66 protein-coding genes (2 of these 66 running past the window's edge) are annotated in these 52,547 nt (G+C 73.3%); 40 read left to right on the forward strand and 26 right to left on the reverse strand.

The features are described 5' to 3' along the window. Both ACWD4U_RS03210 and ACWD4U_RS03215 read left to right on the forward strand, forming a co-directional pair. A protein-coding gene (locus ACWD4U_RS03210) for a bifunctional DNA primase/polymerase (protein WP_363453496.1) crosses the window boundary here: on the forward strand, positions 1-281 show its 3' portion. 655 nt of this gene lie to the left of the window's left edge; 281 of the gene's 936 nt are visible here — the last part of the coding sequence; its start codon lies beyond the left edge, outside the window; the stop codon is at positions 279-281. Then, on the forward strand, positions 278-1,840 hold the full coding sequence (locus ACWD4U_RS03215; RefSeq protein WP_363453495.1) for a DNA primase family protein: 1,563 nt from the start codon (positions 278-280) through the stop codon (positions 1,838-1,840). The genes ACWD4U_RS03210 and ACWD4U_RS03215 overlap by 4 nt, the downstream gene beginning before the upstream one ends. Positions 1,841-2,500: 660 nt before the next feature. Here ACWD4U_RS03215 and ACWD4U_RS03220 read toward each other — a convergent pair. Next, positions 2,501-2,734, reverse strand: coding sequence for a hypothetical protein (locus tag ACWD4U_RS03220; protein WP_363453494.1), 234 nt, complete (start codon positions 2,732-2,734; stop codon positions 2,501-2,503). 305 nt (positions 2,735-3,039) lie between these two features. Between ACWD4U_RS03220 and ACWD4U_RS03225 the strand changes: the two genes are divergently transcribed. The 20 genes from ACWD4U_RS03225 to ACWD4U_RS03320 all read left to right on the forward strand — a co-directional run bounded on the left by ACWD4U_RS03225 (position 3,040) and on the right by ACWD4U_RS03320 (position 13,129). Beyond that, entirely contained in the window at positions 3,040-3,636 is a 597-nt protein-coding gene (locus ACWD4U_RS03225) for a hypothetical protein (protein WP_363453492.1), read from the forward strand. Beyond that, the gene (locus ACWD4U_RS03230) at positions 3,633-4,319 is read left to right on the forward strand and encodes a hypothetical protein (RefSeq protein WP_363453490.1); all 687 of its coding nucleotides are present in this window, start codon (positions 3,633-3,635) and stop codon (positions 4,317-4,319) included. Before ACWD4U_RS03225 ends, ACWD4U_RS03230 begins: the two co-directional genes overlap by 4 nt. Positions 4,320-4,331: 12 nt before the next feature. Next, positions 4,332-4,592, forward strand: a complete 261-nt coding sequence (locus ACWD4U_RS03235) for an Acb2/Tad1 domain-containing protein (RefSeq protein WP_363453488.1) — start codon at positions 4,332-4,334, stop codon at positions 4,590-4,592. Positions 4,593-4,625: 33 nt separating this feature from the next. After that, a complete protein-coding gene (locus ACWD4U_RS03240) occupies positions 4,626-4,925 on the forward strand; it encodes a hypothetical protein (protein WP_363453486.1) in 300 nt (99 codons plus the stop codon). Next, positions 4,925-5,458: a hypothetical protein gene (locus ACWD4U_RS03245; RefSeq protein WP_363453484.1), complete on the forward strand. Its 534-nt coding sequence runs from the start codon at positions 4,925-4,927 to the stop codon at positions 5,456-5,458. The genes ACWD4U_RS03240 and ACWD4U_RS03245 overlap by 1 nt, the downstream gene beginning before the upstream one ends. 323 nt (positions 5,459-5,781) lie before the next feature. Continuing rightward, a complete protein-coding gene (locus tag ACWD4U_RS03250) occupies positions 5,782-6,969 on the forward strand; it encodes a hypothetical protein (RefSeq protein WP_363453482.1) in 1,188 nt (395 codons plus the stop codon). A gap of 1 nt (position 6,970) precedes the next feature. After that, positions 6,971-7,234, forward strand: coding sequence for a hypothetical protein (locus tag ACWD4U_RS03255; RefSeq protein ID WP_363453480.1), 264 nt, complete (start codon positions 6,971-6,973; stop codon positions 7,232-7,234). Continuing rightward, positions 7,227-7,727, forward strand: coding sequence for a hypothetical protein (locus ACWD4U_RS03260; RefSeq protein ID WP_363453478.1), 501 nt, complete (start codon positions 7,227-7,229; stop codon positions 7,725-7,727). Before ACWD4U_RS03255 ends, ACWD4U_RS03260 begins: the two co-directional genes overlap by 8 nt. An 88-nt stretch (positions 7,728-7,815) precedes the next feature. Then, entirely contained in the window at positions 7,816-8,085 is a 270-nt protein-coding gene (locus ACWD4U_RS03265; protein WP_363453476.1) for a hypothetical protein, read from the forward strand. Between the two features lie 9 nt (positions 8,086-8,094). Next, on the forward strand, positions 8,095-8,244 hold the full coding sequence (locus ACWD4U_RS03270) for a hypothetical protein (RefSeq protein WP_363453474.1): 150 nt from the start codon (positions 8,095-8,097) through the stop codon (positions 8,242-8,244). Next, positions 8,244-8,591: a hypothetical protein gene (locus tag ACWD4U_RS03275; protein ID WP_363453472.1), complete on the forward strand. Its 348-nt coding sequence runs from the start codon at positions 8,244-8,246 to the stop codon at positions 8,589-8,591. Before ACWD4U_RS03270 ends, ACWD4U_RS03275 begins: the two co-directional genes overlap by 1 nt. Further along, positions 8,591-9,226, forward strand: a complete 636-nt coding sequence (locus tag ACWD4U_RS03280; protein ID WP_363453470.1) for a LysM domain-containing protein — start codon at positions 8,591-8,593, stop codon at positions 9,224-9,226. Before ACWD4U_RS03275 ends, ACWD4U_RS03280 begins: the two co-directional genes overlap by 1 nt. Beyond that, the gene (locus tag ACWD4U_RS03285; RefSeq protein WP_363453468.1) at positions 9,223-9,942 is read left to right on the forward strand and encodes a C40 family peptidase; all 720 of its coding nucleotides are present in this window, start codon (positions 9,223-9,225) and stop codon (positions 9,940-9,942) included. The genes ACWD4U_RS03280 and ACWD4U_RS03285 overlap by 4 nt, the downstream gene beginning before the upstream one ends. Before the next feature lie 9 nt (positions 9,943-9,951). Next, positions 9,952-10,413, forward strand: a complete 462-nt coding sequence (locus tag ACWD4U_RS03290; RefSeq protein WP_363453466.1) for a hypothetical protein — start codon at positions 9,952-9,954, stop codon at positions 10,411-10,413. Further along, on the forward strand, positions 10,413-10,673 hold the full coding sequence (locus ACWD4U_RS03295) for a hypothetical protein (protein ID WP_363453464.1): 261 nt from the start codon (positions 10,413-10,415) through the stop codon (positions 10,671-10,673). Before ACWD4U_RS03290 ends, ACWD4U_RS03295 begins: the two co-directional genes overlap by 1 nt. Then, the gene (locus tag ACWD4U_RS03300; RefSeq protein WP_363453462.1) at positions 10,670-10,867 is read left to right on the forward strand and encodes a hypothetical protein; all 198 of its coding nucleotides are present in this window, start codon (positions 10,670-10,672) and stop codon (positions 10,865-10,867) included. The genes ACWD4U_RS03295 and ACWD4U_RS03300 overlap by 4 nt, the downstream gene beginning before the upstream one ends. Positions 10,868-10,881: 14 nt before the next feature. Beyond that, positions 10,882-11,016, forward strand: a complete 135-nt coding sequence (locus ACWD4U_RS03305) for a hypothetical protein (RefSeq protein ID WP_363453460.1) — start codon at positions 10,882-10,884, stop codon at positions 11,014-11,016. Between the two features lies 1 nt (position 11,017). After that, a complete protein-coding gene (locus tag ACWD4U_RS03310; RefSeq protein WP_363453459.1) occupies positions 11,018-11,437 on the forward strand; it encodes a hypothetical protein in 420 nt (139 codons plus the stop codon). Positions 11,438-11,439: 2 nt separating this feature from the next. After that, the gene (locus ACWD4U_RS03315) at positions 11,440-12,303 is read left to right on the forward strand and encodes a hypothetical protein (RefSeq protein ID WP_363453457.1); all 864 of its coding nucleotides are present in this window, start codon (positions 11,440-11,442) and stop codon (positions 12,301-12,303) included. A gap of 10 nt (positions 12,304-12,313) precedes the next feature. Next, on the forward strand, positions 12,314-13,129 hold the full coding sequence (locus tag ACWD4U_RS03320; RefSeq protein WP_363453455.1) for a peptidoglycan-binding domain-containing protein: 816 nt from the start codon (positions 12,314-12,316) through the stop codon (positions 13,127-13,129). Between the two features lie 277 nt (positions 13,130-13,406). Here the strand turns inward: ACWD4U_RS03320 and ACWD4U_RS03325 are convergent, their stop codons facing one another. The 4 genes from ACWD4U_RS03325 to ACWD4U_RS03340 form a co-directional block, all read right to left on the reverse strand. Next, positions 13,407-13,634, reverse strand: a complete 228-nt coding sequence (locus tag ACWD4U_RS03325) for a hypothetical protein (protein WP_363453453.1) — start codon at positions 13,632-13,634, stop codon at positions 13,407-13,409. After that, positions 13,634-13,933 carry a hypothetical protein gene (locus ACWD4U_RS03330; protein WP_363453451.1) on the reverse strand — a complete coding sequence of 100 codons (300 nt, stop codon included), beginning with the start codon at positions 13,931-13,933 and terminating at the stop codon, positions 13,634-13,636. Before ACWD4U_RS03330 ends, ACWD4U_RS03325 begins: the two co-directional genes overlap by 1 nt. Next, the gene (locus tag ACWD4U_RS03335) at positions 13,933-14,232 is read right to left on the reverse strand and encodes a DUF6303 family protein (RefSeq protein WP_363453449.1); all 300 of its coding nucleotides are present in this window, start codon (positions 14,230-14,232) and stop codon (positions 13,933-13,935) included. The genes ACWD4U_RS03330 and ACWD4U_RS03335 overlap by 1 nt, the downstream gene beginning before the upstream one ends. A 159-nt stretch (positions 14,233-14,391) precedes the next feature. Further along, complete coding sequence (locus ACWD4U_RS03340) at positions 14,392-15,324, reverse strand: tyrosine-type recombinase/integrase (RefSeq protein ID WP_363453447.1); 933 nt, start codon at positions 15,322-15,324, stop codon at positions 14,392-14,394. Between the two features lie 145 nt (positions 15,325-15,469). Between ACWD4U_RS03340 and ACWD4U_RS03345 the strand changes: the two genes are divergently transcribed. Next, positions 15,470-16,252 carry an SGNH/GDSL hydrolase family protein gene (locus ACWD4U_RS03345; RefSeq protein ID WP_363453445.1) on the forward strand — a complete coding sequence of 261 codons (783 nt, stop codon included), beginning with the start codon at positions 15,470-15,472 and terminating at the stop codon, positions 16,250-16,252. Positions 16,253-16,366: 114 nt separating this feature from the next. Here the strand turns inward: ACWD4U_RS03345 and ACWD4U_RS03350 are convergent, their stop codons facing one another. Next, the gene (locus tag ACWD4U_RS03350) at positions 16,367-16,777 is read right to left on the reverse strand and encodes an organic hydroperoxide resistance protein (RefSeq protein ID WP_363453443.1); all 411 of its coding nucleotides are present in this window, start codon (positions 16,775-16,777) and stop codon (positions 16,367-16,369) included. A gap of 133 nt (positions 16,778-16,910) precedes the next feature. Here ACWD4U_RS03350 and ACWD4U_RS03355 point away from each other — a divergent pair, with 133 nt between their 5' ends. Further along, on the forward strand, positions 16,911-17,390 hold the full coding sequence (locus ACWD4U_RS03355) for a MarR family winged helix-turn-helix transcriptional regulator (RefSeq protein ID WP_363453441.1): 480 nt from the start codon (positions 16,911-16,913) through the stop codon (positions 17,388-17,390). On the opposite strand, the gene ACWD4U_RS03360 is transcribed toward ACWD4U_RS03355, so the two are convergent. After that, positions 17,378-17,644 carry a DUF2630 family protein gene (locus ACWD4U_RS03360; protein WP_363453439.1) on the reverse strand — a complete coding sequence of 89 codons (267 nt, stop codon included), beginning with the start codon at positions 17,642-17,644 and terminating at the stop codon, positions 17,378-17,380. The genes ACWD4U_RS03355 and ACWD4U_RS03360 overlap by 13 nt on opposite strands. Before the next feature lie 207 nt (positions 17,645-17,851). On the opposite strand from ACWD4U_RS03360, the gene ACWD4U_RS03365 reads away from it, so the two are divergent. Further along, complete coding sequence (locus tag ACWD4U_RS03365) at positions 17,852-18,241, forward strand: SCO5389 family protein (protein WP_363453437.1); 390 nt, start codon at positions 17,852-17,854, stop codon at positions 18,239-18,241. A 7-nt stretch (positions 18,242-18,248) separates the two neighbouring features. Here the strand turns inward: ACWD4U_RS03365 and ACWD4U_RS03370 are convergent, their stop codons facing one another. Together ACWD4U_RS03370 and ACWD4U_RS03375 are read right to left on the reverse strand one after the other, a co-directional pair. Beyond that, entirely contained in the window at positions 18,249-18,854 is a 606-nt protein-coding gene (locus ACWD4U_RS03370) for a TIGR03086 family metal-binding protein (RefSeq protein ID WP_363453435.1), read from the reverse strand. Between the two features lie 65 nt (positions 18,855-18,919). Beyond that, positions 18,920-19,486, reverse strand: coding sequence for a DJ-1/PfpI family protein (locus ACWD4U_RS03375; RefSeq protein ID WP_363453433.1), 567 nt, complete (start codon positions 19,484-19,486; stop codon positions 18,920-18,922). A 240-nt stretch (positions 19,487-19,726) separates the two neighbouring features. Between ACWD4U_RS03375 and ACWD4U_RS03380 the strand changes: the two genes are divergently transcribed. Then, the gene (locus ACWD4U_RS03380) at positions 19,727-20,524 is read left to right on the forward strand and encodes a tyrosine-protein phosphatase (RefSeq protein WP_363453431.1); all 798 of its coding nucleotides are present in this window, start codon (positions 19,727-19,729) and stop codon (positions 20,522-20,524) included. Positions 20,525-20,546: 22 nt separating this feature from the next. On the opposite strand, the gene ACWD4U_RS03385 is transcribed toward ACWD4U_RS03380, so the two are convergent. Beyond that, positions 20,547-21,272 carry a VOC family protein gene (locus ACWD4U_RS03385; RefSeq protein ID WP_363453429.1) on the reverse strand — a complete coding sequence of 242 codons (726 nt, stop codon included), beginning with the start codon at positions 21,270-21,272 and terminating at the stop codon, positions 20,547-20,549. Between the two features lie 29 nt (positions 21,273-21,301). Continuing rightward, a complete protein-coding gene (locus tag ACWD4U_RS03390; RefSeq protein WP_363453603.1) occupies positions 21,302-22,306 on the reverse strand; it encodes a PHP domain-containing protein in 1,005 nt (334 codons plus the stop codon). Between the two features lie 154 nt (positions 22,307-22,460). Between ACWD4U_RS03390 and ACWD4U_RS03395 the strand changes: the two genes are divergently transcribed. Then, on the forward strand, positions 22,461-23,375 hold the full coding sequence (locus tag ACWD4U_RS03395; RefSeq protein WP_363453427.1) for an AurF N-oxygenase family protein: 915 nt from the start codon (positions 22,461-22,463) through the stop codon (positions 23,373-23,375). A gap of 101 nt (positions 23,376-23,476) precedes the next feature. Further along, complete coding sequence (locus tag ACWD4U_RS03400; RefSeq protein WP_363453425.1) at positions 23,477-24,988, forward strand: MFS transporter; 1,512 nt, start codon at positions 23,477-23,479, stop codon at positions 24,986-24,988. Positions 24,989-25,057: 69 nt separating this feature from the next. On the opposite strand, the gene purB is transcribed toward ACWD4U_RS03400, so the two are convergent. From purB to ACWD4U_RS03425, 5 genes are all read right to left on the reverse strand, one after another. Continuing rightward, positions 25,058-26,497, reverse strand: coding sequence for an adenylosuccinate lyase (purB, locus tag ACWD4U_RS03405; protein WP_363453423.1), 1,440 nt, complete (start codon positions 26,495-26,497; stop codon positions 25,058-25,060). Between the two features lie 152 nt (positions 26,498-26,649). Beyond that, entirely contained in the window at positions 26,650-27,555 is a 906-nt protein-coding gene (locus tag ACWD4U_RS03410; RefSeq protein WP_363453421.1) for a DUF2797 domain-containing protein, read from the reverse strand. 31 nt (positions 27,556-27,586) lie between these two features. Beyond that, the gene (locus tag ACWD4U_RS03415; RefSeq protein WP_363453419.1) at positions 27,587-28,024 is read right to left on the reverse strand and encodes a MarR family winged helix-turn-helix transcriptional regulator; all 438 of its coding nucleotides are present in this window, start codon (positions 28,022-28,024) and stop codon (positions 27,587-27,589) included. Between the two features lie 94 nt (positions 28,025-28,118). Further along, complete coding sequence (locus tag ACWD4U_RS03420) at positions 28,119-28,505, reverse strand: DUF3037 domain-containing protein (RefSeq protein WP_363453417.1); 387 nt, start codon at positions 28,503-28,505, stop codon at positions 28,119-28,121. Further along, entirely contained in the window at positions 28,505-29,260 is a 756-nt protein-coding gene (locus ACWD4U_RS03425; protein ID WP_363453415.1) for a HipA family kinase, read from the reverse strand. The genes ACWD4U_RS03420 and ACWD4U_RS03425 overlap by 1 nt, the downstream gene beginning before the upstream one ends. Before the next feature lie 107 nt (positions 29,261-29,367). On the opposite strand from ACWD4U_RS03425, the gene ACWD4U_RS03430 reads away from it, so the two are divergent. After that, entirely contained in the window at positions 29,368-30,726 is a 1,359-nt protein-coding gene (locus ACWD4U_RS03430; RefSeq protein WP_363453413.1) for an NAD(P)/FAD-dependent oxidoreductase, read from the forward strand. Between the two features lie 211 nt (positions 30,727-30,937). Here the strand turns inward: ACWD4U_RS03430 and ACWD4U_RS03435 are convergent, their stop codons facing one another. Continuing rightward, the gene (locus ACWD4U_RS03435; protein WP_363453411.1) at positions 30,938-32,281 is read right to left on the reverse strand and encodes an aminotransferase class I/II-fold pyridoxal phosphate-dependent enzyme; all 1,344 of its coding nucleotides are present in this window, start codon (positions 32,279-32,281) and stop codon (positions 30,938-30,940) included. Positions 32,282-32,315: 34 nt separating this feature from the next. Between ACWD4U_RS03435 and ACWD4U_RS03440 the strand changes: the two genes are divergently transcribed. The 6 genes from ACWD4U_RS03440 to ACWD4U_RS03465 all read left to right on the forward strand — a co-directional run bounded on the left by ACWD4U_RS03440 (position 32,316) and on the right by ACWD4U_RS03465 (position 37,958). After that, entirely contained in the window at positions 32,316-32,972 is a 657-nt protein-coding gene (locus ACWD4U_RS03440; RefSeq protein WP_363453409.1) for a pyridoxamine 5'-phosphate oxidase family protein, read from the forward strand. Between the two features lie 10 nt (positions 32,973-32,982). Further along, a complete protein-coding gene (locus ACWD4U_RS03445; RefSeq protein WP_363453407.1) occupies positions 32,983-33,642 on the forward strand; it encodes an FMN-binding negative transcriptional regulator in 660 nt (219 codons plus the stop codon). Positions 33,643-33,791: 149 nt separating this feature from the next. Further along, on the forward strand, positions 33,792-35,153 hold the full coding sequence (locus ACWD4U_RS03450) for a sugar porter family MFS transporter (protein WP_449787086.1): 1,362 nt from the start codon (positions 33,792-33,794) through the stop codon (positions 35,151-35,153). Positions 35,154-35,274: 121 nt separating this feature from the next. Continuing rightward, a complete protein-coding gene (locus ACWD4U_RS03455; RefSeq protein WP_363453405.1) occupies positions 35,275-35,967 on the forward strand; it encodes a dienelactone hydrolase family protein in 693 nt (230 codons plus the stop codon). Between the two features lie 127 nt (positions 35,968-36,094). Next, on the forward strand, positions 36,095-37,360 hold the full coding sequence (locus ACWD4U_RS03460) for an MFS transporter (protein WP_363453403.1): 1,266 nt from the start codon (positions 36,095-36,097) through the stop codon (positions 37,358-37,360). Positions 37,361-37,439: 79 nt separating this feature from the next. Next, positions 37,440-37,958 carry an HAD domain-containing protein gene (locus ACWD4U_RS03465; RefSeq protein ID WP_363453401.1) on the forward strand — a complete coding sequence of 173 codons (519 nt, stop codon included), beginning with the start codon at positions 37,440-37,442 and terminating at the stop codon, positions 37,956-37,958. A 7-nt stretch (positions 37,959-37,965) separates the two neighbouring features. Here ACWD4U_RS03465 and ACWD4U_RS03470 read toward each other — a convergent pair whose 3' ends face one another. The 3 genes from ACWD4U_RS03470 to ACWD4U_RS03480 form a co-directional block, all read right to left on the reverse strand. Further along, the gene (locus tag ACWD4U_RS03470) at positions 37,966-38,262 is read right to left on the reverse strand and encodes a hypothetical protein (protein ID WP_363453399.1); all 297 of its coding nucleotides are present in this window, start codon (positions 38,260-38,262) and stop codon (positions 37,966-37,968) included. A gap of 121 nt (positions 38,263-38,383) precedes the next feature. Continuing rightward, on the reverse strand, positions 38,384-39,169 hold the full coding sequence (locus tag ACWD4U_RS03475) for a CPBP family intramembrane glutamic endopeptidase (RefSeq protein WP_363453397.1): 786 nt from the start codon (positions 39,167-39,169) through the stop codon (positions 38,384-38,386). A 204-nt stretch (positions 39,170-39,373) separates the two neighbouring features. Next, positions 39,374-40,873 (reverse strand): glutamate-cysteine ligase family protein, encoded by a 1,500-nt coding sequence (locus tag ACWD4U_RS03480; RefSeq protein WP_363453395.1) that lies wholly within the window; start codon positions 40,871-40,873, stop codon positions 39,374-39,376. Between the two features lie 366 nt (positions 40,874-41,239). On the opposite strand from ACWD4U_RS03480, the gene ACWD4U_RS03485 reads away from it, so the two are divergent. Continuing rightward, on the forward strand, positions 41,240-41,920 hold the full coding sequence (locus ACWD4U_RS03485) for a hypothetical protein (RefSeq protein WP_363453393.1): 681 nt from the start codon (positions 41,240-41,242) through the stop codon (positions 41,918-41,920). 331 nt (positions 41,921-42,251) lie between these two features. Next, positions 42,252-42,443, forward strand: coding sequence for a DUF5999 family protein (locus ACWD4U_RS03490; protein WP_363453391.1), 192 nt, complete (start codon positions 42,252-42,254; stop codon positions 42,441-42,443). A gap of 109 nt (positions 42,444-42,552) precedes the next feature. On the opposite strand, the gene ACWD4U_RS03495 is transcribed toward ACWD4U_RS03490, so the two are convergent. The 4 genes from ACWD4U_RS03495 to ACWD4U_RS03510 all read right to left on the reverse strand — a co-directional run bounded on the left by ACWD4U_RS03495 (position 42,553) and on the right by ACWD4U_RS03510 (position 47,291). Next, positions 42,553-43,236: a GNAT family N-acetyltransferase gene (locus tag ACWD4U_RS03495; protein WP_363453389.1), complete on the reverse strand. Its 684-nt coding sequence runs from the start codon at positions 43,234-43,236 to the stop codon at positions 42,553-42,555. Between the two features lie 172 nt (positions 43,237-43,408). Beyond that, positions 43,409-44,143 carry an SseB family protein gene (locus tag ACWD4U_RS03500; RefSeq protein WP_363453387.1) on the reverse strand — a complete coding sequence of 245 codons (735 nt, stop codon included), beginning with the start codon at positions 44,141-44,143 and terminating at the stop codon, positions 43,409-43,411. 71 nt (positions 44,144-44,214) lie between these two features. Next, positions 44,215-46,581, reverse strand: coding sequence for an ABC transporter permease (locus tag ACWD4U_RS03505; RefSeq protein WP_363453385.1), 2,367 nt, complete (start codon positions 46,579-46,581; stop codon positions 44,215-44,217). Beyond that, a complete protein-coding gene (locus ACWD4U_RS03510) occupies positions 46,578-47,291 on the reverse strand; it encodes an ABC transporter ATP-binding protein (RefSeq protein WP_363453383.1) in 714 nt (237 codons plus the stop codon). The genes ACWD4U_RS03505 and ACWD4U_RS03510 overlap by 4 nt, the downstream gene beginning before the upstream one ends. A gap of 147 nt (positions 47,292-47,438) precedes the next feature. Here ACWD4U_RS03510 and ACWD4U_RS03515 point away from each other — a divergent pair, with 147 nt between their 5' ends. Together ACWD4U_RS03515 and ACWD4U_RS03520 are read left to right on the forward strand one after the other, a co-directional pair. Further along, positions 47,439-48,833, forward strand: a complete 1,395-nt coding sequence (locus tag ACWD4U_RS03515) for a sensor histidine kinase (RefSeq protein ID WP_363453381.1) — start codon at positions 47,439-47,441, stop codon at positions 48,831-48,833. Further along, entirely contained in the window at positions 48,830-49,537 is a 708-nt protein-coding gene (locus tag ACWD4U_RS03520; RefSeq protein WP_363453379.1) for a response regulator transcription factor, read from the forward strand. The genes ACWD4U_RS03515 and ACWD4U_RS03520 overlap by 4 nt, the downstream gene beginning before the upstream one ends. Positions 49,538-49,687: 150 nt before the next feature. Here the strand turns inward: ACWD4U_RS03520 and ACWD4U_RS03525 are convergent, their stop codons facing one another. Beyond that, complete coding sequence (locus ACWD4U_RS03525) at positions 49,688-50,794, reverse strand: DUF2510 domain-containing protein (protein WP_363453377.1); 1,107 nt, start codon at positions 50,792-50,794, stop codon at positions 49,688-49,690. Positions 50,795-51,023: 229 nt separating this feature from the next. Here ACWD4U_RS03525 and ACWD4U_RS03530 point away from each other — a divergent pair, with 229 nt between their 5' ends. After that, positions 51,024-51,767 (forward strand): gamma-glutamyl-gamma-aminobutyrate hydrolase family protein, encoded by a 744-nt coding sequence (locus ACWD4U_RS03530; protein ID WP_363453375.1) that lies wholly within the window; start codon positions 51,024-51,026, stop codon positions 51,765-51,767. A 59-nt stretch (positions 51,768-51,826) separates the two neighbouring features. Here the strand turns inward: ACWD4U_RS03530 and chrA are convergent, their stop codons facing one another. After that, positions 51,827-52,547, reverse strand: the 3' portion of a protein-coding gene (gene chrA, locus ACWD4U_RS03535; RefSeq protein ID WP_363453373.1) for a chromate efflux transporter. It continues 491 nt past the right edge of the window; the window shows 721 of its 1,212 coding nt (coding positions 492-1,212); its start codon lies beyond the right edge, outside the window; its stop codon occupies positions 51,827-51,829.

A 52,547-nucleotide genomic window follows, 5' to 3' on the forward strand; every position in this document is an offset into this window, starting at 1 on the left:
TGCAGTACGGACGGCGCGCCGACCGGTACGCGCAGTCCGCGCTCGCCGGCGCCGCCCAGGACGTCGCCGACGCCCCGGCCGGGGAGGGCAACCGGATGCTGTTCGCCCGCGCCCGGCACCTGGCCGAGCTCGCGCACACCGCACCGCGGGTGCTCACCCTGGAGGAGGTGCAGCGGCACCTGGTGCCGGCCTCCGTCGGTCGCGGCCGGACCGCCGAGGCCGAAGCGCGCCGCACGGTGGAATCCGGCTGGACCGCTGGCCAGCGGGGGGCTGCGGCGTGACGATCCCCCCGCAGCCGCCCAGCGACGACACCGTCGTCAACGCCCTGCCGTCGCCGAACCCGATCGACCTCGCCCGCGCGAGGGAGGCCCGTCGGGACGGCCAGTCGCCGGCGCGCCCGACCCCGGCACCGCGTCCGGTCGAGATGCACCGCGGTCAGCTCCGGTTCGCGGAGCGCTTCATCCACGAGCACGGCAGGGCGCTCCGGTACGTCCACGGCATCGGCTGGGACCTCTGGGACCAGCACCGGTGGAAGTCGGATGAGAAGCGAGTGGAAACCCGCGCCGTGCGGCAGACACTGAAGTCTGCACTGCGCGAACTCGATAGGTACGAGGGGAAAGAGCGGGACGAGCTGTACCAGGACATTCGCAGGTGCGAGTCGAAATCCGGAATGGCGGGAATCGCGGAAATCGCAGGCGCACTCTTTCCGGTCTCCACCGCCGCGAGCGAGATGGATTCCCACCCCCACCTGTTCAACACCCCAGGCGGAACGGTCGACCTTCAAGAGCGCAACATCCGGCCCGCTCGGCGCGAGGACCTGATCACCAAGCTGTCCCGCGGCAGCATCACTGGCGACATCAGCCAGGACTGGGAGAACTTCCTGGCCCGGGTCCTCCCTGATGAGGAGGTGCGCGCCTTCGTGCAGCGGCTGTTCGGCTACGCCATGCTCGGCCGAGTCACGGAACACGTGCTGCCGATCTTCACCGGCACCGGCGCGAACGGCAAGGGCACCCTGCGAGACGCCATCATGCACACCTTCGGCGACTACGCCGACGAGGCAGATCCGGCAATTCTGATGGAATCGAAGAATGAGCGGCACGGCGCTTTCAAGATGGCGCTCAAGGGTCAGCGCCTGGTGTTCTGCTCTGAGACGGACCGCGATAAGCGGTTCGCCGAGGCCACCATGAAGAGGCTCGTTGGTGGAGATCCGATCCAGGCGAACTGGATGCATTCCAACCCGATCACGTTCGACCCGAGCCACACGCTGGTGATGCTCACCAACTACCTGCCGAAGGTCTCCGCCGACGACCCGGCCGTGTGGCGCCGGCTCCTGGTGGTCCCGTTCGACGTCGTGATCCCGGAGGACGAGCGCGATCCGGAGCTGCCGGCCAAGCTCCGGGCAGCAGCGGACGCTGTCCTGTCCTGGGTGTATGAGGGGTGGCTGGCCTACCAGAAGCAGGGGCTCAACCCGCCCGATGCGGTGCGCGCCCGCACCCAGGCGTACCAGGAGGACAACAACGCTATCGGCCGGTTCCTGGAGGAGCGAACCATGGCGAACCCTCACAGCGCCGTCCGCGCCCGGGAGTTGTACACCGCCTGGTCCACGTGGTGCCGCTCAGTCGGCGAACAGGCCGGCTCGGAGAAGGCGTTCGCCAGCCTCATGGAGTCCGCCGGCTACTCGAAGAAGAGCACCAAGGTCGGCCGCCAGTACAGCGGCCTGATGCTGCTCGATGAGGAGGACCAGGAGGACGAGGAGAGCGGCTGGCCAACCGGTGCCCGCCGGTCCGCACCACAGCCGCCCGCCGAGCCCGTCCAAGGCGAAATTCCCGCCGCCCGATAACCGTGTGTAGTTACCTGCCCCCGAGCCTCCACCGTGAGGCCCGGGGGCATTTTCACGCCGCCGATTCCCCGGGTGAAGGGTTGGAAGTGCTCTGACCTGCGAAGGTGGAGGGATGAAGGAGTTATGGGCATTTCTCGCCACCCGGGCGCGCGCGGGGCATCTTTCACGAAACCATACGCAACCCTTCACCCTTCACCCTAGTTGCTGTTTACAACCTTTCGCAGCTACGCTGCGCTACCACCTCCGCCACGCGGGGGTGGGTGGCTTGGTGAGGTACGGCAGGGCAACCGCGGGCCGCGCCCGGCCCGGTCTGGGAGGCCGGCCGCGGCCGAGCAGGCCGGGGCGGTGAACGCGCGGGCCGCAGGGGCGGGTTGCCGGGGGTGTCGGTCGCGGACGCGACCGTCCGCTGCGTCCCGGTTCGGCAAAGGGCGCGCGATTTCCGGCCATTGGGGTGTGGGGTGCGTGATGGTGATCCGTGGAGGTATCGCCCGCTGGTACCCTCGCGTAGCAGTGCCCCGACCTGCGGTAGATGCGGCTTATGCCGTGTTCGCTGCGGGTGGCCTGGCCGTGAAGACGACCGGTCCGGAGGGGTCCGCGGGGCACAAGGCGGCCCCCAGCCACGGAACATGTGGCTGGGGGCCGCTGTGTGTCCTGCGGACGTTACCTCTGGTCGTGGGCGTCCGGCTGTGATTCGGAACAGATCCGGATGATCTGAGGCTGCCTCAGCCCGACCGCGCGGGCGACGGTGTAGCCGGAGAGCCCATCGTCCACGGCGTTGACGATCAGGTCGTTGCGGGCAGCGAGGGCGGCCTGGTAGCGCTCGCGGCAGTCGCGGACGTAGTCGGCGGAGGCGGCCAGTCGCTCGGGGTATCCGGTGGCGATAGCTGCGGGCATGGGTCCTCCCGAAATTGATACGTTCCGGTATCGGTGGACCCCACGTCAGAGTATCCCCATGCCACCGTCAGCCAGTCGTCGCCGAGGCGGATCAGTGCGCGTCCGCGGCACCTGCACGGCGGGCCACGTCACTGAGACCGTGTCAGCCCCGGGCAGAGTCACCTGGGACGGCCCCTGCGCGACCGAGGGCTGCTCGCTGCACGTGGTAGCGAAGCGGGTCCCGCGCGAGCAGCGCCCACCCACCGACGAGAAGGCCGTTGAGCCCGCGCCGGAGGCCGACGACGACGTACGAGAGGTGAGTTGGGATGTCCCCCAGCCCAAGCAGCGAGGTGCCGGCCGAGCAGGCCGAGCCGACGATCCCTCAGCAGCGCCCGAACAGCCCGCTGTTCCAGGAGCCGGCCACCCCGCCGAGCCCGGACCCGCTGTCGTCACCGTCCTCGAACCCGAACCCGAGCGACAGCCCGAGCAGCCCCAGCGGCGAGGACCCGACCTGGTCGACCCCCGCGCCGGACGACCTCCCCAGCGGACCCGGAGGGTCTGGCGGCACCCCCTCGGGTGGTGAACCGGTCCGGATCACCCGCGCCGCGATCCAGAAGGGCCTGTCTGGTGTCCTGGACACCGTGACCCGGCAGCTCGCCCGGATCGCGGCCGACCCGGTCGAGCAGCACTACGGCCTGTGGCGCCCGGAGGACGGCGAGATCGAGGCGATCGCCCGGCCCGCCGCCCGGATCGCGTTCCGCCGCCTCCCGGAGGGAGCGACCGGCAACAGCGACGCCCTGGACGTCGTGGACCTGGTCCTCGCCCTGGGCGGCTACGTCTGGCGGAACGTGTCGATGCGTCAGCAGCTCCGCGCCGCGCGGCAGCTCGGCGACGCGGGCGAGAGCGCCCCGGCGGCAGCGTGACCGCGGACTTCCCGTACCCGGTCATCGACCCGTCGGCGAACCAGATCATCGTCGCGGTCGGCCGGAAGGGCAGCGGCAAGAGCGCGGCGGCTCGGGAGCACTTCCGTGGCTGGCCGGCGACCGACCGGTACGTCATCGACATCAACGGGTCGGCCGACCCCGGCGACGACCAGGACGTCATCGTGCTCCGCGGGCAGCCGCCCCACGAACTCCCGCCCCGCCAGGACCCGGCCGTCCCCGTCACGGTCCGGTGGATCGCCGACCCGGCCGCCGACACCTTCGAGGACGACGTCGACCGCGCGCTCGCGGCGGCCTTGTACCCGAAGGACCGGCGGGTGCTGGTCTGGGTGGACGAGATGGGCGAGGTTTTCAAGGCCGGCCGGACCGGCCGCAACGGCAGGCTGCTGTTGCACCAGTCCCGCCACCACAAGACGAGCGCACTGCTCTGCGGCCCCCGGCCGAAGGGTGTTGACCCGCTCGTGATGGCGCAGGCCGACCGCGTCCTGATGTTCGACCTGCCCAACACCCTGGACGTCGCTCGCATCGCGGAGAACATCGGCATCGCACCGGGGAAGCTCGCCGCGGTGCTCAACGAGACCGCCCGCCGCGGCGCCCACTGGTCGACGCTGTACGTCGCCGAAGAGCACCGCCTGTACCGCGTCCCCCCGTTCCAACTCACCTGATCGGAGCACGACTTGAGCGGAGACGAGGGCCTCTACAGGGCCTTCCCCGAGATCGCCCGGCAGGAGCACGACGCCGAGCTGGTCGAGCGGTTCAGCTACCACCCGCCGCGGCCGGGTCAGCCTGAGCTCTACGAGCAGGTGCGCGCGGCCGGCCTCGACTTCGCGCGCCTGCTCAACTCCTACGTGCCCGGCTCCCCCGAGCTCACGCACGCCGTCGACAGCATCGACCAAGCGGTGATGTGGGCCAACGCCGGCATCGCGCGCCGATCCTGACCCACCCACCACCAGCACGGAACGGACCCCTCCATGCCCACCCTGTCCGAGATCCTCCACCGCCTGGCCGACGCCGTCCCGATGCCGTCCGGCACCGACCGCGAGCAGCTGCACGCCGACATCGACACCGCGGCCGGCACCCAGGCCCCGGCCGACCCGGCGCCGCTCGACATGCAGAAGACGCCCGAGCAGCCGCCGGCGACCACCGCATACGGCCCGGGCGCGCTGCCCGTGCAGAACATCGCGCCCGACCCGGCCACCGCCTACCAGCCGGCCATCGCGCTGACCCCGCCGCCGGCGCCCGTCCCGCCGTTCCCGGGCCAGGTCGGCTGATGGACACCTACGACAGGCAGCTGCTCGCGGCCTACCGCAAGCACCGCCTCGTGCCCGGCCCGCCGCCGGCCCGGGTGCGGTGCCCCTCGCGCTGCGCGTACGAGTTCGGCATCACCCCGGATGGATGGCAGGGGGTCTGGCGGCCAGACGGCAGCCAGGTCACCAACGCGTCGTTCACCGACGACGAGCTGGAGCAGGGCTGGGGGGACTGCTGGCGCGGCCTCACCCGGGTGATGGGGCTGTGGCTGGCCGAGCAGGGAGTGACGCTCCCGCACGCGGAGCAGGCGGACAGCCCGCTCCCCCAGGACATCGCGGACTACCTGGACCACACGCGCACGCACCGCGTGCACCTGCTCCAGCAGGCACTCGACCCGCACCGCATGGCGGACCCGGGTGCCGGCCCCCGCAGTCTCCACCAGCCCGAAGTCGACCGGATCGAGGAGCACTTCCCCCGCCTCTGGTCCGAGCACGGGCGGTACCGGATCAGGGTGCAGGTGCGGGTGGAGGTCACCGCCGAGCGCATCGAAAGTTAGCCCGGGAGATCATCTTCCGGCGTCCCGCAGGTATCCCCCAGCGTCGAGAGAACCACTCTCGACCTGGGGGTTTCCCATGCGCCTGAACGGCCTTCTCCTGACCGCCGTCGTCGCCCTGGCGGTCACGGTCGCCTACGACAAGTACGGCCGCGGCATGTCCTTCCGGCACGGCTCCTGATGGGGGCCGGCCGCGGGCTGGCGTTCTACGCCTCCGTCGCCCTGACCTCTGTCCTTTCGCTGGTCGCGCTCAACCTGGCCGCTGACCGGCTCCCCATCCCGGGTCTTCAGACCCTGCGCGACTACGCAGTGAGGCGGAACGGCTGATGACCGCAGCAGTCACCGGGACCACGGGTCCCGTCCGGTACATGCAGGGCATCGCCGTGCCGTCGGAGAGCGTCCGGCCGCCGGAGTTCTTCGCCCGCACCCGTCGCAAGACCTTCTCCGAGGGGTCGCAGGCGTGGGGAGGCTTCGGCACCCAGAACACGTGGGAGTTGAAGAAGTCCGACATCATCAGCTCGGCGATCATCCGGTTCACCGGCTCGCTGGTCGTCACCCCGGGCAGCGGCACCGTCGCGTCCACCAGCCGGTGGCCCTACGACATGCTCAAGGCGGTGCGCTTCACCGCGAACGGCGCGTCGAACGTCATCAACGCGTCGGGCCTGAAGCTCAAGGCCCGCGAGTTCATGAAGAAGTCCGACTTCACCGACCGCGGTGTCCCGCAGACCGTCACCGGCGCGTCGGTGCAGAACGGCACCTTCAGTTCGGCGTCCGAGTCGTGGGGTGTCGGCTCGAACACCTCCGCGCTGGCCAACGGCACCTACAACGTTGACCTGTACTGGATCGTCCCGATCGCCGAGGACGAGATCGACCTGGCCGGCGCCATCTTCGCCGCGACGTCGAGCACCGACCTGACCATCCAGGTCGACTCCGAGCTGGCGTCGAACCTGTTCACGCTGACCGGCAACGGCGCGGTCGCCCTCACCGGCACCATGCAGGTCACCACGGTCAAGTACTCGGTGCCGATCGGCTCGGACGGCCAGATCGTCGTCCCGGACCTGTCGCTCTTCCACTCGTTCATCCAGAGCCGGACCACCCAGCTCGGCAACGGCGAGATCGAGAGCCGGCTGATCGGCCAGGGTGCCGGCAAGACGATGCTCCGCACCCTGTTCCAGACCTGGAACGGTGCCGGTGTCGGCTCGCCGCTCCAGATGAACGCCACCAACTACGGCAAGATCGCGTGGCGGTACGGCTCGAACGAGACCCCGGACGAGTACCTGACCGGCTCGCACCTGCGGTTCGTCAACGAGCGCATGTACAACACCGACGTGGGCGGCGTCTGGGGCGTGGGCTGCATCGACTTCGCCAACGAGAACGCCTTCCGGGACGCCGTGGACATGGGCACCACGTCCGACCTGCGGCTGGTGACGACCTACCAGTCCGGTCTGACCCTGACCAACGCCGCGCTGGAGTACGTCCAGGAGACCATCTTCCAGGCCGGCGCGGGGAGCTGACATGGCGACCGCCTCCTGGATGAGCCCCAGCCCGACCGCCAAATACGGCATGGGCTTCGCCTCCCCGTCGGCGACACGCGACGACACCCCGCTGGCGCAGGTAGCCGGCCCGGCGCCGGCCGCGAAGGGCACCACGCAGCTGCTGCACCCCAACAACCCGATGTTCTGGGTGGGCGCGCTGCTGCTCGGCGCGTTCGGCCTGGCCGCGGTGTCCACCAGCGTGCGCGTCGGGCCGGTCAAGGTCTCCGGTTCCCTCGGTGGCTAAGCACCGCGGCCGACCTGCCGGCGAACTCCGGCTGGACCCGGGTGATCCGACCGACCGTCAGATCATCGGCCGGCAAGTCGCGGCGGCCCGGCAGTCCGGCCGGGAACGTCGGGACCGCGCCGGGTCGACGCGGGGCCGCGCCGACCTGGAGCAGGCCTACGACGAGGGTGCGGCCGAGCCGGACGAGGAGGAGCCGGCCGCGGCCGGACCCGGCCGGGCGGCGCGCGCCGGGGCCGCGGTCGGCAAGGGCGCCCAGGCGTCCGCCGACTACCTGTCCAAGGGCCGCTGGCGGCCCACCCTGACCCCGCCCACGCGGGCCCGGGACGCGGGGAGCCTTCTCACAGGCCTGCTGCTCTACACGGTGGCGATCACCTACATCCGGTACGGGGCAGCCGGGTGGCGGGGGTGGCTGTCCGCGAAGTTCCTCAACAAGCCCCTCCAGGGCCTCGCCCCGGAGGGGACCGGCGGACCGATCCAGCGGAGGACGGCATGAACAGCGGCGGAATCTTCCTGGTCGTGGCTGGGGTCTGGCTGATCACCCAGATCGTGGCGGGCGACATGCTCGGACGGCTCAACCTCCTATGAACTGGCGGGCCCTGTTCACCGGGATGCTCGGCCTCGCGCTGCTGGAGGCCGCGGTCAGCAGCAACGCCGCGGCCGAGCGCGCGGGAGGTCTGCTGACCAGCCTCGCCGCCGTCATCAACCACGTCCTGGACCCGACCGTCCCGGCCATCCCCGACCTGCGCAAGCACGGCGGGGCGGCGCCGCCGGCCTCCGCCCCTGCACCGTCCACCGGCGGCACCCTGCTGCCCGCCGAGTGGACCACGTCCGCTACCGCGCTCTACACGTGAGGTGACCCGATGAAGGGCTTCTTCAACCACTACCTGGCCGTGTCCGGCGGCCTGATCGCCCTCTACCTGGCGCTCAACTACGCGAGCGGCGGCGGCACACTGATCCGCGAGGGCGCGGCCGGCCTGAGCAGCGTCACCAAGACGTTCCAGGGCCGCTGATGTTCGCCAACCAGTACGTCGCGCCCGTCAGCGAGTTCGGGGAGGACCCGAACGGCCGGTCGACCGCGCGCGGGCTGCTGACGGAGATCTGGACCCGCGTGCAGGGCTTCCGCACGCACCCGTACGGGCCCGCGGACAAGGACCCGTCGATCACCTTCAACGGGTACGCCATCGCGCCGCAGGACTTTCGCGGGCTGGGCAACCAGCTCGGCCCCGGCACCGTGCCGTACCGCAACGGCGGCTACGCGACCATCGCGTCCGGTCTGGTCGAAGGGCCCCTCGGCGACCCGTCGCGCCGCATCTTCGCCCAGCGTCTGGCGCGCCGTCAGCCCTCCGGAGGTGCCTGATGCCCACCACCCCCGGGCCTGCGCCGGAGGCACCTGCCAGCGGCATGGGCGGCGGCCTGGCGGCGCGCGTGGGCGGCCAGCGCAACCTCGCGGTGCTCGCCGCCGGCGGCACCGTCGCCGTGGTCGCGCTGCTCGCTGGCCGCAAGCGCAAGGCCGCCGCCGGCGACGCCACCAACACCAGTGCGGTGCAGGCCGCCGGCAGCGGCTTCGACTCCGGGCCCTACGACATGTGGAACGCCTGGCAGCAGGAGTACGAGGGGCTCCAGAAGGAGATCTCCGACCTGCGGAACAAGCCGGGCACGACCGCCCCGCCCATCACGAGTGTCGTCACCAAGATCCCGACACCCGTGCCGGTGCCGATCCAGAGACCGCCCCGGCCGGCCCCGGCCCCCACCCCGGCACCGGTCCAGCAGCCGCCCCGGCCGCAGACGGTCTGGTACACCGCGCACTCGGGCGACACCTACTCCGGGCTCGCCGCGAAGTACGGCCACAACGCCAACGAGCTGTGGGACTACCAACTCCAGCCGGGCATCCGGCCTGCCGACACCCAGGCGACCCTCCGGACCCGCGGCATCGACCACGCGCTGTTCAACGGGTCGTCGGTGGCGATCCCCGGCGGCTGGAACCTCCAGTGACCGCGCTCACCGACCTGTTGGGCTGGGCCCGAGCCCAGCTCGGCAAGCCGTACGTGTGGGGCGGCACCGGCCCCGACGGCTACGACTGCTCCGGGTACACCCAGGGGGCGTTCCACTCGATCGGCGTCGACATCCCGCGCACCAGCCAGGAACAGCGCAACGCGGGTGTCGGCGTGAGCCTCGATCAGATTCAGCCCGGGGACCTGGTGACGTTCACCTACCCCGACAGCGGCGGCAACCCGGGCCCGGGCAACCACGTGGCGATCTACGCCGGTGGCGGCCAGGTACTGGAGGCCGCCCGCAGCGGCGTCCCGATCCGGATCGCCCCGCTCAATACTCGAGCTGTAGACCGGGTGCGCCGGGTGCTCGGCACCGCGGGCAGCGGCGGCGCTGACGCCCCGTCACCGGCCGCGGCGAACGTCGACGGCACCGTGTCGACGGCCGGCCTCCAGCAGGCCGGCTACGACGCCGCGCTGGACTTGACCCCTTGGGGCATCCCCCTGAACCCGTTCAAGCTCCCCGGGTGGCTGGCGGGGAAGCTCGGCGGGTCCGGCGGCCTGCTCGGCCACGGCATGACCGACGCGCTCGGCGCGGTCGCCCTGGCCGTGCTCGGCGTCGCCGTCGGCGGCGGCCTGGTCCTGCTCGGCGGCTACATCACCACCAAGCCCCTGAACGACGCTGCCAGCGAGAAGCTGGCCCAACTCCCCGTCCCGTAGGAGGACTCCATGGGCTCCCTGTCGCCGTGGCGTCAGCACGCCGGCCCCGCCGCCGCCCGACTCGACGTCACCGTGCCGGACCAGGACGACGACCAGGTCCCCGAGGTCGAGTACATCCGGTGGCTGTCCCAGCTCCAGGCCGACCTCGCGCAGTCCATCAACGGCGTCGCCCTGCGCGCCGCCCGGCCGGTGGCCATCGGTGTCGCACCGAACGGCTCCCAGCGCCCGCTGTCGAGCGCGGGACGGATCGTCGGCTGGTCGGTCCGGGAGACCACCGGCGCGGCCGCCGTGGTGCGGCTGTGGGACGGCCGGGAGGCCGGCGGCCAACTGCTCGGCGTCATCGCCTTCCCGGCCGGCGCCGCCGCGAACGTCATGCCCAGCGGCGGCGGCATCAACGTCTCCGACGCGCTGTTCGTGGAGGTCGTCACCGGCACCGTGGAGGGCGTGCTGTACCTGGGCGGGGTGGACTGATGCACCTCAACTTGACTCTGCTCGGCACAGCGGCCGGCACCGTCATCGCGGTCGGGACGATCGTCGGCTACGTCGCCCGCCGGATCGGCCGCACCGCCCTGTGGATCCTCGCCCTCTCCCAGCTCCCTGACGCCGTGTCCGGGCTCGCCGATCAGGTCGAGTCGCTGTCCGGCACCGTCGACGCTCTCGGCCGCACCGTGGCGAGCCTACAGAGCCCTCCACCCCCGGCCGCCGCCCAACTCACCCTGGAGACACCGTGAACGTCCGTGCCCTGATCCCTGCCGCCGGTCTGCTCGGCCTGGCCGCGCTCGCGCTCGTCGGCGACGTCGTCCTGGTCGCGCTCGGCCACCAGCCGTTGCCCGCCCTGGAGTCGGTGTTCCTGGCCGGCCTCACCGGCGGCGCCGCGCTCACCCCGCCCCCGCAGCGCACCGAGCCGCCGGCGGACCGGCAGTGAGCCGCCGCCGGCCAGTGATCCGCTCGCAGCGCGTCGCCCTGCTGCTCGGCTACAGCGGCATCCTGATCGGCGCCCTGGCGCTATGGGACGCGTACGAGGGCCGTGGCGCGCGCCGCCCGTTCATCGTCAAGCTCCTCCCCGGAGGCTGAGTTGTTCCTGCCTCAGCAGCAGTCGACGATCACCGGCGCGCGCGTGACCCTGGTCGACTACCCGCCCGCGCTGGAAAGCACCGCGACCGCCGACGCCTCCGGCACCGCGACGATCGTCTGGGACCCGCCCGACGTCGACTACTTCTACCGGATCGAGCGGGCCACGACTTTCGTCACCGGCAACAGCTCGACCAACGGCGCGGTGCTGCTCTACGAGGGGTACATCAACCCGATCCGGATCCGCGACGGCTCCAAGTCGCCGGCCTTCGACATCGCGGACGAGCGGAGCCCCATCACCATCCACCCCACCATGCCCGTGATCATGCAGTGGACCGGCCTCACCCCGGGCTCGAAGTGCAGCGCATCCCTCCAGTACACCCTCTGGCGGACCCTCACCACCTTGACCCCCGGGAGTGCCTGACCATGGCGTTCGACAACCCGATCACGACCCTGCCCGGCTCCGCCATCACCGGCCCCATCGACGGCGGACAGCTCATCGACGGCTCGGTCGTCGGCACCAAGTTGTCCGCGGACGCGATCGACGGCAAGGTCATCACCGGCGCGGTCATCCGCACCACCGCCGGCACCCCCCGCATCCAGCTCCAGTCCAGCGACAACACCTTGACCGCCGAGGACGGCACCACGTCCTTCGCCCAGCTCACCCCGGGCAAGTTGCTGTTCGGCGGGTACAACCCGAACACCGGGAACAAGTGGACCGGCGGCGCGGCCTACATCACCGCCGACCTGAACACCATGACGCTCGTCGGCGCCGGCGACACCACCTCCGGCAGCGCCGACTACGCGCCGCGGCTCATCTTCGACGCCGGCATCTTCGGCCTGCCGAAGAGCGAACTCCGGCTCGACAGCCTCCAAGCAGGCACCCCCGCCAACTTCAAGCTCACCGGGGCCGTCACCAAGACCGGCGCGACCTGGCAGACCCCCAGCTACGGCACCAACTGGGCCGCGGGCACGAGCTTCAACGGCAACGTCGGCTACCACTCGCTCCAGTACCGCCTGGACGCCGAGGACAACGTCCACATGGTCGGCGTGTTCGTCGCGGGGGCGACCGCACCGACCAACCCCGTGTTCACCCTGCCCGCCGGCTACCGCCCCGCCGGCTCACAACCGGTGTGGTGCCAGCGCAACAACGGCGGCGTCCTGACGTTCGGCCACCTGTACGTCGGCACGGGCGGCAACGTCAACGTGCCCACCGGCTCCGGACTCGGCATCGCCGCCGGCAACGAGTACATCGTCAGCGGCCACTTCCCGCTCAACACCATCCCGTAGGAGAACTCGCATGCGCGACGAGTACGTCAACCTGCTGCTGTCCCAGGACGGCGTCCACGAGGGCCAGAACGCGGACGGCACCTGGAACAACCACCAGCGCTACTCCGCCGAGACCCCCGGCCTGGAGTGGTCGCAGGACCAGCCCTGGTGCGCGACCTTCGAGGCGTGGGGCGCCCACCAGCTCGGCATGGACCAGCTCTGGCCCATGACCGCCTCGTGCCTCACCGCCGTCGACTGGTGGCAGCAGCACGGCCGCTGGACCCAGTACCCGGTCCTGGGCGGCCCGTTCTACCTCGGCGACGGGGGCGGCGCCCACACCGGCGTCGTGGTCGGCTACGACGCCGACAACATCTTCACCATCGAGGGCAACACCTCGGCGGACGGCCGCTCGGCGTGGGGCGACGGCGTGCACCAGCGCACCCGCCCCCGCCGCGGCCCCTCGGGCCCGTACGGCTACGGGGTGCCGGCCTACCCGGAGGGCATCATCTCGGCGGACCCCGCGCTCGGCGGCGTCCCGGCCGCGCACGTCAACACCGTGACGGGACAGCCCGCCCCCGCGCCGACCCCGGCGCCTCCGGCCGCGCCGGCCTACCCGCAGTGGCCCGGCCGGTACCTGCGCGTCCAGTCGCCGATGCTGCACGGCGACGACGTCCGCCAGTGGCAGCAGCAGATGGCCGCGCGCCGCTGGTCGATCGACATGGACGGCTGGTACGGGCCGCAGTCCGCCGGCGTTTGCCGGGCATTCCAGCAGGAGAAGGGGTTGGTGGTCGACGGCATCGTTGGGCCGGTCACCTGGGCCGCCGCGTGGACCGCCCCCCGTACCTGATCACTCGCCAGTTTGTCCAGCCTGTCATGACCAGGTGCGATGCTCGATTATAGTTCGACCAGCGGACCTATTTCGTAGCGTACGCACCGGTTTGACTGCTAGCGTGGCTGGCAGATCGACACGGGGGAGAGGACCGGACCCCCCTACTCCCCCGCCGCTCCGAGCACTCCCCCCGAGTGCTCAGGGCAAGAGCCCGCCACCCTCCCCAGGGTGACGGGCTCTCAGCGTTTTGTAGGATCAATCCAGGGACCTCCCGCATATGCCGCGGGAGGTCCCGCTACGCGACCAGGTAGGCCGTGGACGGCTCGTCCTGGTGGACCCGACCCAGGTGACCCATGGCGATCAGCAACTCGTCCTCCAAGAGGCCCTCCACCCCCTGGTCCCCGGTCAACTCCGCCAGCCGCACCTGCACCTGGCGGCAGTTCACGCAGCCCCACCGCCGCGCGTAGTGGTCCACCAGCCCCGTGATCTCCGACCGCACCACGAACGGCACCCGAGCAGCCATCAGCTCTCCTCCTTCGGTCTCGACCTCAGCCATGCCAGCGAGGCCGGCAACTCCTCGCGATCCACGCCCACGGCCCGCAGCAGGATGTCCAGCTCCCCCTCCAGGTGCATGATGCGGGCCTCCATCACGTCCTGGACCGAGCCCAGCGGGCCGATCCTCGTCTCGTACTGCTCCGCGACCCTGGCCCGGGTCGCATCGAAGCGCGCGACCGTGCCGCCCCAGTCTTCGCGCAGCGTGTCCAGCGCGGCGCGCACGTCGAACGAGCTCGGCGCGCGGAACCGCCCGGCCTGCTCGGCCATCAGGACCCGCCCCCCATGGCCGGCCGCACCCGCGCGGTGGCGGTCAGCTCCACCGGCGCGTCATCGCCCTGGTCGACCTGGATCTCCTCCCAGGACCAATCGCGGTGGTCGTCCGCGTAGGCGAAGTCCAGCTCGGCCAGCGCGGCGGTCCGCTCCGCGATGGTCGGCGCCGTGCCGTGGTAGTACCGCCAGGCGTGCTCGGGCCACGGGTTCATGCCGGGGGTCACGACGAACAGCACCCAGTGCGGGCGGTGCTTGCGGGGGCTGGACAGGATCGCCTGGGGGTAGGGCTCGCTCACTTCGCCTCCCCAACCCGTCGGGTCACCTTGATGACGAGAGGCGCATCGGTGTACTGCCCCTGGTACTGCTCGGTGGTGTACCCGAGGACCCGCAACTCGGCCTCATGCCGGTCGGTCTGCACCTGAAGGTCGGCTCGGCTCTGCGGACGAACGCAGACCTCAACGCTCCAGGGGGTCGTCCGCAGCGAGATGAATCCATGGGTGCAGGTGCCGGACCCGTCGCCGGTCGAGACCGACCGCACGAAGCCGGCCTTGGCGAGTTGGCGGCTGATTGCGGCGGCGGATACGGGCTGACAGCTGGCGTCGATCGTCGGTTTTGGTGCGCTCACACTCACTTCGCTTCGTCTCCTTCGTGAGGGGCTCCCCGGTCGCGCCGCGGAGCTGGTCGACCGCGGCGTCGGCGTCCTCGTCGTGGAGGGCCGCGTAGCCGGCGGTGGTGGCCGGGCTGCTGTGCCGCATCAGGCGCTGCGTCACCAGCAGGTCCCGGGTGGTGCGGTAGACCTCCGAGCCGTAGCGGTGCCGGAGGCGGTGGGTTCGGTAGCGGTGCACGCCGAGCCGCTGCGCGAGCGCGGTCAGCCGGCGGGCGAGGGAGCGGGCGGGGATGTGCCACAGACGCCCCGGGGTCCCCGCCCACGGGCGGAGGGCGTCCAACAGCACCGGCGGCAGCTTCAGGACGTCGACCCGCCCGCCCTTGCCGTTCAGCCGCAACTTCTCCCCCCGGATGGATGAGCCCTCCAGGGCTGCGATCTCACCGAGCCTCAGCCCGGCGAACGCCCCCAGGAGCAGCCAGACCTCCTCCACCGTGCCCCGTGCCGCGGCGAGCATCCGGTCCAGGTCCGCCTCCGGCAGGGGGTCCGGCAGCCGGCGGGGAGTCCTGGGACGGGGGATGCCGTCCAGCAGTTCGGGGCACCGCGCGAAGGTGGTCCACGCTTCGATGTGGCCGTAGTACGTGCACCGGGTCCATTGGGAGTGGCCCGGCCGGCCGAGGAACGAGAGCACGTGGTCCCGGGTGATCGCCGTGACGTTCCCGCCGGCGAGGCGGCTGAGCCGCTCAATCGCCGCGGTGCGGTCGCGGACCGTGCGGGGGGACATGCCCACCGCGGTCATGAGCAGGGACCACGATTCCAGCATTTCTGTCATATGCCAGAAATGCAGCAAACCCGACTATGCCGCCAACAGGGACATCTCGGGAACATACGGTGGCGTAAGTCACTTCACAAGGTGAACCATCTCCTGCATGGCCGACTACCAGGAGACCCTTGACCTCAGTTCGTACGCCGCCCTCGGTGACAGCTTCACCGAGGGACTCAACGACCCCGGCCCCGAAGGCCGGTTCGCCGGCTGGGCCGACCGGCTGGCCGGGATGCTGGCGGAAGGCCGCCCGGAGCACGCGTTCCGCTACGCCAACCTCGCCGTCCGCGGCCGCCTGCTGGACCAGATCGTCGCCGAGCAGGTCCCCCGGGTCCGCGAGCTCCAGCCCGACCTGGTCACCCTGTGCGCGGGCGGCAACGACATCCTGCGCCCGGGCAGCGACCCGGACCTGATCGCCGAGCACTTCGAGGCGGCGGTGCTGGAGCTGCGCGAGAACGCCGGGACGATCCTGATCTGCACCGGCTTCGACACCCGCGACGTCCCGATCCTGCGTCACCTGCGCGGGAAGATCGCCACCTACAACGTCCACCTGCGGGCGATCGCCGACCGCCACGGCCTCGCGGTGGCCGACCTGTGGTCGCTGCGCGCGGTGCACGACCGGCGGGCCTGGTCGGACGACCGGCTGCACCTCTCGCCCGAGGGCCACCAGCGGGTGGCGCTGCTGGCCGCCCGCTCGCTGGGCCTGGCCGTGGCCGGCGACCCGGAGGCCGCCTGGCCGCCCGCTCCGGTCACCTCGGCCGCCGAGCAGCGCCGGGAGAACCTGCAGTGGGCCCGCACCTTCCTGCTGCCGTGGGTGGGGCGCCGGCTGCGCGGCGAGTCCTCCGGCGACCACGTCGAGCCCAAGCGCCCCGAGCTGCTCCCGCTCTGAGCCGCCCCAGGGGCGCGCACCCACGAGACGCGCGCCCCTGGAGACACCACTGCGGGCCGCCCCGCCCCCACGCGGATGCGGCCCGCAGACCCCAGGTGAGACCCCTGCCTCGCCTTATTCGACGACCAGCTCCACCGGAATGTTCCCGGCCGTGGCCTTGGAGTACGGGCAGACCTGGTGGGCCTGCTTCACCAGCAGCTCACCGGTCTCACCGGCCAGCGCCTCGGGCAGCTCCACCCGCAGCACCACGGACAGGCCGAAGCTGGTCTCGTCCTTGCCGATGCTGACCTCGGCGGTCACCGACACCTCGGAGGTGTCGACCCGCGCCTGCCGGCCGACCAGGCCCAGCGCGCTGGAGAAACAGGCCGCGTAGCCGGCGGCGAAGAGCTGCTCGGGGTTGGTGCCCTGCCCGCTCCCGCCGAGCGCCGGCGGCATCGCGAGGGTGAGGTCCAGCTGGCCGTCCGAGCTGACGGCACGGCCCTCGCGGCCGTTCGCGGTGGCGACGGCGGTGTAGAGCGCGTCCATTCCAAGCCTCCTGTGCGTTCACGGGACCCCGTCGGCCGGTCCGGCCCCGGGGTCTCTGCCCTGTCCTGCCCCAGAACTATTGCACACAACTGAATTGCGCACAACTGAATGGCCCGCTTGCTACCCTGGAGCCATGACCACGCACGGCGAGAACCCCCGACCCGCGGACGAGGACCTGCTGCTCCTGGACCGCCAGATCTGTTTCTCGCTGAACGCCGCCGCCCGCGCCTTCGGCGGCGTCTACCGCACCGCGCTCAAGGACCTCGGCCTGACCTACCCGCAGTACCTGGTGATGCTGGTGCTCTGGGAGGACGGCTCACTGCCGGTCAAGCAGCTCGGCGAACGGCTGCGCCTGGACTCCGGCACCCTCTCCCCGCTGCTCAAGCGCCTGGAGGCGGCCGGCCTGGTCCGCCGCGACCGCTGCCCCGAGGACGAGCGGTCGGTGATCGTCTCGCCGACCCCGGCCGGCCGCGAGCTGCGCGAGCGCGCCCACCCCGTCCCGCGCCACATCCTGGCCGCCTCCGGCCTCCCCCTGGAGGACCTGCGCACCCTGCGCGACCTGCTCACCCGGGTCACCGCCAACATGGACGCCGCCGCGCACTACGACTCGTAGCGCTCCACTTCCTCGACACTGCGCACGCTGGCCTGGTCCGGGTCCTCGCCCGCGTCGACCCGGGCCCGGCGCTGCCGGAGCAGGTCCCAGCACTGGTCGAGCTGCTCCTCGATGTCCTTGAGCTCACGGTGCTCGGTGGACTGGTCGATCCGGCCGTCGGCGAGCGCGGCGCGCAGGGTCCGCTCGGCCTCGACCATCTCGTTGATCCGCTCCAGGATGCGGCGATCGGCGGCGCCGCTGCGCTGCTGGTCCATCGGGGGCCTCCTCGAAGGTCGTCTGCGCCCGCGGACCCGCACCGGCGGGTCCGCACACCCCACTCTAGGAACGCGCCCGACCCGCCGCTACCCAGGCGCCGCACGGTGTCGCCCCGAACGAGCGAGCCGAATTGACACTGCGTCAGGCCGGAGGCCAGGATCTCTTATTGAAAACGAATTCCACTACCAACCAGAGAGCAGGCTCCCGTGTCCCTGGACGTCTCCCCCGCCCTGCTGGCCCTGGCCGAGCGCGACGAGGTCTCCGACGCCGACTTCCTCGCCACCGTCCGCACCTCGCTCCCCTACGCCTACCGCCTGGTCAACGACCTGAGCGCCGAACTGGCCACCTCCAGCGCCGAGTTCGCCGACAACACGATCGCCCCGAGCGAGGCCGAGCGGGCCCAGCTGCTGCGTGCCCTGGCCAGTGACTCGATCCGCGGCGCGCTGGAGCGGCACTTCTCGGTGAAGCTCGCGTTCCAGAACTGCCACCGCCTGGCGGCCTTCCACCCGCACGCCGAACACGGCGACGCCTACCGCGAGTTCACCTCGCCGCGGGCCCAGCTGCTGAACCAGTCCCCGGAGCTGCGGGACTGCTGACCCGGCGTCAGGCGGCGCCCATCGGGTGCGCGGGGTCGCGGCCGACCAGGCCGAGCAGGCGGGTCTGGGCGTCCGCGTCCGCGGGCACCGGGACGGGGTCGGCGAACAGCCCGGAGGCCGCCAGCGCGCCGGCGTGCGGGGTGACCTCGGCGAGCGCGAAGTCGGCGGCCGCGGGGTCCATCCGGGCGTCGGCGCCGATGCCCTGCGCGAGGTCCCAGCCGTGCAGGACGGCGTCGACGACCATCTCACGGGCGTAGCCGGCGGCCCGGCGGTCGCCGTAGGAGAGGTGCACGGTGCGGGCGAGCGCGCCGGGCTCCTCGAAGGCGGTGCGGGCCGCGTCGGCGGCGGCGGTCCAGGCGGCCACCGGGTCGTCGCCCAGCACGTCGCCGTCGAACCGGTCGCCGAGTTCGGCGACCGTGGCGCCGGACAGCATGGGAGGCACCCACAGCTGTTCGGCGGTCAGGTGGTTGACCAGCTCGCGCACCGTCCAGTCGGTGCACGGGGTGGCCCCCTGCCAGCCGTCGGCCGGCACGGCGCGGACCAGTGCGCCGAAGCGGTCCAGCGCCTGGGCGTAGAGGGAGAGCAGGGCGTCGTCGTCGAGGTGAGCTGCCATGGGTCCCACGCTTGCCCGCCCGGAGCCGGACGGGCAAGCCGACACCCCGTACGGGGCGGCGGAAGTCAGTCGACGGGGGCCTTGTCGCGCAGCAGCTCGACGAAGGCGCGCATCCACGTCGGGTGGTCCGGCCAGGCCCGGGCGGAGACCACGGTGCCGTCGACCACGGCGTCGCCGTCGACGAAGTTGGCGCCGCCGGCCGCCACGTCCGGCTCCAGGGCCGGGTAGGCGGCGGTGCGGCGCCCGGCCAGCACGCCGGTGCGCAGCGGGATCAGCGGGCCGTGGCAGATCTGCGCGAGCGGCTTGTCCTCGGCGAAGAAGTGGGCGACGATCCGCTGCACCTCGGGGTCGTTGCGCAGGTACTCGGGGGCGCGGCCGCCGGGCAGCACCAGCGCGACGTAGTCGGCCGGGTCGACGTCGGCGAAGGCCAGGTCGGCGGGCCAGGTGTAGCCGGGCTTCTCGGTGTAGGTGTCGTAGCCGGGGACGAAGTCGTGGACCACGAACTGCAGCGTCTTTCGGGTCGGCGCGGCGATGTCGACCTGGTAGCCCTCCTCCAGCAGCCGCTGGTACGGGTAGAACACCTCCAGTGACTCGGCCGCGTCGCCGGTGATGATCAGGATCTTCGCTGCCATGCGGGGATTCCGTCCCTTCGTCGCGCGTCGCGGCCCCGGCCGGGCCGGACCCAAGCCACCCTGCCCGGTGACGGACCGTCAGGCAACGGGGCGCGCGCCGTGTCGCACCGGGCGCGCGGGGCGGCCGGGTGCGCGCTCCCCCGGTCGCCGCAGCGGCCCGCCCGGGCGGCGGTACTCCGGGGGCGACCCGCCCGGGCCACGCCTAGCGTGCTGGCAAGGTCCGCCAGCCGGGAGGTCGTCATGCAGCACTCGCACATCGTGGACTCCGCCACCGTCGCCAACCTCCGTGACCTCGGCGGGATCGGACTGCCCGGCGGCGCCCGGGTGCGGCCCGGACTGGCGCTGCGCTCGGGCCAGTTGGACCAGCTGGACCCGGTCGGCGATCCGATGTTCAGCGCGTTGGGGGTGCGCACCGTGATCGACCTGCGCACCGACGCGGAGCGCGCGGCCTTCCCCGACCGGGTGCCGGCCGGCGCGCACCTGCTGGTCGCGGACGTGCTGGCGGACCAGGCGGGCAGCGGCACCACCGCCGCGCTGGCGGCGGCGCTGGCCGACCCGGCGGCGGCCAACCGGGCGCTCGGCGGCGGGAAGGCGGCCCGGGCGCTGCGCGAGGACTACCGGGCGTTCGTGACCAGCGCCTCCGCCCGGCAGGCCTACAAGCAGCTGATCACCGCGCTCGCGCACCAGGGCGGCGGCCCGGTGCTGTTCCACTGCACCGCGGGCAAGGACCGCACCGGCTGGGGCGCCACCCTCGTCCTGCTGCTGCTCGGCGCGGACGAGGCGACGGTGCGCACCGAGTACCTGTCGGTGGACCCGGCGGTGCGCGCCCGTTTCGCGCCGCTGGTGGAACGTTTCACCGCGGCGGGCGGCGACCCGGAGATCGCGGACGCGGTCTTCTCGGTCCGCGCCGAGTACCTGGCCGCCGCCCTGGACACGCTGGCCGACCACTGGGGCGACCCGGAGAGCTACGCCCGCGCTGGCCTCGGCCTCAAGGACGAGACGCTGGACAGCCTGCGCGGGCGGCTGGTGGCGGCCTGACGGGCCGTCACCCGGCGCCTGCTCACCCCGCGGCGCCCGCCGCGCCGACGCAGGCCTCGTTGCCCTCGGGGTCGGCCAGCACCCAGTGGTTGGGCGCGTGCTCGTCGGTGACCAGGCGTCCGCCCGCGGCCACGGCGGCGGCGATCCGGGCCTCGGCCTGGTCGTGCGGCACCCACACGTCGACGTGCACCCGGTTGCGCTGCGGGCGCGGCTCGTCCATCTGCTGGAAGTAGAACGGGGCGCCGCGCCGCGCGGGGTCGAGCAGGTCCTCGTCGCTGCCGGCCCGGTCGCGGTAGCCGAGCAGGGCCCGCCAGAACGCCACCACCGCGGGCCGTTCCAGCGCGTCGACGGTCACCTGCACGGTCTGCACCGCCCAGGGTTCGGCGACCGCGCCGAGCGCCCGGGCGGCGGCGGAGATCCGCCGGGCGGTGTCGACGTGCTGCTCGGTGAGGCCGTAGAACCCGGCGGTCTCGATCAGCCGGACGGTGACGCCCTCGGGCCGCAGGTCCACGTCCGGCGCGCCTACTCCGGGCGTCGCCGTCTCGCCGACCGCGGCCACCGCCTCGCCGATCGCGGTGACCAGCCGGACGCCGTCCGCGAAGCTCGTGGTGCGGAAGTAGGCGCAGGCGCCCTCGCCGAGCACCCGCCAGTCCCCGGTGCCCTCGGCCGCGTGGAACGTCATGGGCCGGATCCGCTGCTGAGCGGTCGTCATCTCCGGCGTCTCTGTCTTCTCTGTCGTCTCCGTCATCCCGGCAGGGTAGCGGCCGGGGCCGACGGTCAGCGGGCGCCGGCCCAGGCCAGCAGGTGCTCGGCGGACCAGCAGGTGAGGATGCGTTCGGCGTCCAGGCCGAGGGCGGCGGCGCGTTCGCAGCCGGCGATCTGCCAGTCGAGCTGTCCGGGGGCGTGGGCGTCGGTGTCGATGGTGAACAGGCAGCCGAGGTCGACGGCCTGGGCGAGCAGGTCGTCCGGCGGGTCCTGCCGGTCGGGGCGGCAGTTGATCTCCACGGCGGTGTCGTGCTCCCGGCAGGCGGTGAACACCGCCTCGGCGTCGAACGCGGACTGCGGCCTGGGCTTGTCGCCGAGCCGTCGGCCGGTGCAGTGGCCCAGCACGTCGACCAGCGGGTTGCGGACGGCGGCGAGCATCCGGCGGGTCATCGCGGCGGCGTCCATCTTGAGCTTGGAGTGCACCGAGGCGACCACCACGTCGAGGCGGGCGAGCAGCTCGTCCTCCTGGTCGAGCGAACCGTCGTCGAGGATGTCGCACTCGATCCCGGTGAGCAGCCGGAACGGCGCGAGCTCCCGGTTGAGGTCCTCGATCAGGTCGAGCTGTTCGCGCAGCCGCTGCGGGCTGAGGCCGTTGGCGACGGTCAGCCGCGGCGAGTGGTCGGTGAGCACCGCCCAGTGGTGGCCGAGGTCGCGGGCGGTGCGGGCCATCTGCTCGATCGGGACGGTGCCGTCGGACCAGTCCGAGTGCAGGTGGCAGTCGCCCTGCACCTTCTCGCGCAGGCGCAGCGCGGCGGTGGACGGGGCGGGTCCCTGGGCGGCGCGGGCCTCGGCCTCCAGCAGGTACTCGGGGGTGCGACCGGCGGCCGCGTCGACGATCACCCGGGCGGTGACCGGCCCGACGCCGGGCAGGCGTTCGGCCTCGGCGAGTTCGACCGGCCCGGCCGGTAGCCGGGCGGCGGCGGTGGCAGCGGTGCGGAACGCCTTCACCCGGTACGGGGAGGCGAGTTCACGCTCCAGCAGGAAGGCGATCCGTTCCAGGGCGGTGACCGGGTCCATGCGGCCAGTCTGCGCGGGCCCGGGCTCGGTGCGCACGTAGGCGCGCAGATCCGGTGCGCGGGGGCGCAAGCCGCCGAACCCCTTGTTGACACTCTGTCTCATTGGTTTACTCCTCCTGGAGCCCCCGCCGCCCCCACCCTCCCGGAGCCCGCCGATGCCCGACGCCCCCACCCTCGCCCAGCAGCGCAACGCCGATCGCGAGCTCAACGCCGCCCGCCTGCTGCGGGCCTCCGCCAGGCACTCGTACGACCCGCTCACCGAGATCGACTGGGACGCCCCGCTCGACCCCGAGCACTTCGCCCTCCCCGAACACCGGGTCTCCCTCTACGGCACCCCCCTGTGGGAGCGCCTCGACACCCGGCAGCGGGCGCAGCTGAGCGTCCATCAGTTCGCCTCCACCACGGCGGCCGGCATCTGGTTCGAACTGCTCCTGATGCAGGGCCTGGTCCGGCACGTCTACGCCGGCGACCTCACCACCCGGCACGCCCAGTACGCGCTCACCGAGGTCGCCGACGAGTGCCGGCACTCCACGATGTTCGCCCGCTACATCACCGCCACCGGGTACCCGTCCGCCCGCCCCACCCGGCGCGCCGACCGGCTCGGCCGGCTGCACATGTTCCTCAACGACACCACCATGACCTTCGCCGGGGCGATCTTCGTCGAGGAGTTCACCGACGCGATGCAGCGGGAGATGATCCGCGACGAGAGCCTGCAGCCGCTGGCCCGCGCCGTCGCCCGCATCCACGTCGTCGAGGAGGCCCGCCACATCGGCTACGCCAAGCCCGAACTCGAACGCCGCTGGTCGCGGATGACCCCCGCCCGCCGCGCCCTCTTCCGCCGGGCCCTCGCCGACCTCGCCCGCCAGTCTGTCGCCGAACTCATCCACCCCCGCGTCTACGCCCTCGCCGGCCTCGACCCCACGGAGGCGCGCCGCGCCGCCGCGACCAACCCCCACTGGCAACAGGCCCGCATCGACTGGGCCCGCAAAGCCCTCGACTTCTTCACCGACCTCGGCATCCTCACCCCCACCACCACCCACCCCTGGCGCCGCGCCTCCCTCCTCCCCTGACACCCCCGCCCCCGCAGGGCATCCGCCCGTCTTCTGCCCGCCCGCAGGGCGTCCGCGTGCCGTTGGTGGCCCATCTCCTCGTGATGGCGGAGGATCAGGGTGTGAGCAACGCGGGTGAGGCCGGCGGGATCCGGTTGGGGACGGCGCGTGGGCGCTGGGTGGTGGCGGCGACGGCGCTGGGGTCCGGCATGGCGATGCTGGACGGGACGGTGGTGAACGTCGCGCTGCCGCGGATCGGCGAGGACCTTGGCGCCAGCCTCGCCGCGCTGCAGTGGACGGTGAACGCCTACATGCTGACGCTCGCCGCCCTGATCCTGCTCGGAGGATCTCTCGGCGACCGCTACGGCCGGCGCCGCGTCTTCCTGATCGGCGTGTGCTGGTTCGCCGTCGCGTCGGCGATCTGCGCGGCCGCGCCCACCGTGGGAGTGCTGATCCTCGCGCGGGCCCTGCAGGGCATCGGCGGGGCGCTGCTGACGCCGGGTTCGCTGGCGATGCTGCAGGCGGTGTTCCACGAGGACGACCGCGCGGGCGCGGTGGGCGCGTGGTCCGGCCTCGGCGGCGTCGCGGCGGCCATCGGCCCGTTCCTCGGCGGGTGGCTGGTGGACGGGCCGGGCTGGCGCTGGATCTTCCTGCTGAACCTGCCGGTCGCGGCCGCGGTGGTGGCGGTGACGACCCGTCACGTCCCGGAGAGCCGAGACCCGGTCGCGCACGGCCGCTTCGACGTCCTGGGCGCGGTGCTGGCGGCGCTCGCCCTGGCCGGGCTCACCTACGCGCTGACCGAGGCCGGCTCGGGCCTCACCCCGGGCGCGATCGTCGCCGGCGTCGCGGGCGTGGCCCTGTCCGTCGCCTTCGTGGTCGTCGAGCACCGCTCGCCCAACCCGATGCTGCCGCTGAGCCTGTTCCACTCGCGGCTGTTCACCTCCGTCAACCTGGTCACGCTCTGCGTGTACGGCGCGTTCAGCGGGGTCTTCCTGCTGCTCACGGTGCAGCTGCAGATCGTCTCGGGCTTCACCCCGCTGATCTCGGGTCTGGCGCTGGTGCCGATCACCGTGCTGATGCTGCTGTTCTCGGGGCGCGCGGGCCAGTTCGGCCGCGCGGTCGGGCCGCGGCTGCCGCTCACCGTGGGGCCCCTGCTGGTCGCGGCGGGCGTCCTGCTGATGCTCCGGATCGGCCCGGACGCCGACTACTGGACGGACGTGCTGCCCGCGGTGACCGTGCAGGGCGCCGGCATGACCCTGCTGGTCGCCCCGCTGACCGCGACCGTGCTGGCCGCGGTGGACGTCAGCCGGGCGGGCATCGCGTCCGGCGTCAACAACGCCGCCGCCCGCGCGGCCGGCCTGTTCGCGGTCGCCGCGATCCCCCCGCTGGCGGGCCTGAGCGGCGACGCCTACCGGATCCCGGCCGAGGTCAACACCGCCTTCCACACCGCCATGCTGATCTGCGCCGGCCTCCTGACCGCCGGCGCCCTCCTCGCGTTCACCCTCATCCGCTCCGACGCCCTCAAGCCCGCCCACCCCGTCGCCGAACCCGACTGCGACTGGTACTGCGCCCCCACCACTCCCCCCATTCACCCCGACGACAGCGCCCCGGGCCGCGCGGGCTCCCCGACCTGACGGCCCGGAGACGGCACTCGGCCCCGGGAGGCGGGGTGCCTTCCGGGGCCGAGCAGGGCTGACGGTGGGTCAGAGGATGTCACCCGGGGCGTACTTGGCGGCCTCGGGGTGGGTGGCGGCGACGGCTTCGACGCGGCGGACGATCTCGGCGACCTGGGCGGCGGCGGCTCCGGTGAAGGAGAGGCGGTCGGCGAGCAGGGCGTCGAGGGCGGGGCGGTCCAGCGGGATGCGGTCGTCGGCGGCGAGGCGGTCCAGCAGCGCGTTCTCGCGGGCGCCCTCGCGCATGGCGAGCGCGGAGGCCACCGCGTGCTCCTTGATGACCTCGTGCGCGGTCTCCCGGCCGACGCCGGCCCGCACCGCGGCCATCAGGACCTTGGTGGTGGCCAGGAACGGCAGGTAGCGGTCGAGCTCGGCCTCGATCACGGCGGGGAAGGCGCCGAACTCGTCGAGCACGGTGAGGAAGGTCTCCAGCAGGCCGTCGAAGGCGAAGAACGCGTCCGGCAGCGCGACGCGGCGCACCACGGAGCAGGAGACGTCGCCCTCGTTCCACTGGTCGCCGGCGAGTTCGGCGGTCATCGAGGCGTAGCCGCGCAGGATCACCGCGAGGCCGTTGACGCGCTCGCAGGAGCGGGTGTTCATCTTGTGCGGCATCGCCGAGGAGCCGACCTGGCCGGCCTTGAAGCCCTCGGTGACCAGCTCGATGCCGGCCATCAGGCGGATGGTCTTGGCCAGGCTGGACGGGCCGGCGGCGAGCTGGACCAGGGTGGAGACCACGTCGTAGTCGAGCGAGCGCGGGTAGACCTGGCCGACCGAGGTGAAGACGTTCTCGAAGCCGAGGTGCGCGGCGACCCGCTGCTCCAGGTCGGCGAGCTTGTCGGCGTCGCCGCCGAGCAGGTCGAGCATGTCCTGGGCGGTGCCGACCGGGCCCTTGATGCCGCGCAACGGGTAGCGGGCGATCAGTTCCTCGAGCCGCGTGTAGGCGACCAGCACCTCGTCCGCGGCGGTGGCGAACCGCTTGCCGAGGGTGGTGGCCTGGGCGGCGACGTTGTGCGAACGGCCGGCCATCACCAGCTCGCCGTACTGCGCGGCGAGCCGGCCGAGGCGGACCAGCACGGCGACGGTGCGGTCCCGGACCAGCTCCAGCGACTGCAGGATCTGCAGCTGCTCGACGTTCTCGGTGAGGTCGCGCGAGGTCATGCCCTTGTGGATCTGCTCGTGCCCGGCGAGCTCGCTGAACTCCTCGATCCGGGCCTTCACGTCGTGCCGGGTGACCTTCTCGCGGGCGGCGATGGACGCCAGGTCGACCTGGTCGATCACCCGCTCGTAGTCGGCGACGGCGGTCGGCGGCACCTCGATGCCGAGGTCCTGCTGCGCCTTGAGGACGGCCAGCCACAGCTGGCGCTCGAGGACCACCTTGTGCTCGGGGGACCACAGCTGGGCCAGGGTCGCCGAGGCGTACCGGGAGGCCAGGACATTGGGGATCTTGGGCTTCGCGCTCACGCTTGGCAAGCCTAACAGTCGAGGTCAGACGCGAACGCAGCGCGTCCGGTGCTGCCGGTCCGGCGCGGCGAAAACCCGGTGGTTCCGGGTGCGGGGGCGGGCTGGGGTCCCGCCAGGGGCACCAGGGCTGAGCGGTCGGCCGGGGCTCGGAAACCCGGGGCTCAGAACAGCGCGTCCTGCTCGGCGGGCGGGGCCGGGCGGGACCGGGGCAGCAGGGCGAGGCCGGTGCAGTCGGCGGCGGTGTCGCCGTGCAGGGTCCAGCCGCTGAGCAGGCGGGTGTCGAGCAGCAGCGGGGCGCCGTGCGGCGGGTCGAGGAAGAGGTGCCCGCCGATCGGTCGGCGCAGCCGGCCGGCCAGCCGGGCGCCGTCGGCGAGCGCCTTGACCTGCCGGTACTCCTCGGGTGCGCCGGCGTCCAGACCGTACAGCTCGACCTGGTCGGTGACGGCGTGGTCGGGCAGCAGGCGCAGGTCGTGGCCGGCCAGCAGGGCGAGCGCGGCGGTGCGCAGCTCGGCGAGTTCGCGGTGGCGGCGGTCGGCGGGCGGGAGGTCCCACCAGGCGGGGTACTTGGCGGCGGCGGGGATCCGTTCGCGGGCCAGTCCGGCCTGGGCGACGGTGAGTTCGGCGCGCCGGACGGCGGGCAGCCGGCCTTCGGCGAGGAACGTCCAGGTGAGTGCGGCCTGTTCGAGCAGGCGGCCGGTGCCGCGTTCGGCGGCGGTGAGGCCGACCTTGCGCAGTCCGGGGCCGAACCAGGCGAGGTAGAGCCGGTAGTCGCGGCCGTCGTCGAGGATCTGGTCGCGGGCCAACTGGAGCCCCCGGTCGGCGCCCTGACAGGCCGGGCACTGGGTGGCGGCGCCCTCGGGGTCGATGCTCTCGCGGTACGGGCAGGACCGGTGGCCGCGGGCGGTGCGGATGCCGGCGCAGCGGCGCGGGCCGGTGATCCGCCAGGCGACGGGCAGTCCGTCGGTGACCGGTCGGGCGTGGGTGCGCCGGCCGTCGGTGGCGGTCAGCTCCGGCCGGCCGTCGTGCCAGCGCAGTCCGGTGGCGGTCCATCCACTCCCCTGGTGCATCCGGCGAGCGTAGACCACGCCGCCGACAGGGTCAGGGGCTGAGCAGCGGCAGGACCTGGGCGCAGAGCCGGGCGAGGGTGGTGCGCTGCTCCTCGTCGAGGCTCTCGAAGGCCTGGCGGGCGCGGGTCATGTCGTCGCGGATGCGGGCGAGCACGGTGCGGCCCTGCTCGGTGATGGTGACGATCTTGACCCGGCGGTCGGCGGCGGCGGCTTCCCGGTGGGCGAGGCCGAGGGTCTCCAGGCGGTCGACGATGCCTGTGACGTTGGAGGCGTCGCAGCCGAGCCGGCCGGCCAGCGCCCGCATCGGGACGGGCTCCTGAACCGCCTTCAGCGCCTTGGCCTGGGAGGAGTTCAGCCCGTGCCGGGCCGCGGCGGCGGCGAAGTCGTGGAAGTAGGCCGCGCCGACGGCCGCGACCGCCTCCATGAGCTCGGCGGTGGAGGGTGCGGAGCTGGTGCCTGTGGTGCCCATGGCGTCAGGGTACGCCGATCGTTTCAGGGCCTCCAGTATTGAGTCCGGCAAGTAGTTGCGCGGATCCGGTGCGCACGGTGCGCAGGCGGGCCGCTCAGAGCACCAGCCGGTCGAACAGGTGGTGCAGCTCGGCCTCCGGGTCGGCCGTCAGCCCGGTGTGCACCGGGCTCGGCTGGACCACCGCGCTGCGCGGCGCGGTCAGCCAGCGGAACCGCTGCCCCGCACTGTCGCCCGCCGCCGGCCCGGCCGCCTCGCCGCCCCGGCACACCGCCTCGATGCCGCGCAGCGCCCGCCGCACCCCGGAGACGTCCGCCACCGCGTCGAGCGCCAGCAGCCGCCCCTGGTCGAGGTGCGTGCGGGCGCCGAGGAACCCGGCGTGCCGGCAGTACAGCAGCACCCCGACGTTGACGAACTCCCCGCGCTCCACCCTGGGCACCGCCCGGATCAGCGCGTACTCGTAGTCCCGCCACGACCCGTCCATCAACCCGCCACCTCCGGAAGCCAGTCGCGCGGCCCGGCCAGCCGGGCGGTCAGCTGCGCGGTGTACGCCGCGCGCACCTCGTCGGGCCCGGCGAAGCCGGGCTCCTCGGCCAGCCACACCTCGGGGATCGCCGCCACCGCCGCGGGCAGCGCGGCCGCGGCCAGGTCGGCGAGCTCCGCGTCGACCTCCGCGAGGTGCACCGCGGCGTGCCGCAGCGCGTGGTCGGAGGCGTCGTAGGGCCGGCGCCGCCAGCTCTCCGCGCCGGCCCAGTGGTGGTGGAAGATCAGGCTGGCGCCGTGGTCGATCAGCCGCAGCCCGCCGGCCGCGACCAGCAGGTTGGGGTTGCGCCAGGACCGGTCGACGTTGCCGACCAGCGCGTCGAACCAGAGCACCCGCGCGGCGAAGAGCGGGTCCACCTCGAAGCAGAGCGGATCGAAGTTCAGCGCCCCGGAGACGTACGCCATGCCGAGGTTGGCACCGCCGCTGGCCCGCATCTGGTCCTGGATCTGCACCTCGGGCTCGCTGCGCGCCAGCACCGGGTCCAGGTCGACCACCACCAGCTCGGGCACCGGCAGGCCCAGCCCGCGGCCGAGCTCCCCCGCCAGCACCTCGGCCACCAGCGCCTTGCGGCCCTGGGCGGCGCCGACCCACTTCAGTACGTACAGGCGGCGGTCCTCGGCCTCGATCAGGCCCGGCATCGATCCGCCTTCGCGCAGCGGCGTCGCATAGCGGACGGCCGTCACCTCGGAGAGCATCCGGACAGCCTATCGGTCGCTTGGAGATGCACCCGCCGTTACCCCGTGCGAGTGTGGCGAGCAGTCGTCCTTGCTACTCACGGACCTGCAAACAGTAGGGGATGAAGATGGAACGACCTCGGATCCTGATCGTCGGCGGCGGCTTCGCCGGACTCGAGTGCGCGCGCCGACTGGAGCGCAAGCTCGCACCCTCCGAGGCGGAGATCTCCCTGGTCACGCCGTTCAGTTACCAGCTGTACCTGCCGCTGCTGCCGCACGTCGCGGCCGGCGTGCTGACCCCGCAGTCGGTGGCGATCTCGCTGCGCCGCACCCTGCGCCGCACGCACATCGTGCCGGGCGGGGCGATCGGCATCGATCCGCGGTCGAAGGTGGCGGTGGTCCGCAAGATCACCGACGAGGTGGTCGCGGAGAAGTACGACTACCTGGTGCTGGCACCGGGCAGCATCACCCGCACCTTCGACATCCCCGGCCTGCCGGACTACGCGCGCGGCATGAAGACCCTCGCCGAGGCGACCTACATCCGCGACCACGTGATCGCCCAACTCGACCTGGCCTCCGCCTCGATGGACGAGCGCGAGCGCGCCTCCCGGCTGCAGTTCGTGGTGGTCGGCGGCGGCTACGCGGGCACCGAGACCGCGGCCTGCCTGCAGCGGCTGACCACCGCCGCCTCGCGCCGCTACCCGCGGCTGGACCCGCAGCTGATCAAGTGGCACCTGATCGACATCGCGCCGAAGCTGATGCCCGAACTCGGCGACAAGCTCGGCCAGACCGCGCTGGAGATCCTCCGTGGCCGCGGCGTCGACGTGTCGCTCGGGGTGTCGGTCGCCGAGGTCGGCGCGGAGACCGTCAAGTTCACCGACGGCCGCAGCCTGCCCTGCCGCACCCTGATCTGGACCGCCGGCGTGACCGCCTCCCCGCTGGTCGGCACCCTGGACGCGGAGACCGTGCGCGGGCGGCTCGCCGTCACCGCGGAGATGCGGGTGCCGCAGTTCGAGTCCGTCTTCGCGCTCGGTGACGCCGCCGCCGTCCCCGACCTCGCCAAGGGCGACGGCGCGGTCTGCCCGCCCACCGCCCAGCACTCCGCCCGGCAGGGTCGCAAGGTCGCCGACAACCTGGTCGCCGCACTGCGCAACCAGCCGCTCCAGCCGTACTACCACAAGGACCTCGGCCTGGTCGTCGACCTCGGAGGCAAGGACGCGGTCTCCAAGCCGCTCGGCATCGAACTGCACGGTGTACCGGCCCAGTTGGTGGCTCGCGGCTACCACGTGATGGCGATGCGGACCAACGCCGCGAAGTACCGCACGGCGGCCAACTGGCTGCTCAACGCCACCGCCGGCGACGACTTCGTCCGCACCGGCTTCCTGGCCCGCCAGCCCGCCCGCCTCCGCGACTTCGAGTACACCGACGCCTACCTCACCCGCGACCAGGTCCGCGAACACGCCCAAGCCCTCCTCGCCAAGGGCTGACACCCGCCCCCACCGAAGCCCCCAGCCCACCCGGCCGGGGGCTTCCGCATGCGCTGCGCCGGGCAGGGTCCGGCAGGCCGAGAGGGCAACGGTTCAGGCAAAGGCCCCCGCCCGCATGCGGCCGGCAGCGGTTTCGGGTCGGACGGGCAGTGCGGGGACCTGGTGAGGTCGGGCACCCGGCACGGCCCGCCGCCAGCGTTTGGTGGTGGGGTCAGGTGAGGCGGGAGGCGTGGGGGGAGCCGGTGAGGATGGTGGCGAGGTCGGTGGCGAGGGTGGTGGCTTCGGTGGGGGTGAGGGTGGAGATGGTGAGGCGGATGCCGGGTGGGGAGGTGAGGCGGAAGCGGGCGCCGGGGGCGGGGACCCAGCCGCGTTGGAGGAGGGCGGCGGTGGTGGCGGTCTCGTCGGCGACGGGGACCCAGACGTTGAGGCCGCTGGCGCCGTGGGCGGGGATGTGGTGGGCGGCGAGTGCGGCGAGGAGGGCCTCGCGGCGGACGCGGTAGGTGGCGGCCAGCCGACTCGCGGGGGCGGCCTCGCTGCGCCGCAGGTGCAGGACGGCGCGTTGCAGGAGGTGGCTGACCCAGCCGGCGTCCAGGCGCTGGCGGCCCAGGACCCGGGCGATGGTCTCGGCGTCGCCGAGCGCGACGGCGACGCGCAGGTCGGGGCCGAGGGCCTTCGCGGCGGAGCGCACCAGCACCCACTGCCGGACGGTGGTGCCGCCGCGACCGTCGGCGGCGAGCGACTGGAAGGGCTGGTCGACCATGCCGTGACCGTGGTCGTCCTCGACCAGGACGGTACCGGGGTGGGCGGCGAGGACGGTGCGCAGGGCGGCGGCGCGGTCGGCGGTGAGGGCGGCGCCGGTGGGGTTCTGGGCGCGGCTGGTGACGATCAGCGCGCGGGCGCCGGCGGCGAGCGCGGCGGCGACGGACCCGGGGCGCGGGCCCTCGTCGTCGAGTTCGACGGGGGCGGTGCGCAGGCCGAGCGCGGGGAGCAGGTCGAGCAGGCTGCCCCAGCCCGGGTCCTCGACGGCGACCGTGTCGCCGGGCCGCAGGGTGGCCGAGAGCACCCGCGCGATGGTGTCCAACGCGCCTGAGCAGACGGCGAGTTCACCGTCCGGGGCGCCGTCTGCGGCGAACTCGGCGCGGGCGTCGGCGAGGAGTTCGGGGTCGGCGACGGGGTGGCCGTACAGGACGGTGGGGCCGGTCGCGGCGGCGGCGAGGGCCGGGCCGAGCGGTGGGAGCAGCGCGGGGTCGGGGTTGCCGTCGGAGAGGTCGCGGCCGCCGGGCGGGACGGGGAGCCGGGCCTGGTCGCGGGGGGTGGTGACGGGTCTGGGGCGAACGCGGCTGCCGCGGCGGCCGGCGGTCTCGATGACGCCGCGTTCGCGCAGCAGGCGGTAGGCGGCGGCGACGGTGTTGGGGTTGACGCCGAGTTCGCCGGCCAGGTCGCGCAGCGGTGGCAGCGCGGCGCCGGGGGCGAGGGCGCCGTCGGCGACGGCCTGCTCGATGTCGGCGGCAATCTCGTTGGCACGCCGACCCGTGATCCGATACTCTCCTAGCACAAAAGAGATTATGCACTAGTACATAGAGGTTGTCATGTCGATCACGCCCGGCGAGTCGTACGCCAGCAACTCTCGCACCACTCCGACCCGGGACAAGGAGCGGGCCGCCTGGGACAAGGACGCGGTGCACGCGATCCTGGACGCCGGGTACCTGTGCCACCTGGGCTTCGTCCGGGACGGCGCGCCGGTGGTGCTGCCCACGCTGTACGCGCGGGTCGGCGAGCGGCTGTACGTCCACGGCTCCACGGGCAGCCGTCCGCTGCGCGGGGCGCGGGACGAGCAGGGGCTGCCGGTCTGCGTGACGGTGACCCACCTGGACGGGCTGGTGCTGGCGAAGTCGGCGTTCAACCACTCCGTCAACTACCGCTCGGTGGTGGCGCACGGCGTCGCCCGGCAGGTCACCGACCCGGAGGAGCTGCGGATCGCGTTGGACGCGATCGTCGAGCAGGTCGTGCCGGGCCGGGCCGCGGACTGCCGGCCGGGCAACGCCAAGGAGCTGGCCGCGACCGCGGTGATCCGGCTCGACCTGGACGAGGTGTCGGCGAAGAGCCGGGTCGGCGGGGTGAACGACGAGCCCGAGGACCTCGAACTGCCGTACTGGGCGGGCGTGGTGCCGGTCCGTCCGGTGTACGGGGAGCCGGAGGCCTCGCCGCACAGCACCGCCGCGCTGCCCGGCTACCTGGCGAACTGAGGGGGTCCGGATGCTGATCCGCGGTTGGGACCGGGGCGAGGAGGCCGAGTGGCGGGCGTGGCTGGCGGCCGGGCGGGACTTCGGCACGCTCGCCGCCAACGGTCCGGACGGTCCGGTGCTGGTGCCCACGCACTTCCTGCTGGACGCCGACGCCGGCGAGATCCTGCTGCACCTGGCGGCGCCCAACCCGCTGCTGGCGGCGGTGCGCGCCGACCCGCACGTCACCCTGGCCGTGACCGACGACTACGCCTTCGCACCGGGCCGCTGGCGCGGCGAGCCCTACGTGCCGACCAGTTACTACGCCTCGGTGCAGTTCTCCTGCACGGCCGAGCTGGTCGAGGACCCGGCCGGGAAGGCGGAGATCCTCAACCGGCAGCTGGCGCACTTCCAGCCGCAGTGGCCCGAGGACCGGGTGGTGGCGGGCGCCGAGCCGTACGGACCGATGCTGACCGGACTGCGGGGGCTGCGGCTGACGGTGCGTCGGGTGCGGGCGAAGTTCAAGTACGACGACAAGAAGCCGGTGGAGCTGCAGGCGGAGATCGCCGACCGGCTCGCGGAGCGGCATGCGGCGGCCGGCTCGCCGCAGGACATGGGGGCTCGGGGGCAGCTGCTGCGGCGCAACGCCCGGCGTGCGGGCTGTCCGGCCGGGCCTGACAGGTCATCGGACTGACCGCTCATCACCTTCGGGCGTGTCGGACGGCCGCCGCAGGGTAGGCGCTGGTCGAATGAGTCCGATATCCACCCGAACTGGGTGGATTGCGACCGAGGGAGAGACCACTGGCTACCCACACCGCCGGACGGGACGAGCACCTCGGGCACGTGGTGTTCATCTCCGCCGCCGCCGCGATGGGCGGGTTCCTGTTCGGCTACGACAGTGCGGTGATCAACGGCGCGGTCACCGGTATCCAGAAGCACTTCGCGGTGGGCAACGGCGAGACCGCGTTCGTGGTCGCCATCGCGCTGCTCGGCTCGGCCGCCGGCGCGGTGGTGGCCGGCTGGCTGGCCGACCACTTCGGCCGGGTCCGCACCATGCTGCTGGCCGCAGGGCTGTTCGCGGTCAGCGGGCTGGGGTCGATGTTCCCGCCGACCATCCAGGTGCTCGCCATGTGGCGCGTGCTCGGCGGCATCGCCATCGGCATCGCCTCGGTGATCGCGCCGACGTACATCGCCGAGGTCGCGCCGACCGCGTACCGGGGCCGGCTGGCCTCCTTCCAGCAGCTGGCGATCGTGCTCGGCATCACCGTCTCGCAGCTCGCCAACTGGGCGCTGAACCAGGCGGCCGGCGGCGAGTCGACCAACGAGCTCGGCGGCATCCAGGCCTGGCAGTGGATGCTCGGCGTGGAGACCGTCCCGGCGCTGGTGTACGGCCTGATGGCGCTGGCCATCCCGGAGTCGCCGCGCTACCTGATCGCCGACCGGCGCGAGGACCAGGCCCGCGCGGTGCTGCGCGAGGTGGAGGGCGAGGGCGTCGACCTGGACGCCCGGGTCGCGGAGATCCGGCACGTGCTGAACACCGCGCACAAGCCCCGGCTGAAGGACCTCACCAGCCGGCGGTTCGGGCTGCTGCCGATCGTCTGGGTCGGCATCGGCGCCTCGGTGTTCCAGCAGTTCGTCGGCATCAACGTGATCTTCTACTACTCGTCCTTCCTGTGGCAGTCGGTCGGCATCAACGAGTCCAACTCGCTGCTGATCAGCCTCTCCACCTCGATCGTCAACGTGATCGGCACGGTCATCGCGATGGCGTTGGTGGACCGGATCGGCCGCAAGCCGCTGGCGCTGGCCGGCTCCGCCGGCATGGCCGTCTCGCTCGGGCTGGCCGCCTGGGCGTTCTCCTTCCGGCAGGGCACCGGCGACACCGCCACCCTGGACGACGCCTACGCCACGGTGGCGCTGATCGCCGCGCACGTCTTCGTCTTCTGCTTCGCCTTCTCCTGGGGCGTGGTGGTGTGGGTGCTGCTCGGCGAGATGTTCCCCAACGCGATCCGGGCGCTGGCGCTGTCGGTCGCCGCCTCCGCGCAGTGGATCGCCAACTGGGCGATCACCGTGACCTTCCCCGACCTCTCGGACTGGAACCTGTCGGCCACCTACGTCATCTACGCCTGCTTCGCGCTGCTGTCGATTCCGTTCGTCGTGTTCTGCATCAAGGAAACCAAGGGCAAAGCGCTGGAGGAGATGGGCTGAGCAGAAGTTGACCTTGTGTCAGGCAGTGGGTGGCGGACGTAGATCCGGCCACCCACTGCCAATAGAGTGCCAAGCGAACGGGCCGACCCCGGTGCCCGCGGCCACCCCCGACGGAGAGGTCATGGCCAGTCCCCGGCAGAACGTCAGCTTCCCCGGCCCCAGCCGGACCGTGCACGGCTACCTGGCCCTCCCGCCCAAGGGCGTCGGCCCCGCCGTGCTGGTGGTCCAGGAATGGTGGGGCCTCACCCGGCACATCGCCGAGATCACCGAGCGGCTCGCCGAGGAGGGCTTCGTCGCCCTCGCCCCCGACCTCTACGGCGGCACCGTCACCCACGACCGCGAGGAGGCCGCCCGGATGAAGCGGGAGCTCCCCGCGAAGCAGGCCGCCGCCGAGCTGTCCTCGGCGGTCGACTACCTGCTGGAGCTGCCCGAGACGGTCGGCGACGCGATCGGGGTGACCGGGTTCTGCATGGGCGGCGGCCTGGCGCTGCGGCTCGCCGCCCGCGAGGGCGACCGGGTCGCCGCCGCGGTGCCCTTCTACGGGCTGCCCGACGACCCCGACTTCGACTACCGCGGCCTCACCGCGCACGTCCTCGGCCACTACGGCGAGACCGACCGCTCGCTCCCGCTGCCCGTCGTCGACGAAGCCGCCACCCGCATCGGCGAGGCGACCGACCGCCGCCCCGAGATCCACTTCTACCCGGCCGGCCACGCCTTCATGAACGACGAGAAGACCCCCAGCACCTACGACCCCCTCCAAGCCGAAATCGCCTGGCGCCGCACCCTCACCTTCCTCTGGGGCCACCTCGGCTGACCACCAGCCGCCTCCGGCGGGAGCGGCGGGTTCAGCGGGTGCCGGCGGTCGGCGGGAGCGGCGGATCCGGGGGGGATCGGGCGAAAAGACGTGGACATACGGGTTGTGGCGTGGCCATAGTCTGGCGGTGAACTCGTACCTTCCGGCTTGGGCCGGCCGTAACTACCGCATTCAGACCGCTGCCACGGTGGTGAGTGGGCTGGGGAATGCCGCTGCGCCGATTGCCACGGCGTTTGCCGTGTTGAACGCGGGGTGGGGGACGGCCGAGGTGGGGTACGTGACGGCGGCGCGGACGGTGCCGTTGGTGGCGTTGCTGTTGGTGGGCGGGGCGATCGCGGACCGGCTGCCGCGGCACCTGGTGATGGTCGGCGCGAACGCGTTCAACGCGCTGTCGCAGGCGGCCCTCGCGGCGCTGGTGCTGCTCGGGCAGCCGAGCCTGTGGGCGCTGGTGGTGCTGTCCGCGGCGGGCGGCGCCGGGCAGGCGTTCTACGCGCCGGCCGCGGAGGGCGTGATCCTCCGGGCGGTGGCGCCGGAGCACGCGGCGAAGGCGTTCTCGGTCTTCAAGATGGCGTTGAACGGCGCCCAGATCGGCGGCGCCGCGCTCGGCGGTGCGCTGGTCGCGGTGGTCGGCCCGGGCTGGGTGCTGGCGGTGGACGCCGGGTGCTTCGCGGTGGCGGCGGCGCTGCGGGTGCTGCTGGAGCCGGAGGCGGCCGACGCGCGCGGCCCGGAGCGCCCCGGGCTGGTGCACGAACTGCGCGTCGGCTGGCGGGAGTTCCGCTCCCGGCAGTGGCTGTGGGCGATCGTGGTGCAGTTCTCGCTGATGAACGCCTGCACGATGGCGGTGGAGGCGGTGTACGGGCCGGTGGTCGCCAAGGAGCGGATGGGCGGCGCGGGGGCCTGGGGTCTGGCGATGGCCGCGCTGAGCGTCGGCATGGTCTCCAGCGGGGTGCTGATGGCGCGGTGGGAGCCGCGCCGGGTGCTGCTGGCCGGCAACCGGGGGGTGTTCCTGTTCGGCCTGCCGGCGCTCGCGCTGGCCCTGCGGCTGCCGCTCGCCCCGGTGGTGGTGGCGATGTTCCTCTCCGGCGTCGGCGTGACGGTCTTCGTGGTCGGGTGGATGGTGACGCTCCAGCAGGAGATCCCCGAGGACCTGCTGTCCCGGATCTCCGCCTACGACTCGTTCGGCTCCTTCGCGCTGCTCCCGGTGGGCACCGCCCTGGCCGGCCCGGCCGCCCAACTGATGGGCCTGAGCGGGGCGTTGTGGGCGTGCGCGGCGATCTCCCTGGTGCTGGCGGCAGCCGCGCTGCTGGTCCCCGAGGTACGGACCCTGGAGCGCACCGCCGCCTCCGGGGCGCACACCGCGGCCGCACAACCGGAACCGGCCACGTCCGGGTGACAGCCACTGACAGCAGGCAACCCCCGGCGGCCGGAACACGTCCTACCGGATGACACGGACACCGCCCGGGGGGACCTGAATGCCCAAGCCGCTTCTGTATCTTGACGTCGACGGGGTGCTCAATCCGGTCTTCCCGCACCCCGCCGAGGAGTTCGACACCCACACCCTGCTCGGCTACTCCGTCCTGCTCTCCCCGCGCCACGGGGACTGGCTGCGCGAGCTCGACGAGCACTACCAGCTGGTGTGGGCGACCACCTGGGAGGAGCAGGCCAACGAGCACCTGGCCCCGCTGCTCGGCCTGCCGCAGCTGCCGGTGGTGGTCTTCACCGGCTACGTGCCCCGGCCCGGCGACCCCCGGGTGCCGCTGATGGAGCTGTTCTCCGCCCGCAAGTGGGCGCCGATCCTGCGCCACGCGGAGGGCCGCCCGTTCGCCTGGGTGGACGACTGCATCCCGCCCCGCCTGGTGCGCCGCAGCCTGCTGCGCCCGGACCGGCTGCTGCTGCCGATCGACCCCGCGCAGGGCCTGCGCCGCGAGCACGTGGACCGGCTGCTGCGCCGCCCGCCGTCCCGGGCGTTCCCCAGCTTCCGGGCCTGCTGACGCCGGATCAGCGGGCGGGTCGGTCCCGGACGGCCGCCGCCGGGTCCGGGACGCCGGACACCTCGACCCACAGCCGCTCCCAGCGGGCGCTGTCGCTGTGCCCGAACCGGTCGCCGAGGTCGAGCAGCCGCAGCACCGCCAGGGTCCGGGCCGCGTCCGGCGGCTCGGCGACCCGGACGGTGACCCGGGTGCCGCCGTCCCGGATCCAGGCGACCGCGGGCTGCCGGCCGGTCAGCTTGTGCAGCGCGTCCGCGATCCGCCGCGCCCGCAGCCGGTCACCGTGCCAGCCCGGCTCCGCTCCCATGCCCGACTCCCGTCCCGCCTGCGTGTGTCGCGCCCCACCCTAGCCGTGGCCTGACGGTGCGTCAGGCTTCGGGGCGGTGCGTCAGGCTTCGCGGCGGTGCGTCAGGCTTCGCGGCGGTGCGTCAGGACGGCAGCCAGCTGACGTGGCCCGCCAGCAGGGCGTAGCCGACGAACGCCACGGTGTCGATCAGGGCGTGTGCGGCGACCAGCGGGCCGACCCGGCCCCAGCGGCGGTAGAGCAGGCAGAAGACCACGCCCATCACCATGTTGCCGACCAGTCCGCCGACGCCCTGGTAGAGATGGTAGGAGCCGCGCAGCACCGAGCTGGCGGCCACCGCGGCGGGCCAGGACCAGTTCAACTGGCCGAGCCGGCGCAGCAGGTAGCCGAGGACGACGACCTCTTCGAGGATGGCGTTCTGCCAGGCGGAGGCGATCAGCACCGGGATCCGCCACCACACGTCGGGCAGTCCGGAGGGGGCGACCGTCAGGTTGTAGCCGGCCGCCTGCGCGGCCAGGTAGAGGGCGAGGCCGGAGCCGCCGATGCCGGCCGCGACCAGGGCGCCGCGGCCGAGGTCGGAGAGCTTGTGCCGCAGGTCGAAGCCGAGGACGCGCAGCGAGGTGCCCTCGCGGATCAGCAGGTAGCCGACCAGGACGACCGGCATCAGGCCGCGGGCGATGTAGTAGAGCTGCCAGGCGAGGTCGAGCCAGGGACGGCCGGGGGCGCGTGAGGTGTTGAGGGTGGCGACCTGCTTGCCGAGCGCCAGCGGTTCGGTGAGCGAGCCGGCGAAGCTGATCAGCGCCGCGACCCCGCTGGCGCCGAGCGACAGGCCGAGGACGATCAGCAGTTCCGCGCCGAGCAGCCGGCGGGTGGGGGTCTGGGTGCTGGGCTCGGTCGAGGCGGTGGTCACTGGTCTCCCCGAGGGCGGATGCGGCCCGGAGCGCGGTGCGGTCTCCGGGCCGATCATCCTTCCACAGGAAGATGAGCCGATCCTGGAACGTCGGCCCGGGTCTCCCGGCCGACGTCCGGGGTGGGTCGGTCAGCCGACGGCCGGGGTGGGTCGGTCAGCCGACGGCCGGGATTGGTCGGTCAGCCGACGTCCGGGGAGGTCGGGTCAGCCGACCGGCCAGGTGTGCACGGGCTCGCCGGTGCGCATGTACTCGACGTACCGGCGGGTCATCGCGGCGATCGCGGCGTTCGGGTCCATGCCGTAGTTCTCCCGCAGCCGGTGCACGGTGGCGGCCTGCCAGGCGGCGCCGTTGGTGCGGCGCAGGCAGCGCTGCTCGATGATGCCGAGGTAGCGGTCCCGGTCGCGCGGCTCGATGCCCCACTCGTCCAGGCCCTGGTGGGCCAGCGGCAGCAGCTCGTTCAGCACCAGGTCGGTGGCGCTGGTCTCGGCCAGGCCGCGGCCGGTGCGGCCGGAGCGCGGCCAGTACTGGACGGCGTCGATGCCGTAACGCGCGCCCGCCTGGAAGTTCTCGTCGGCCTTCTCGAACGGGAGCCTGGTCCAGATCGGCCGGGGCTGTTCGGCGAGCATCCGCACCACGCCGTAGTAGAAGGCCGCGTTGGCCAGGGTGTCGGCGACGGTCGGGCCGGCGGGCAGGCAGCGGTTCTCCACCCGCAGGTGGGCGACGCCGTCGGCGACGTCGTACACCGGGCGGTTCCAGCGGTAGATGGTGCCGTTGTGCAGCCGCATCTCGCCGAGCCGGGGAACGCCGCCGGAGGCCAGCACCTTGGCCGGGTCCTCGTCGTCGCAGATCGGCAGAAGCGCCGGGAAGTACCGCAGGTTCTCGGCGAACAGGTCCAGCGCGGAGTCCACCCAGCGCTCCCCGAACCAGGTGATGGGGCGCACGCCCTGGGCCTTGAGCTCGGCCGTACGGGTGTCGCAGGCCTGCTGGAACAGCACCGGCCGGGTCTCCCGCCACAGCTCCCGGCCGAACAGGAACGGGGAGTTGGCGCCCAGCGCGAGCTGGACGCCGCAGATCGCCTGGGCCGCGTTCCAGACCGAGGCGAACCGCTCCGGGGTGACCTGCAGGTGCAGCTGGACGGAGGTGGCGGCGGCCTCGGCGACCATCGAGACCGAGTCCACCGCGAGCCGCTCGACGCCCTGGATGTCGAGTGCGATGTCCTCGCCGCGGGCGGCCAGGATCTGGTCGCTGAGCAGGCTGTACCGGTCGTTGTGGGACATCGCGTCCAGCCCGGCGTGCTCCAGGTCGAGGGTCGGCAGGATGCCCACCATCACGATCCGCGCGCCCACCTCGGCGGCCCGGCGGTCGGCGTACTTGAGGCCGGTGTCGAGCTCCTCGCGCAGGTCCTCGAAGACGTGTCCGGCCAGCCGGCGCGGGGCGATGTTCACCTCGATGTTGAACCGGCCCAGCTCGGTCTGGAAGTCCGCCGAGGCGATCGAGCCGAGCACCTGTTCGTTTCCGAGCACCGGCAGGCCCTGCTCGTCCGCCAGGTTGAGCTCGATCTCCAGGCCCATCATGGCTTTCGGGCGGTCGAACCGTTCCTCCCCCAGCATCCGCTCCAGCACGTCCAGACAGGACTGCAGCTTGCGGCGGTACAGCTGCCGGTCGGACAGTTCCGCCCGGGTGGCCACGACCTTCTCGCCCACGGGTGCCTTCCCTCCCCCTCGGTCGACAATGCCTGAGCATCATGCCCAGCCGGAAGATCGATAGCCCGGCATGCGAACAGGTGGACGAGACAAGGATTCTGACGGTCCTTCAGCTCTGCCCCGACTTGCACGGCACCACGGAACGTGATATGAAGGTCACCCTGCGCACCTGTTCGAGTAGAATTCGCACGCCGCACAGGCCCGGCCACGGCCGTCCGAGCCACCCGTTCATCCGAGGAACTCGTCGACGGCCCGCCCACCCACTCGGCGGCCATGCACAACCGGACACGGCCAGGCTCCCCATGTCGACGCCGTGCCGGTATGCCGCATCCGCACGCCGATCTCGCACGGAGAGGCGACCCAGCCATGACCTTGCACCCGTCCCAGCCCCCCGCCGGCGCGCTGCACGCCGTCCACGCCGCACTCGGCTCGGAGGTGGCCCTGCGCCAGCCCGCCGCCGCCGTGCTGCGACATGGCGATCTCGCGCCGCAGCCCGCCCTGGCCCTGCCGGTCCATACCCTGCGCGGCCCCGCGCCGAGGCTGGCCGCGGCGGACCGCACCGGGTGGCGCTTCCTGGTCCGGGCGGGCGCGCAGGACCAGGCGGACAACCCCCCGGCCGAGCCGGGCTGCCCGCCCGCCGGCCGGGCCGCGGAGCCGGGCGAGAGCGCGGCCGGCGAGGGCGCCGTCTTCTCCGAGGAGGCGCTCGCCGGGGTCGCCGCTGCGGCCGAGGTGGTGCAGACCGCGGACGGGCCGCTCTTCTCCCACTTCACCGCGGGGCCCTACCTGGACTCCGCCGTCCGCGCGCTGCGCCAGGCGTGGCAGCTGACCCAGGGCGCACCCAGCCCGTACGAGCCGCGGCTGCTGTCGCTGCCCGACCACTACGCGACCGCCCTGTGGCTGCACTCCGGGCACCCCGGCGAGGACCTGCTGATCCCGCTGGCCCCCGCGCCGCTCGGCGTCACCGCGCACCAGGTACTGCCCGCCGCCGAGTTGCTCGCCCGCCTGGAGCACTCCCCCGCGGCCCGCCCCACCGCGCTGATCGGCTGACCCGCCGCCGACCGGCTCCGCCACCACCTGGACGGGCTATCCCGGACTGATCCGATCGGATCAGTCCGGGATAGCCCGTCCGTGTTCGTTCGCGCCCGGCCGGCGCCCGCTAGGGTGATCTCGCAGCCTCTTCTGTGGCGCATGTCACCAAATGCCTGCGCCATGGCTCCTCGGGGTCGACACTGGTGGTCGACAGGAAGAGGATTGAACGTCCTACCCGCCTGACGCCGTTTCAATCATGCACGGCGCCAAAACATTTCCGCCGGCAGGGCGGCGCCCTGGGGGGTGGCCGTGCGGCGGAGAGGAACCCTGAGCGAAGCGAGGTACGAGGATGTGCCAGCACCGACCCGAGTGTCCATCCGTGGAGTCTCCCGACCGTGAAGCGGCCGTGCCGGTCGCCCGCCACCCCGAGCAGGGGTGGAGCCTGCTGTGCAACGGCGTCCTGCTCTTCGACGACACCGGCGAACTGCTCCCCGACGGCCGGGTGATCGCCCCCCGACGCACCCTGCTCATCGCCGCCTGAGCCCGCCCTTCTCTCCCCTGCGCTTGTCTCCCCTGCGCTTCGCCGACCGCCCGCCCGGAGCTCGCCCTCCGCGCGGGCGGTTCGCGTCTCCGGCTCAGCCGGCTCCGGCTCAGTCGGCTTCCGGGGCTCGGTAGAAGAGGCTGGCCATCGGCGCGCGCAGCTCCCAGCCGAGGGTGGAGTACAGGGCCCGGCCCTCCGGGGTGCCGACCAGCAGCGCGGTGCGCGCGCCAGCCGCGTACGCCTCGTTCTGCAGCGTGCGCATCAGCAGGCTGCCGAGGCCGCGGCGGCGGTGCTCGGGGGCGGTCTCGATCTGGTCGGCGACGGCGACCACCGGGGCGTCGACGCGGCCGGCGAGCGGGGTGGCGGCGCCGAGGCCGAGCTGGCCGCGGGCGGCGAAGTGGCCGTCCGCGGTGCGGATCAGGGCCCGGACCACGCCGCCGCGCTCCCAGGTGGTGACCCGGTAGCCGGCCGGGGTGACGGGGTCCTCCGGGCGGAGGTCACGGGTCATCAGGAAGCCCGGCTGGTCGAGCTGCCAGTTCGGACCGATCCAGGGCAGCACCGTCTCGTCCTCGGCGAACAGCTTCAGCCACGTCCACGACGCGGTGGTGCCGTCGGCGACCTTGCGCACCACCTCCTCGGTCGGCTCCGGGAGCACGTGCCGCCACACCTGCTGGACCTGGCCCACGTCGATCGTCCAGCCCCAGGGCTCGGCGATCGGCTCGGCGGCACCGCGGGAGACCGTCCAGCCGCCGATCCAGGCCCGGACGAGTTCGGGGACGGTGGGTTCGGGCATGGGCGGCAACCTCCGGCCGGTAATAGATGCAGGCGACTTTTGAACCTTACCTGTTTCAGGCAGGCGCTGTCTCCGGGTTTGTCGGGTGGGAGGTGTTGCCGCCCGCCGCGCTGCAGCGACGGGCGACGGGCGACGGGCGACGGGCGACGGGCGACGGGCGACGGGCGACGACTCAGCCTCGGGTGTAGAACGGCGACTGGGCCAACTGCTCGCGGAGGAAGGCGAGTTGCAGACCCTGGTCGAGGCGCAGGCGCAGGGCTTCGTCGGCGACGAGGGTGGCGCCGAGGCGGGTGGCGAGTGGGCGGGGGTCGGCGGTCGGGTCGCCGAGGACCAGGGCGAGGGTGGCGTCCGCGTCGGGGGCCGGGAGCAGGTGGGCGGCGACGATCTCCGGTTCCGCGTCGAGGAGTCGGCGCAGCGCCTGGTGGACGTCGGGGTCCCGGTGCGGCGGCAGGTAGCGGCGGTTCTCGGCGACGGCGCGCAGCCGGGCCCCGTCGAGGCGGTAGGTGACCGGGCCGGCCGGGTCGATCAGCAGGGTGTCGGCGCGTTCGTTGAAGGCGACCATCGCGGCCTGCGGGGCGACCACCGGCGCGGGCCGGGCGTCGGCGCGCCAGCGGGCCATCGTGGCCAGCGAGGTGAAGGCGGGCAGGGCGCGCCGGCCGTCGACCGCCTCGATCACCGGGACCGCCATGTCGCTGGTCTTCTCGTGCCGGTGCCCGTTGGCGTCGACCTCGACCTCGCCGAGCAGTGCCACGATCGGCACCATCAGCCGGCTGGGGGTGAGGGCGGCCAGCAACTCGGGCTCGGCGGCCGGGTCCTGCTGCCAGGCGGCCAGGGCGGCGGCGAGGGCGGGGTCGGCGGTGCCGTCGTCCTCGGCGAACCCGGGGTTGGGGATGTTCTTGCGCTCCACCCCGTGAGGGTATGCCACCTTATGCCCGGCGCGCTGGTGCCCGCCGGGCTTCCGGTGGCCCGGCGGTCGGGCTACTCGGTGCGCAGGGCGACGGCGGTGCGGGTCCTGGCCGCCCAGCCGGCCGGGAGCAGCGCGCCGAGCACCGCGATGACCACCCCACCGAGCCCCAGGAGCGCCAGCGTCGGCGTCTGGTAGACCTCCACCATCGCGGTCGGCAGGCGCCGGCCCGCGCTGTGGCCCATCGCGGGGACGATGATCCGCTGCAGCAGCACGCCGAGCGGCACGCCGATCGCGCCGCCGACCAGGCCGATCACGGTCACCGAGGCGACCACCATGGAGACGGTCTGACGCGGCGTCATGCCGAGCGCCTTGACCACGCCGAGGTCACGGATCCGCTCCCGCGTGTCCACGACCACCGTGTTGAGCACGCCCAGTCCGGCGACCGCGACCAGCATCAGGGTGAGCAGGCCGGTGAGCGCGTCCAGCAGGACGACCAGTTGGCTGGAGCCGCCGCCGTCGCCGGTGTGCGCGACGGCGCCGGTCGACCGCAGCGCGGCGTTCAGGCCGTCGGTGTAACCACGCGTTGCGGTGCCGGGCGTGAGCTTGATGTCGAAGTAGTCGGCGTGCAGGTCGGGTTCCGCCCCGGCGAGCGTCGCGGCGTCGGTGAACAGCTGCATGTCCCGGCTGTCGGCGACGAACGCCTCGCCGGTGATCCTCACGGGCAGCGTCGTGCCGTGGTCGGTGATCATCACGGTGTCGCCGACCCTGGTGCCGGTGGCGGTCAGGAACGGCGTCGGCGCGACGGCCTCGCCGGCGCCGTGGAACCAGCGTCCCGTCACCAGTGGGCGGGCGGCCCAGGAGGAGTCGCCGAGGTAGGCGGTGACCGTGACGGTGCTGGTCGAACCGGCCGCCGTGACCTCGGTCTGTGCGGCGCCGTAGTACGCCAGGGTGCCGGGCTGCCGCTCGACGGCCTGCGCCATCGCGGCGGTGTCGGGGCGCGGGTCGCCCGCGGCGGACGCGCCCGGCAGCGGCGGCGGGACGGCCAGCACGGTCACGTCGGCGCTGCCCTGCTTGGAGGCCTCGATCCGCTGGAGCGAGGTGGCCAGGCCGTAGGCGAAGGTGACCGCGGTGGCGCCGAACAGGATCGCGACGACCATCGCGAGGGCCCGGGCCGGGCGGGCGAACGGCTGTGCCAGGCCCATGGTCACGGCACGGGGCAGCGGCAGGGCGCGGGCGATCCGCGCGGCGCGCCGGCCGCGGCCGAGGCGTGGCGTGCGACCCACGGCGAGCGCGTCGACGGTCCGCAGCCGGCCTGCGCGCAGGGCGGCGACCAGGGCGGTCACCGCGACCAGCGCGAGGGTGCCGAGGATCACCGCCGCGTCGACCCACGGGGCGACGGTCAGCGAATCGGTGCCGTACACCTGCTCGGTGGCGGAGAGCACCGTCCCGGCGGCCAGGTTGCCGAGCACGGCGCCGAGCAGCGTGCCGACCGCGGCGGGGATCAGCGCCTGGCCGAGGTGGGCGCGCACGACCTGGCCGGGGGTGAAGCCGACGGCCTTCAGGATGCCGATCCGGCGGGTACCCGAGCCGACCGCCCCGGCCACCACGTTGCCCACGATCAGCACCGACATGGCGATGCCGAGCAGGCCGAAGGCGGTCAGGAAGGGGATGAACAGGCCGGTGCTCCGGCTGTTGCCGTTCCTGACGTTGAGCCAGCTCGTGGCACCGGTCAGCGAGTTCGCGGGCAGGCGGGCGGTGACGGCGGCGCGGTCGTCGGCGAGCTGCGCGTCGGTCCCGGCGCCGGCGAACCGGTACAGCATCTGGTAGCCGGCACCGGTGCCGTGGGCGTCGAGGGCGTCGACCTGCGCGGGGGCGATCCAGCCGTCGGCGGTGCGGCCGACCGACCGGGCGAGGCCGACGATCCGCAGCTCGGCGCTCCCGCCGGAGGCGGTGGGGAAGGCGATCGCCCCGCCGACCGCGAGCTGCGGGCCTGAGTAGTCGGCCGAGACCACGATCTGCCCGGGGCCCGACACCCAGTGACCCTCCGTCAGAGTCACCTGGTCGACCGGCCCGCCCGGCGCGTCCCGGCCGACCAGGGCCATCGGGGGCAGTGACATCCCGGCGGGCAGGGCCTGCCCGGGCACCCCGCTCGGGTTGGTGGACACCGTCCTGAACGGGCCGGCCGCGACCGTGACGCCCGCGGCGTGCGCGCTCGCGCCGACCTGCTCGGCGGTGGCCTTCGCCGCGTCCAACTGCACGGTCAGGTGCGGTCCGTGCTGCCGGGCGAAGGCGTGGTCGAACGGCGCGTCGGAGGCCACCAGCAGGGAGCCGCCGAGCACCGAGGCGGTCACCGCCATCATCGCGGCCAGTCCGGTGACGGCGGTCTGCACGCGGCGGCGGCGCACGCCCGCGCGCAGCACGGTGCCGAGGGCGCTCATCGGGCCACCGCCGTCGCGGCAGCGGCGGCGCGGCGGGTGTCGGCGGCGATCCGGCCGTCCACCAGGCGCACCGTGCGGGTGGCGCAGGACTCGGCGAGCGTCAGGTCGTGGGTGACCATCACCAGGGTCTGCCCGTCCTCGTGCAGCTCGCGCAGCAGCGCCTTGACCTCCTCGCCGGACGCGGAGTCCAGCGCCCCGGTCGGCTCGTCGGCCAGCAGCAGCGCCGGACGGTTCATCAATGCCCGTGCCACCGCCACCCGTTGGCGCTCACCGCCGGACAGTCGGCCCGGGTGGGCGCGCGCGTGCCGGGCGACGCCCAGCGTCTCCAGCAGGCCGAGCGCCCGCCGGCGGGCCTCGCCGCGCCCGGTGCCCGTCAACTCGGCGGGCAGCACGACGTTGTCGAGCACCGTCAGGTCGTCGAGCAGGTTGAAGAACTGGAAGACCATGCCGATCGTGCTCCGCCGGTAGCGCGCCGCCCCGGCCTCGTTCAGGGTGTCCACCCGGGTGCCGGCGACCGTGACGGTCCCCGCGTCCGGCCGGTCCAGCCCGGCGATCAGGTTCAGCAGGGTCGACTTGCCGCTGCCCGACGGGCCGAGGATCGCCAGCGCCTCCCCCGTGGCCACGGTCAGGGAGACCTCGCGCAGGGCGGCCGGCCCGTCCACGAAGGTCCGGGTCACTCCACTGATCTCGATCACGGGTTCGGTCGTCATCGCGTCCTCCTCGCATCCTCTTCCGACGCCCGCCACGCTAGGGTCGGGGGGCGGTCGGCCTCGTCGGCCGCAGGAGGCAAGTGCGGTACCGCGTACGGATGACGGCCTGCGAGGTCATCCTCGAGATGTAGTCGGGAGTGGCAGCGGGTGGGGAGCACGGGGAGCGCCGCGCCGTGGCGCGGGTCGGGCGCGCGGCTGCGCGCGTGGGCGGCCGGACCCGACGCTCCGGTACCGGTGCGGCGGCGGTTGCTGCTGCTGGACGCCGCGCTGGCGGGAGGCTTCGCGCTGGTCGGGCTGCGGTACGCCGTCGATCCGCCCAACGTCCCTACCGCGCCCTGGGACCTGCCGGTGCTGGCGGCCGCCGCGGCCCTCCCGCCGGCCTGGCGGCGGCGCGCGCCACTGGCCGCGCTGGCCGCCCAACTCGTACTGTGCGTCGCCCTGTTGGCCCGCCACGCCTACCCGGACGTGCTGTTCGTCGCCGCACTGGTCACCGTGGTCTCGCTCTACAGCGCCCTGGCCCACAGCGCCTACCGCCGGGGTGCGCTGCTCGCCGCCCCGGTCGCGAGCGCCGTGCTGCTCGTGCTCGTCGACCGGGCGAAGCTGCCGCACTTCCCGAACTGGGTGACGGGCGCGCTGCTGCTCTGCCCGGTGGCGGCGGCGGCCTGGGGGCACCGCCTGTGGGCCGCCCGCACCGAGCGGGGCCGGGCCCGGCTGCGCGCCCTGGAACGGGACCGGATCGAGGCGCTGCGGCAGGCCGTCGAGCACGAACGGGCCCGGATCGCCCGGGAGTTGCACGACGTGGTGACCCACAACGTCAGCGTGATGGTGATTCAGGCCGGCGCCGCCCGGATGGTCGTCGAGCGGGACCCGGCTGCGGCGAAGGAGGCCCTGCTCGCCATCGAGGCGGGCGGCCGCGCCGCGATGACCGACATGCGCAACGTGATGGGCCTGCTGACCATGGACAGCCCCGAGCGGGACCCCGCCACGCAGGCCGAACTCGCCCCGCAGCCGGGCCTGGACGGGCTCGACGCACTGGTCGGCCGGATGCGGGCCGCCGGGATCGACGTCGCGCTGGAGGTCACCGGCGAGCGCCGACCGCTGCCCCCGGGCGTGGAGTTGACGTCGTACCGGCTGGTCCAGGAGGCGCTGACCAACATGGTCAAGCACGCCGTCGGCGCGCGGGCCGAGATCCGGGTCGACCACGGGGCGCGGGAGTTGCGGGTGGACGTCGCCCACACCGAGGGCCGCCCCGGGCCGGCCGCGGCCACCGGCGGCGGCCGGGGCCTGGTCGGCCTGCGCGAGCGCGTCGCCGTCCACGGCGGCACCTTCCACGCCGGGCCCCGCCTCACCGGCGGCTACCGCGTCAAGGCCTCGATCCCGCTGGACGACATGGTGGAGACCCCGTCGGACCCGTTGGGCAGCATGAAGGCCTCGTCGGACGGCATGGAGACCTCGTTGGACAGCATGAAGGCCCCGTCGGACGGCATGGAGACCTCGTTGGACAGCATGAAGGCCCCGTCGGACAGCATGGAGACCTCGTGAACACCCCACTGCGTGTCGTGATCGCCGACGACCAGGCCCTGGTGCGCGCCGGCTTCAGGATGATCCTGTCCGCCGAGGGCATCGAGGTCGCCGCCGAGGCCGACACCGGCGCGGCGGCCGTCCAGGCGGTGCGGCGGACCCTGCCGGACGTGGTGCTGATGGACATCCGGATGCCCGAGATGGACGGCCTGGAGGCCACCCGCCGGATCCTCGCCGCGGGCGGCGATCACACGCCGCGGATCATCATCCTGACCACCTTCGACCTCGACCAGTACGTCTACGCGGCGCTCAGCGCCGGAGCGAGCGGCTTCCTGCTCAAGGACGTCACCCCCGAACACCTGGTCTCCGCCGTCCGCATGGTGCGCGACGGCGACGCACTGCTGGCGCCCACCATCACCCGGCGCCTGGTCGCCCGCTTCGCCCGGCGCGCCGACCCGGCCGCGGCGTCGGCCCCCGAGTGGGCAGGCCGGCACAGTGCGCTCGGCACCCTCACCGCCCGCGAACGCGAGGTCCTCGAACTCGTCGCCCGCGGCATGAGCAACGCCGAACTCGCCGCCCACCTCACCCTGTCCGAGGCCACCGTCAAGACCCACGTGGCCCGCATCCTCGGCAAACTCGGCCTGCGCGACCGCGTCCAGGCCGTCGTGCTGGCCTACGAGAGCGGCCTGGTCGCCCCCGGACAGGCGGTGGAGGAGCGACGCTGAGGCCCGGCACGGCCCCGGGGAGGGACGCCGCGCGGCCCGCCCCGGGGAGGTGGGACGGGCCGTGCGGTGGCAGGTGAGCGGGCGCCCGGAGGGCCGGGTGACGCGGCGTCAGTTGTGGGTGACGCAGTGCCAGTTGGTGGTGACGAGCCGTCAGGTGCGGGTGCCGCCGGAGCCGTTGCCGAGCGGGCCGCCGTTCCAGGCGGCGACGCCCTTGACGATGCTGTCCATCTGGTCCAGCCCCGGGGCCTTGTCGGCGATGTCGAAGCCGAGGTGCACGGCCGTCAGCGCCTTGCCGTCGGCGGTCGGGAAGACCACCGTCTCGACGTAGCCCGCGTTGCCCTTGGAGACGTCGACCTGCCAGCGCACCAGGTAGCCGGAGCGCCCGGCGACGGTGACCGCCTCGTTCTTCAGCTCCTTGTGCCCCGTCAGGTCGGGGTAGGAGCCCTTCGCCGCGGCGGCGATGTCGTCCTGCGCGGCCTGCTTGGCGTCCGTCCCTTTGAGCTGGACCGTGTTGGCGCCGCCGAGCGAGCAGTTGGCGCTGCCGTCGACGCACGTGTAGGAGCCGACGCTGATCGAGGCGGTGCCGTCGGGGGCGGTACCGCCCTCCCAGCCGGACGGGATCGGCAGGCTGATGCCGTTCACGGGGTCCACGGCCTGGTCGGCGCTGCGACCGCCCTTGCCGTTGCCTTGACCGTTCCCGTTGCCCTGCCCGTTCTGGCCGCCGTTGCCCTGGCCGTTCCCGTTGCCCTGGCCGTTCCCGTTGCCTTGGCCGTTCTGGCCGCCGCCGAAGCCGGGGAAGCCGTCGCCGGGATTGCCGTAGCCGAAGCGCTGGCCGCCCTGGCGCTGGGCGACGGGCGCGGAGTCCTTGCCGTCCATCGCCAGGTAGGTGACGCCGGAGCCGACGGCCAGGCCGAGCAGCGCCGCGACGGTGGCGGCGATCAGCACCGGCTTGGACGGCCGCCGCTTCGGCTTGGCCGGCGCCTGGTCGGCGATCGACGGGTACTCGGGGTAGCGGACGCTGTGGCCGTCGGCGTCCAGCACGGTGCCCTCGAGGACCGCGGTGTCCTCGGCGCCGGGCGTCGGCCCGGCGGGCGGGGCGTCGGTCGGCTCGCCGGGGAGGGCGGCCGCGGGCGGGGCGGAGGCGGCCCGGGTTTCGGCCGTCCAGCCCTTGCCGTCCCACCACCGCTCGGGGCGGGGGACGGACACGGTGTCGGTGGGGTCCGGGTACCACCCGGCCGGAATCTGCTGCTCACTCACACCGAAGACCCTAGGCGGCTCCGGATAAGCGGGAAATCAGCGCGGGGCCGAAATCGGGCTCCGGCGATGAGATTCCGGTGAGAATCACGTGAACCGCGTGCGGACGGCCCGGAACGGCCCGGACGGGGACGCCCCGGGGGCGCGCAGCGGGGCGGTTCGCTTCGGGAGGGGCGCACGGGGTCGGCGGGACGCGCAGCGGGGCGTGCGACGGCACGGCAGAATGCGCGCCATGACCTCTCGCCCGGTGATCGGCATCAGCAGCTACCTCAACGACGCGGCCTGGGGACGCTGGGACAGTCAACGCTCGGTCCTGCTGCCCGAGCGCTACCCCGCGATGGTCCGGGCGGCCGGCGGCCTCGCCGTGATGCTGCCGCCGGACGCCCCCGAGTACGCGGCCGCCGCCGTGTCGCGGCTGGACGGGCTGGTGATCGCGGGCGGCGAGGACGTCTCCCCCGCGCTGTACGGCGAGCGCGCCCACGCGGAGACCCGGGCCACCGCGGCCGAGCGCGACCTGTGGGAGGCCGCGCTGATCCGGGCCGCGCTCGCCGCGGACCTTCCGCTGCTCGGCATCTGCCGCGGCATGCAGCTGCTGAACGTGGTCTGCGGCGGCTCCTTGGTCCAGCACCTGCCGGACGTGGTCGGCGACCGCAGCCACGAGGGCGCGCCCAACGAGTACGGCCGCCACACCGTCCGACCGGTCCCCGGGACCCTGCTCGCCGACCTCCTGCCGGAGGCCTCGCTCGTGGTTCCGACCTTCCACCACCAGGCGGTGGCCCGGCTCGGCGAGGGCCTGACGGTCTCCGCCCACGCGGAGGACGGCACCATCGAGGCCGTCGAGGGCGCGGGCTTCACCCTGGGCGTCCAGTGGCACCCCGAACAGGGCGAGGACCTCCGCGTCGCCCGCGCCCTCGTCACCGCCACCCGCCTGGCGGCGGGCGCCTCCACCGAGACGCTGGCCACCGCCAGGGCCTGACGGCCACCCGCCACGGCGGGCCCGCGCCCGCCCCTGGTTTCACGCTTCGCGCTTTCGCGCTACGGGAGCGGGAGACCTGTCAGGGCTGCGGTGGTGCCCAGGGCGGCGGCGGCCAGGAGGCAGGGGACGACGTTGCGGCGGAGGGCTAGGAGCCAGAGGGCGGCGAGGGTGAGGATGGCGTACTGCCAGGGGCGGGCGAGGGCGAGGGCCAGGGGGAGGGCGGAGCCGGCGATGGCGCCGATGACTGCGGGGCCGGCGCCGGTGAGGAAGTTCTGGACGGCGGTGTTGGCGCGTAGGCGGTCGAAGTGGGCGGCGCCGAACAGGACGAAGAGGAAGGAGGGGGCGAAGGCCACTGCTGCGGCGAGCAGTCCGCCGAGGAGGCCCGCGGCCGCGTAGCCGACCACGGAGACGGTCTGCACGACCGGTCCGGGGGTGATCTGGCCGAGGGCGACGGCGTTCAGGAACTGGCCGTCGGTCATCCAGTGGTAGCGGTGTACGGCGTCCTGTTGCATCAGCGGGATGATCACGAAGCCGCCGCCGTAGGAGAGCGCGCCGACCTTGAGGGCGACCCAGGCGAGGGCGCCGAGTCCGCCGGTGGCGGCGACCCCGGGGATCAGCAGCGGGAGGAAGCGGCGCGGGCCTGACGGGGTGTCACCGCCGTGGTCGGGCTGCTCGGCCGGTCGGCGCAGCAGTGGGTCCTTCGTTCGGCTGGTTCGCCGGAAGGCGATCTCCGCGGCGCCGGTGGCGATCAGGACCAGCACCAGCCAGGGGCCGGTGAGG

This window comes from Kitasatospora sp. NPDC002522, from assembly GCF_053595195.1.

Excerpts from the sequence above, each read along its gene's own strand:
- ACWD4U_RS03220 (WP_363453494.1), bottom strand. The coding sequence starts at position 2,734 with ATGCCCGCAGCTATCGCCACCGGATACCCCGAGCGACTGGCCGCCTCC.
- ACWD4U_RS03225 (WP_363453492.1), top strand. The coding sequence starts at position 3,040 with ATGTCCCCCAGCCCAAGCAGCGAGGTGCCGGCCGAGCAGGCCGAGCCG.
- ACWD4U_RS03240 (WP_363453486.1), top strand. The coding sequence starts at position 4,626 with ATGCCCACCCTGTCCGAGATCCTCCACCGCCTGGCCGACGCCGTCCCG.
- ACWD4U_RS03245 (WP_363453484.1), top strand. The coding sequence starts at position 4,925 with ATGGACACCTACGACAGGCAGCTGCTCGCGGCCTACCGCAAGCACCGC.
- ACWD4U_RS03250 (WP_363453482.1), top strand. The coding sequence starts at position 5,782 with ATGACCGCAGCAGTCACCGGGACCACGGGTCCCGTCCGGTACATGCAG.
- ACWD4U_RS03255 (WP_363453480.1), top strand. The coding sequence starts at position 6,971 with ATGGCGACCGCCTCCTGGATGAGCCCCAGCCCGACCGCCAAATACGGC.
- ACWD4U_RS03265 (WP_363453476.1), top strand. The coding sequence starts at position 7,816 with ATGAACTGGCGGGCCCTGTTCACCGGGATGCTCGGCCTCGCGCTGCTG.
- ACWD4U_RS03270 (WP_363453474.1), top strand. The coding sequence starts at position 8,095 with ATGAAGGGCTTCTTCAACCACTACCTGGCCGTGTCCGGCGGCCTGATC.
- ACWD4U_RS03275 (WP_363453472.1), top strand. The coding sequence starts at position 8,244 with ATGTTCGCCAACCAGTACGTCGCGCCCGTCAGCGAGTTCGGGGAGGAC.
- ACWD4U_RS03280 (WP_363453470.1), top strand. The coding sequence starts at position 8,591 with ATGCCCACCACCCCCGGGCCTGCGCCGGAGGCACCTGCCAGCGGCATG.
- ACWD4U_RS03290 (WP_363453466.1), top strand. The coding sequence starts at position 9,952 with ATGGGCTCCCTGTCGCCGTGGCGTCAGCACGCCGGCCCCGCCGCCGCC.
- ACWD4U_RS03295 (WP_363453464.1), top strand. The coding sequence starts at position 10,413 with ATGCACCTCAACTTGACTCTGCTCGGCACAGCGGCCGGCACCGTCATC.
- ACWD4U_RS03315 (WP_363453457.1), top strand. The coding sequence starts at position 11,440 with ATGGCGTTCGACAACCCGATCACGACCCTGCCCGGCTCCGCCATCACC.
- ACWD4U_RS03320 (WP_363453455.1), top strand. The coding sequence starts at position 12,314 with ATGCGCGACGAGTACGTCAACCTGCTGCTGTCCCAGGACGGCGTCCAC.
- ACWD4U_RS03325 (WP_363453453.1), bottom strand. The coding sequence starts at position 13,634 with ATGGCTGCTCGGGTGCCGTTCGTGGTGCGGTCGGAGATCACGGGGCTG.
- ACWD4U_RS03330 (WP_363453451.1), bottom strand. The coding sequence starts at position 13,933 with ATGGCCGAGCAGGCCGGGCGGTTCCGCGCGCCGAGCTCGTTCGACGTG.
- ACWD4U_RS03340 (WP_363453447.1), bottom strand. The coding sequence starts at position 15,324 with ATGTCCCCCCGCACGGTCCGCGACCGCACCGCGGCGATTGAGCGGCTC.
- ACWD4U_RS03345 (WP_363453445.1), top strand. The coding sequence starts at position 15,470 with ATGGCCGACTACCAGGAGACCCTTGACCTCAGTTCGTACGCCGCCCTC.
- ACWD4U_RS03350 (WP_363453443.1), bottom strand. The coding sequence starts at position 16,777 with ATGGACGCGCTCTACACCGCCGTCGCCACCGCGAACGGCCGCGAGGGC.
- ACWD4U_RS03355 (WP_363453441.1), top strand. The coding sequence starts at position 16,911 with ATGACCACGCACGGCGAGAACCCCCGACCCGCGGACGAGGACCTGCTG.
- ACWD4U_RS03360 (WP_363453439.1), bottom strand. The coding sequence starts at position 17,644 with ATGGACCAGCAGCGCAGCGGCGCCGCCGATCGCCGCATCCTGGAGCGG.
- ACWD4U_RS03370 (WP_363453435.1), bottom strand. The coding sequence starts at position 18,854 with ATGGCAGCTCACCTCGACGACGACGCCCTGCTCTCCCTCTACGCCCAG.
- ACWD4U_RS03375 (WP_363453433.1), bottom strand. The coding sequence starts at position 19,486 with ATGGCAGCGAAGATCCTGATCATCACCGGCGACGCGGCCGAGTCACTG.
- ACWD4U_RS03380 (WP_363453431.1), top strand. The coding sequence starts at position 19,727 with ATGCAGCACTCGCACATCGTGGACTCCGCCACCGTCGCCAACCTCCGT.
- ACWD4U_RS03385 (WP_363453429.1), bottom strand. The coding sequence starts at position 21,272 with ATGACGGAGACGACAGAGAAGACAGAGACGCCGGAGATGACGACCGCT.
- ACWD4U_RS03390 (WP_363453603.1), bottom strand. The coding sequence starts at position 22,306 with ATGGACCCGGTCACCGCCCTGGAACGGATCGCCTTCCTGCTGGAGCGT.
- ACWD4U_RS03395 (WP_363453427.1), top strand. The coding sequence starts at position 22,461 with ATGCCCGACGCCCCCACCCTCGCCCAGCAGCGCAACGCCGATCGCGAG.
- ACWD4U_RS03410 (WP_363453421.1), bottom strand. The coding sequence starts at position 27,555 with ATGCACCAGGGGAGTGGATGGACCGCCACCGGACTGCGCTGGCACGAC.
- ACWD4U_RS03415 (WP_363453419.1), bottom strand. The coding sequence starts at position 28,024 with ATGGGCACCACAGGCACCAGCTCCGCACCCTCCACCGCCGAGCTCATG.
- ACWD4U_RS03420 (WP_363453417.1), bottom strand. The coding sequence starts at position 28,505 with ATGGACGGGTCGTGGCGGGACTACGAGTACGCGCTGATCCGGGCGGTG.
- ACWD4U_RS03425 (WP_363453415.1), bottom strand. The coding sequence starts at position 29,260 with ATGCTCTCCGAGGTGACGGCCGTCCGCTATGCGACGCCGCTGCGCGAA.
- ACWD4U_RS03430 (WP_363453413.1), top strand. The coding sequence starts at position 29,368 with ATGGAACGACCTCGGATCCTGATCGTCGGCGGCGGCTTCGCCGGACTC.
- ACWD4U_RS03440 (WP_363453409.1), top strand. The coding sequence starts at position 32,316 with ATGTCGATCACGCCCGGCGAGTCGTACGCCAGCAACTCTCGCACCACT.
- ACWD4U_RS03445 (WP_363453407.1), top strand. The coding sequence starts at position 32,983 with ATGCTGATCCGCGGTTGGGACCGGGGCGAGGAGGCCGAGTGGCGGGCG.
- ACWD4U_RS03455 (WP_363453405.1), top strand. The coding sequence starts at position 35,275 with ATGGCCAGTCCCCGGCAGAACGTCAGCTTCCCCGGCCCCAGCCGGACC.
- ACWD4U_RS03465 (WP_363453401.1), top strand. The coding sequence starts at position 37,440 with ATGCCCAAGCCGCTTCTGTATCTTGACGTCGACGGGGTGCTCAATCCG.
- ACWD4U_RS03470 (WP_363453399.1), bottom strand. The coding sequence starts at position 38,262 with ATGGGAGCGGAGCCGGGCTGGCACGGTGACCGGCTGCGGGCGCGGCGG.
- ACWD4U_RS03485 (WP_363453393.1), top strand. The coding sequence starts at position 41,240 with ATGACCTTGCACCCGTCCCAGCCCCCCGCCGGCGCGCTGCACGCCGTC.
- ACWD4U_RS03490 (WP_363453391.1), top strand. The coding sequence starts at position 42,252 with ATGTGCCAGCACCGACCCGAGTGTCCATCCGTGGAGTCTCCCGACCGT.
- ACWD4U_RS03495 (WP_363453389.1), bottom strand. The coding sequence starts at position 43,236 with ATGCCCGAACCCACCGTCCCCGAACTCGTCCGGGCCTGGATCGGCGGC.
- ACWD4U_RS03505 (WP_363453385.1), bottom strand. The coding sequence starts at position 46,581 with ATGAGCGCCCTCGGCACCGTGCTGCGCGCGGGCGTGCGCCGCCGCCGC.
- ACWD4U_RS03510 (WP_363453383.1), bottom strand. The coding sequence starts at position 47,291 with ATGACGACCGAACCCGTGATCGAGATCAGTGGAGTGACCCGGACCTTC.
- ACWD4U_RS03530 (WP_363453375.1), top strand. The coding sequence starts at position 51,024 with ATGACCTCTCGCCCGGTGATCGGCATCAGCAGCTACCTCAACGACGCG.